Source organism: Paenisporosarcina sp. TG-14 (assembly GCF_000297555.1).
GTDB classification, from domain to species: domain Bacteria; phylum Bacillota; class Bacilli; order Bacillales_A; family Planococcaceae; genus Paenisporosarcina; species Paenisporosarcina antarctica.
On sequence record NZ_AMGD01000028.1, the window covers coordinates 1 to 57,671 of the forward strand.

The following is a 57,671-nucleotide window of genomic DNA, read 5'->3' on the forward strand; positions in this document are numbered from 1 at the left end:
ACAATACCGTTCGGATATTTCTTATAGACATTCTTCATTGAAATCATATGTTTTTAACCACCTATGTCTTTCTTTGAGTTCCTTATTTTTTCGGACGTGATTATCATAACAAGGAATTCGACAAAACATCATTACATTACTATTACAATAATCATATGGAGTCTCTCGGGACCTTATGTAAATGACTAAGTACGTAGTTCTATTCTCTCTGGGATTCTGTTAGAACCATTATCAATATCATGAACGTAATAAATAACTGATATTCGTATATTTTTTTCACTTCAACATTATAATACGTAATGATTACTATTTACAAGTTATTTTTTAGTTTACAATGCTCCGGTAGTCTCATACTATTGCTTTCAACTAACGTATCTTTATCAGGAACATAAAAGACATGCACAACTCGTGCATTTAAATTTCCCAGGTTTCCGCATTTTAGTTGAAGAATTTGTTATATATAATCCACAAAAGAACCGCTCTTTATTGGTCAAGTCCCCTATTTCCGGACACGATAACAATTAAGAAAATTTGTCTGCTAAAACTTTCCTCGGTGATAGATCAAGGCTTTTTGACTTCTTTCCTGATTGAAGTAAAAGATAAATCCTCGATAAACTTTAAGTGAGTTTCTACAGGAAATTGACTTGGGAATTCCGTCTTTAACTGGGGAAAAACCGCTATAAATAATCTAATAGATACTTCCTCCTAAAAAAACTGATTTTTCTCTTTATATACAATACTAATATTTTTGCATAGTTTCTGCATAATATAAGTTTACACTTTAAAGGTCTGAAAATTTATAGAATTGAACGGAGTTATGAATTATGTGTGGATTTACTGGGTTTATAGGTGAGACGAAAAACTCATCAGAAGTTTTAGAAAAAATGATGGATACAATTATACATCGTGGACCAGATTCATCAGGCATGTTTACAGAAAATAATGCAGCTCTTGGCTTTCGACGATTAAGTATTATTGATTTAGAGTCAGGCAGTCAACCACTATATAACGAAGATGAATCCTGTGTATTAATCTTTAACGGCGAAATTTACAATTTTATGCAACTACGTGAGGAACTTATTGCTAAGGGTCACGTTTTTGTGTCACATACGGATAGTGAAGTCCTCATCCATGGATATGAAGAATTTGGAGAAAAGTTGGTAGAGAAACTTCGTGGAATGTTTGCTTTTGTCATCTGGGACCGCAAAAATGAAAAAATGTTTGCTGCCCGTGATATGTTCGGTATTAAACCTTTTTATTATGCACAAATGAATGGAACTCTCTTGTTCGGTTCTGAAATAAAGAGCTTTCTTCCCCACCCTCATTTTGATAAGGAACTAAATGAAAAGGCATTAAAGCCATATTTAACCTTCCAGTATCCAGTATTAAACGAAACATTTTTTAAAGGTGTTTTTAAACTACCAGCAGCGCATTTTATGACATACGAAAATGGACAAATTAATATCCAACGCTACTGGTCTCCTAAGTTCGATCCAACAAAACAACCCCTTGAAGAAATTGTTGAGGAAATTGATCAAGTTGTAAGAGAATCTGTGGAGTTCCATCGAATTAGTGATGTGAAAGTTGGCTCATTTTTATCAAGTGGCGTGGATTCGAGCTATGTAGCTTCTGTGTTGAAACCGAATAAAACCTTTACAGTTGGTTTCAGTGATAAAAACTTTTCTGAGATTGACAATGCGAAGGCTTTATCCGATGAACTTGGTATTGAAAACGTAAGTGAAATCTTAAATCCAGACAATTGTTTTGATAAGTTAGAAGATATTCAATACATGATGGATGAGCCCCATTCAAATCCTTCTATTGTTCCATTATATTTTTTAGCAGAACTGGCAAAACGTGATGTGACAGTAGTGCTTTCTGGAGAAGGCGCCGATGAGTTATTTGGTGGCTATGCTGAGTATGACACGACAAATACTATGAAAAAATATAAGAAACTTCCAACGTTAATTCGTAAACCTTTGGGTGTGATTGCCAAAAGACTTCCTGAAGTTAGAGGGAAAAACTTTTTAATAAAAGGTGGCCTCTCTGCAGAAGAATGGTTTATTGGTCAAGCAAAAATATTCGAAGAAAAAGAAGCACATGGTATCTTAACAGACAGGTATAATGATGCTCCTACAGTAAAAGAAATCGTGAAGCCTTACTATGACCAAGTTAAACGAGAAGATGATGTAACTAAAATGCAGCATTTAGATTTACATCTTTGGTTAGTGGATGATATTTTATTGAAGGCAGATAAGATGAGTATGGCACATTCATTAGAGTTACGAGTTCCCTTTCTAGATCGTGAAGTAATGAAAACGGCTGCCAAAGTACCTGTGAACTATCGGGTAAATGATATTGATACGAAATATGCATTCCGTTTAGCTGCAGGACGAGCACTTCCTAAAGAATCAGCAAACCGAAAAAAAATAGGATTCCCAGTACCTATTCGTCACTGGATTCGCGAAGAAAAGTACTATGTGAAAATTAAATCTCATTTTGAAAGCCCACAAGCTGAACAATTCTTTGATCAGCAAGAAATCATGGCTTTGTTAAATAGTCATTATGAAGGCAAAAAAAATAACGCACGAAAAATTTGGACAATATTCATGTTCTTGATTTGGCACAAGAAATACTTCAATTAAAAGATTCTTTGATGTGACGGAAACAGGTTCTTCAAGAATACAACCTGTTTCTATGCTTCAATAAAAACTTAATATGTATAAAATAAAAGCAAAACTATTCCAATCACCAATAAATGGACTGGATAAAACGCTTTTTTCCTTCACATCTATAAATGGAATAAATTCTCATCTAATAAAAAGCCTGAAACAATTTCAGGCTTTTTTTTGATTCATCTATTGAATTAATATCTTTATCCCTTCTTTACTAATCTATACACCACCAGTCTTCACTGCCTCTATTGAAACCCTTCCTGTAATCTCACATAAAATAAGGTTGATTTGGAATAAAATTAAAACGTAAATATTCTATGATTATTAATTAATATCGTGTTATTACTATCCACACCAAACTATAATTTTAGAGGGTGTGGTTTGGGCTGGAATACTTCTTGTTGTAGGACCATACATAACAATTAGATTTCGATTTGCAGGATTTTTTGTAAAGGCTTGCCCATTTGTCCCTACTATTTGAGTGTACGGTGAAATATTTAATTTTAATTGACCATCACTACTCAACAACTGGCTATTAAAATAGGATACTTTCACATTTTGATATGGACTTTCTTTCACCATAACAAGTGCCCGATACTGTGGTGGAAAAATAAGAGGCACAGGTGCATTTCCATCGTAATAGCCAGTTACACTATCCCCTACTGCCACCATTACATGATCCACAAAATAAGTAGTCGGTGACACCACGAAATTCACTAAACTCCCATAGCCGTTATCAACAGACAGTAATGTATAACAACCTTCGCCTTCACCATTAACGCTTGTCATAAAGTCACTTATCATGGTGACGGTACCACGAAAAGATTGAAAATTCACCATACTCATACCCCACTTCTTAAACATATCCCTATATATATGCAGTGCATCCCTAAGACTCTGTGTTATTTGTCGTGAATTTTTCAGAATGTGAATACTTGAAAGCACCTCACTTGGTTTTTCATCTGAATAGACAACTCTTTCTTTGATTGCAGCACGTTCTTTGTCCTATTGGGGCAACTTTGGTGCTGATTGGTGCAACTTCACCTTCGACTGGGACAACTTTGGCGCTGATTGAGTCAACTTCTGCTTCGACTGGGGCAACTAACCAATTATCTCCTAATTTCCGGCACTCTAAAGAGGATTCATGACCACTAAAATACAACCTCTCCATGTTGGTGACCACTGAAAAAAATTCAAGGCGATATTTCTGATATAGTGGAGAAACATATAAAAAATGAATATGTGTTTTCTCCTTAATTGCAGCAGTTATTTATATATTATTTCGTTGCTTATTTACATATAAAGAAAGCCAATTCTATTATTAAATTAACACCAAAGCAGGATAGTACAGCAAGAAAAAAGAATATGTAGGAGTATAGGTTAAGTGAAAGGTAATCATCATGATTTAAAATTTTTCTAAAGTTATGGTAAAGATGAAATACACTGTAAGATTATTAATTCGTTAGCAACACGCAGCACTTCACATATTTCGTATAGGATAAAAACTCCAGAAAGAAGGAAGTATTAAACAATGAATTTAGAATTGGTTATGCAGGAACTTGAAGCTCTCGGCAAGGAGCGCACCAAGAAAATATACGAATCCAATGGAGCGAACGAACCACTTTTTGATGTGAATACAGGTGCTATGAAGCCCATCGCCAAAAAAATTAAAATAAATCAACCCTTAGCTGAGCAGCTTTACACCACAGGTAACTACGATGCAATGTACTTTGCCGGCATAATTGCAGACCCAAAAGCAATGACTGAAGCGGATTTTGAGCGTTGGATAGACGCGGCTTATTTTTATATGCTGTCCGATTTTGTGGTTGCAGTAACCTTGTCAGAAACAGATATTGCACAAGAAGTTGCAGATAAATGGATCGCAAGTGGCGAAGAACTGAGAATGTCAGCTGGGTGGAATTGTTACTGCTGGCTTTTAGGTAGTCGACCGGACGGTGAATTTTCCGAAAGCAAAATTACCAATATGCTTGAACTTGTGCGAAAAACGATTCACGATTCTCCTGAACGAACTAAATACGCTATGAATAATTTCATTTACACTGTGGGGGTATCTTATTTGCCATCCCATGATATAGCGCTCAATACCGCAAAGGCAGTTGGCCCAGTAGAAGTCAATCGGGACAAGAAAAAAAGCAATTTCATAGTCGCTTCTGAAAATATTCAAAAGCAAGTTGATAAAGGGAGAATTGGTTTCAAACGCAAACACGTAAGGTGTTAAACTATTTCTTTGCCTCTTATAGTTGTATCATTTAAGTTGATAAGTGCACGAACAAGAAATGTCGGATTACAGGTTCTAATATAAAGAAGCAAAACACACTATTTTTTTAACGAAAGGAGTCTTATCATGCGATTACAAGGGGAAAAAATTATTGCTCTAGTGCATCATGAATTTGAGGATTTAGAGCTTTGGTATCCAATTCTTAGGCTCCAAGAAGAAGGCGCAATTGTTCATCTTGTTGGAGAAGAAGCAAATATAAAATATATTGGAAAATACGGTGTACCTGCCACCTCCGATCTAGCATATAAAGATATTAATCCAGAAGAATATGATGCGATTCTAGTACCAGGAGGATGGGCACCAGATAAAATACGACGATTTCCTGAAGTAATTTCATTAATTCAACATATGGATGCAAATAAAAAACCGATTGGCCAAATTTGTCACGCAGGATGGGTATTAATTTCGGCTGGAATTTTGCAAGGAAAAAAAGTGACTAGTACACCCGGAATTAAAGATGATATGGAAAACGCAGGGGCGATATGGTATGACGAGCCCGTTGTGACAGACGGACATGTAGTATCAAGTCGCCGTCCACCAGATCTTCCGGATTATTTAAGAGAGTTTATCCATGTATTGGAACAAAAATGACTCTTCTGAATAGATATTGGACGGTTTTATACTAGAACTATGAATATCATTCTCTTAGTTTGTCGTAACGAATTACTTACTGAGAGTGTTAGAACAAAATAAAAGAGCGCTAAACCCTTTATTTCAAGGTTTTGCGCTCTTTTTGAATGAGATTACATCGTGGTGTTCATCTATAATGAATCATAAATTCTGAATATCTAATAAAATTTGTAAACTAAAATTTTAGTTCACTATACTTTAAAATAATAGGTACCAGACAATAGAGCCCCTGAAATTGCAAAACGCTATTTTGTCCTCCTGATAGATCAACTGGTAAACGTTCAGAAAACTCTACTAATCCCTCAAGGATCAGCATCTCTTCAACCTCTTATGATTTTTCAACGACTTATTTACAAACCGATGATGTTTTAATGGAAAATGGATTTCTTCCTTCACTTTCATATGTGGCCAAAGTACTAAAGCTTGAAAAACTTTCATTTTCACTTGTATAGTTTTGATCCGTCAGGCGAACTTCTAAAGGCGTCACCGTAATAAAGCCTTGTTGAAGCAATATAATATCACTTGTGGAAGTAGTTAACGGTAGTTGCATTTGATGGTCTTTCAATAAATAATAAACTGGACCACTAGGTTCAATCACTTCGTTAAGTTTATATTGATGAATACTATAATCTAACTCCGCAAACCTTATCCCTTTGTACTGTGTTTCATCGATGTGAGGAATGTTAATATTAAGTAAAAGATTAGAAGTATACTGTTTACTCAATATTGTTTCTAATACATTCGAGAAAAGTTTTTTTGATGGGCTAAAATCAGTAAGATCTTCATTAAAAATATCTAACGATACCGCAATGGCTGGTATTTTGAAAAATGACGCTTCCCGAGCTCCAGCTATCGTCCCCGAATAATAGATATCCCGTCCCGTATTCGATCCCATGTTCATACCAGAAACAACTAAATCAATTTCGTTCGGCAATAACACTTCGAGTGCCATCTTCACACAGTCCGCAGGTGTTCCATTTACCGTCCATGCCTTCACGTTTTCACCGAAAACACTTGTTTCATAAACATATAAAGGTTTCAAAAGTGTAATTGAATGACCCGCTGCGCTTTTATCTTGATTAGGACAAACAACATTTACTTCCCCATACTGTTGCAAAACCTCAACGATTGCAGCTAAACCAGGAGAAAAAACCCCGTCATCATTCGTCACAAGAAACCTCATACAATTACCCCTTTCATTCAATTAGTTTTTCTATCTTTAACTATAGTTACGACTTGTTAAGGACATAATAAATTCGTTTAAAGATATTGTGAAGTTCACAAGGATTACGCAAATAGTTACCTATTTAATTATCCTAAATGCAAAAAAGCTAAGAGAATCTTACCTTCTCTCGGCTGTTGTTGTACGAATTCACATAATCATAATGTTTAATAGTGAGCTGTTTAAGAGACGGGAAATACATCATTTTGGTGCTTAGTAAAGTTGTATGACTTAGTATTGACAATACAGTCTTTCAAACAACTGTCTAATTGATATAACTCTACCTTTATCTACCGTCTCAGGGTCAGAAACAAACGCGAATGTTGAAACTTTCATGTTTGTTACTTTCCCAGGGACTGCTTTTATTTATTTGGTGAGGGTGGGTATCGAAAATTCTGTGATGTGTAGTCCTTCTTTACCCCAAAAATGGTATTTAACTATTTACGTAATGAAAATCACCGAAAATAGACACATTGTGGATATCTTCATGAGCAGCAAAATATACCTTTTTATCCACAATTACATCCATTAATACAACTGCCGCACTCACTTCTTGATCGTACATATCCACATGTGGATATGTTTTAAAATCAAAGTGTAGAGGTGTGTAGTGAACCATTTTCTCTCCAAGATTAGCATCTCTTGATCATCCATATTATCCACTACCATGGCTCCAGGTTACGCGAATAAGATTCTATCTAAAGATAGCGCTTGCCGTATTTCAGACAACATCATGTCCCCAATTTCGTTATTGGCTTCTGACGTTAAAACAAGGAAAGGAATTTGATTGGTTGATAAACTCCAGTTTATAAAGAATGAATCAAAAAAATAGAGTAAGCGTATAAATGACTCATACGCTTACTCTATTTTTATCTACACTAATTTCTACTCTGAAATTAAACCTTCTTCAATTAAGAAATCTTTAGCTACTGTTGAGCTTCGTTCTCCATCGATATCCACCTTAGAATTTAACTCAGCCATTTTCTCCATAGTTAAGAGTGGAGCTAATTCATTTAATACATCAGCAATTTCCGGGTGTTTTTCCAATACTTCTGTTGGCATAATAGGTGCCGCAAAATAAGGTGGGAAAAAGCCTTTATCATCTTCTATAATTCTTAGATCAAAACGCGGGATACGACCATCAGTAGCGTATGCTGTAATGGCATCTAAATTTCCATCTTTAACTGCACTATACATAAGTCCTGGATCCATTCCTTTATTTTCCTTCCACTCTAAACCATAAACCTCATTAAAGTTAGTAATTCCGTCTTCACGTTCTAAGAAATCAAAGTCTGAACCTAAAATTAAATCTGAAGAATGTGCTTGCATATCAGAAACCTTCTCTATACCCAGTTCTTCAGCCTGTTCTTCACGCATGGCAATTGCATAAGTATTGTTAAATTGAAATGGATCTAACCAAGTTATATCATATTTCTCTGCGTACCCTTTTTTAACACGGTCATAAATTACATCTGGATCAGTCGTATCTAATTCTTCTTTTAAGACAATCATATACGCTGTTCCTGTATATTCTGCGTAGATATCAATATCTCCATCTTTCATTGCCTGTTGGAGAACATCTGTAGGACCAAGGTCGGCCTTTTCAACCACATCAAGGTCTGTTTTCTCTTCAAGAAGCTGTGACATCAGATTAACTAAAATGATTTGTTCTGTGAATTTTTTACCACCAATAACAATGGTATTTTCTGAATCCTCTTTACCTCCACCACATGCAGATAGTACAAGTGTTAAAGCTAAAAGTAATAATATTAGTTTCTTCATATTTCATCACCTTTCTGTTTGTTAAAAAAATTTTAAGTACTGTATTGTTAGATAGTTACATTATGTAAATTATCTATTTTCTCAATCCTTTTGGAGTAGCAACAATTTCTAATCTTTTTAATAAAAAGTCCACAATAATTGCTAAGATAGCTGCAGGAATTGCACCAACTAACATAAGTTGGGTATTTAACATACTCAGGCCTCTCATAATTAAATCGCCCAGCCCACCAGCACCAACAAAGGTCGCTAACGTGGCTACACCAATAGTAATAACTGCGGACGTTCGTATCCCGCCCATAATAACAGGCAATGCTAAAGGTAGTTCGATTTTTTGAAGAATCTGCCAACGAGTCATCCCCATCCCTCTACCTGCTTCAACTGCTGATTGATCTACTTCCAAAATTCCTATATAGGTGTTTCGTAAAATTGGAAGTAAAGCATATATACTCAGCGCTATTATCGCATTAGGTTTACCTATCCCTACTAAAGGAAGCATAAAACCTAATAATGCCAAACTAGGGATCGTTTGAGCTACTGATGCTATTCCAATAATCGGCTCAGAAAATCTTCTGAAACTTGTTAACAGAACGCCTAAAGGGACAGATATTAAAATGGCAATGGACATAGAAACTCCAACAAGAAACATATGCTCTTGAAAAGCTATAGCCAGTAAATCCCAGCGATCAATAAAAGTATTAAATAAAATTATAAAGAAATTTTCATTATTAATCTGAATCACTCCCTTCCCGTAATTTGCATTTTTACGGCACAACTCAAAACCTAGAAAGAACTAATAACAAGATAAATCTTATTGTTAATTTTTCCTAACTATGAATTATCTCTAAATATAAAATTAATTAAGATTACATGTATTGCTTTCCTAATGGCTATGTAATATCAAATAAATTTCGTGTGTTTTTCATTTAAAAGCGTGTCTTGTTATAAATTACTCCGTTGTTCCCATTCTGCAATTCCTCGAATCATACTCGAACGAGTAATAATACCGATTAGCTTGTTATCTTGCATCACAGGTAAAGTAGTGACCCCGTGGTTAGCAAAAAATTCTGCAACTTCTCCAACAGATTGATTAGATTGGACTTTAATGACATCTCTATCCATAATATCTGCCAGTATTTTATTCTCATCCTTAAATTGGTTTCTTACCTCTTCCAACGATACTAAGCCAAGAACTTCTTTTTCTTTTCCAACAATATATAGTTGATCTACTTTTCCTTTTTTCATAAAGGTAAAAGCCTCAGCTAATCCCCTTGTTGGACTTGTAGTTATAACTTTGTCTAACATCAGATCCTCCGCAACCGGATTACCAATACTAGCATTTAAACGTTTTTCACCAATAAAATCAGTAACAAAATCATCTTTAGGATGACGTAGTATTTTATCCGGGGTGTCTAATTGAATGATTTCTCCGTCCCTCATAATTGCAATCCGATTAGCAATCTTGAGAGCTTCGTCCATATCGTGTGTTACGAAAACAATTGTTTTATGAATTTCTTCTTGTAATTTTATTAACTCATCTTGAAGTTGTTCGCGACTAATAGGATCAAGTGCACTGAATGGTTCATCCATTAGTATAATCGGGGGTTCAGCCGCCAACGCTCGGATAACACCTATGCGTTGCTGTTGTCCACCAGATAATTCACCGGGGTATCTTGATTTGAAGACGCTAGGATCTAGCCCAACCAAATCCAAAAGCTCGTCCACTCTCTTTTCATACTTTTCTTTAGGCCATTTTTTTAGTTTAGGTACAAGGGATATATTATCCTGTATCGTCATATGAGGAAGCAAACCAATTTGCTGAATCACATAACCAATATCTCTTCTTAATTTAACCGGATTCTTTTTTAAAATATCTTCTCCATTAATAAGAATTTGTCCCTCAGTTGGATCAATTAATCGGTTGATCATACGCATAGTCGTTGTCTTACCACAGCCCGAAGGACCGATTAACGCAAGTAATTCTCCACTTTTCACATGAAGGTTAATATTTTTTAATGCGTACGTGTCATTTCCATACATTTTACTTACATTTTTAAAATGAATCACAAATTCACCACCTTACTTAATAGTTAAAATCAAAATTTAGTCAATCGATAACACAGTTCAACTCTTTTTTCGTGATAGTAAGCAAAGGAACGATTTAACCCATGTTCCCATTAAGACGTATCATCCAAAGTGTTTCTAGTATGGTCTAACCTTTAATTATTATCAGTTTTTCAAACTTCATAATCCCCTATTATTACAAGATTGAATTAAACAATGTCTTAAGTATAACATATTTGATACACTAAAGAATTTAAAAGTAGGTCATTTATCCTAAATTATAGTAGATAGTAGAGGAAAAAGCATTTGCATTTTAGAAACCAGATTTGCTAATTTCAACAGTTTAAAGGTCTTTACTTTCACCACTGTCCTAGGGAATGATTTATTGCTGACACCGTAATCACGCGTACTACTATAATTGAAAGACAAACTTACTAAGTCGAACTCATATCATCATCCCTTTCTCTTTCCCAGGTCCATCCTATGTTGCTGGACGTAATAAAAAAAGGTTGTCGATTTTGCATCGACAACACTTCTACTACACCACAATTACCCTACATAAGTAGCCTCCGAAGATTGACAAGGTTAATGATTTTTCGGAAAAACAGATGAAATAACCCCCTTACCAAATGAAGGGGGGCATGAAAGCGATTATACAAATTAATTTAATGTATCTAATTTCTTCCTTATATATTTCGACCGCGCTTCAATAAAAGCCAATATATATTCGGGTTCTTTATCAAATAAATGGATATCGTCTTTTTTATAAGGATCTTTTAGAATATAAGGCCTGATCAAACTATGCATATCTTGTATTTTCAGTTTCAAATACTCTACATTAAATTGGTTGTTTAAAATAACTTCCAACAAGTTTTTGTATTGATGCCGAAATGTTTTTATGTCGAGAATCCTTGCGGTTAGCGTATTAAATCCTTCGATTCGTAAATAGTCTACCTCCATTATTTCCCCGTTTACATCTCTTCCCCATGTTGCATCATAATCCCACGGAATCACTTCGAATAGCATCGTTTCGCTATTCTGGTATAGTGCGTAATTATGAACAAAACCATCGAAATTTTGGGTGAAAATTACGCCTGCCAACCAGCGGAGATACTTATCAACATTTAGGTATTTCACAATTTCATTTTCAAATTCATCTCTTGAAATAGTATTAATTTTAATAATCATTTCTTGTAAATGGATTTCATCTTGTTTTGTCCCATATTTTTGTTCATAACCAAACTTAAGTGATTTCTTTACTTCTTTATCTAGATCACTCAATAACGAAAAGTTAGCATCACCGTCAACCGCATAGAATATTGCTCCTTTTGGTAGTTGTCGATTCGCAAGGAAATACTCATCCACTGATTCTAATTCCAAATAAAGCCCCTCATTTTTCCCATTCAATTTCATATATACAAATCGAGAATTTGGCGATAAGCACCCTATCTCATTGAAAAAATCGAGCGATAGTTTATTTCTTAATAGAGAGGGATCTTTATATTCTGCGTTGATATGAATTTCTTTGGCATCTCTATACGTAGTTGGTTTATAAAACGAAATGTGATACGATTTCTTTCGAAAATCCCGGATATGAGAGCCACGATACGCAATATCGATATCATATTTCTTTTTGTTTATCGTGAGCTTCGCGGAAACCGGATCATCAATCCAAATATCTTTCCGAAGTTCACTTAAATCGATAGGATGAATAAAAAGATGATATTCAGGAATTTTCATACCATTATCCACGCAATTCTTTCCTTTCATTTTTATATTATTCGTATGAAACAATAATGAAAAATGACACGAAAAGAGACGAAATTATATTTTATTTTTGAAAAGTATGCGATTATCTCTACCATTTTTAGTACAATCTCATATCCTACTATATGGGAAAGAAATGTGCATCAGCACAAGTTTTATTTTTTTGATAAAGAAATATTAATCTGCCTTCTTTCTCTAATAAAAGATGAAAGGAGGTTTGAATATGTCACTTTTCACTTTTTACGGTATACAGAATGCAGTCGATCTGGCTTACAAAATGGGGTTAGGTAATTTCCTTGTCCAGGATCCTTTTAGTAATGAACGACGCACGAGCAGGAGACGCCGGACTTCACGGAAACTACGTCGCACTAGCAGAACTCGATGCCCTTTGCTAAACCGACGTCGCACGAGCAGAATTCGGTGTCCTTTGCTGAACCGACGGCGCACGAGCAGAATTCGGGTCACTTCACGGAAACTACGGCGCACCAGCAGAATTCGGGTCACTTCACGGAAACTACGGCGCACCAGCAGAAATCGGGTCACTTCACGGAAACTACGGCGCACCAGCAGAAATCGGTCCCCTTTACGAAAGCGATGCTGCTCTAGAAGGAACTTCGTTAATTGGAATGACTTCTTATTTTAAAAAAACTTTGGGACGCTTGCTCCGATAGTTCAAGAAGGAAAAGAAATCGTCATATTCCTATCCAGATAAAAAGCCTGAAGCAATTTCAGGCTTTTTTTTCCTAAGTCCGTTGGTCATAAACAAACGTGAATGTTTAAAATTTCATGTTTGTTTCTGTCCCTGGGACTGCTTTATGAATAAAGAGTAAATTAAAGTAGACCAGAAGTAACAGTGGATATTCTTAAGCTTGTGTATTGTTCATTTTTATCACTTTTGATGAAAGAAAGATTATCTTAATCTTATAAGGGTTTATAAATATAAGTTAGAAATTATTATAGCGATATTAATAAATACCTGCAAAAAGCCATGACGTATATTTCTACTTTCACTTCTCATACTAAAAAAAAGGGAGTGATATCTATGGCGAAACGGACTAAGAAAAATGACGCAGAACAAAAGAATAAACAAGGGTTTGACTCCAGCAAAACAGATTCAGAATTCTCCAAAGAATTTGGCAGTGCAAATGCTAATCGAGCAAAAAAAGAAAAGGCAAAAAAAGAAAAAGCATCCAAAAACCAAGGTGAATGGAAAGGAATGCATTGATTTTTTTATCAAGATTTGGCGTATGGCGTTTCCAACAGGATATAACTTTATAATCTACAGAAGTGGATTTTTTCCATTGTTACTCATCTAATTTTATTCTCCTGTTTAAGATGAAGTAAACTAACAATAGTATTTTGTTCTAATTAAGTGTTTTTTATGTAATAACCACCGTCCCAGGAACTGCTTTAATTATTATTAAGCCACTTAAAAATAACCAATCAAGTTTCTGTGGAAATCTAAGCACATTATTTTAAATATAAAAGAGGACGATTAGGGAAAGAAATCCTGATCGTCCTTTATTTTAGCTTACTATATTGTTTGTTCAAGACTGATATCTAACCGTGCCAGTGCATCCTTAAATGATTCACTTGATGTCAACTCTTTAATGGCCTTATAAACAGCATCCATATTACTCCAATCGTTAACAATTACTGTATTAGTAAATAAACGTGTGTATCTAGAATTTACCGTCTTAGAAGATTCTTTAATAGAAAACCCATTTTCCTCAAGTGCTTTTAATAATTTGAATCTGTAATCATACTCCATGTTACCAAGTTCAAGGTAAAGCTTAAGTCTATCTTGAGTCTTTCTTTCAAAGAAAATTATTAAACCATACCCCAGCCAATAGTGACCTTTATCGTTAATCTTAGTAAGTAATTCTCTATAATTCGTCCAACTTGTGTTCAAATAACTCGGATTTGTTTTAGAAGTATCAAATTGATTTTCAGGTAAATTATTTTCAACTGCAAAACGTTCAAATGCTTTATTCAGTACGTTTGCGCCTTCATGATATATAAAATCAATTGTATCTTTAGAGGAATAATAGACATTTCTCATCCACTGAAGTTCATCCTTAGCTTTCAGTGTAATTGCATCCCTATATGGTTGATGATGTTTACGCGATCTAACCCCCTCATTGTTCAATATAAACAAAAAGTTAATAGCTTCGCTATGTTTTTCGTATATTTCTTCAGCCAATATTAAACGGTCCTCATCAGGGACTAACCGTTCCTGCAAAACATCTAAATAATTTTGAAGAAAGATTAATACTTCTTCACTTATAGCGTCCGTATAGAATTTTAAAATAAATTCCAATACCTCAACTACATCTGAATAAAATAATGTCCAATAATTTGTGTTAGAGGGTTCATCTTCACGAAGAGTAAGGTATACCGGAATAAATGTATAATCCAAATATGCAGGATTAGTTAAAATAAATTCTTCATAGTCATTTAATTGATTAATTGATTCCCCTGAATCGTATTTATTTTCAATGAGAATTACCATTTTATTTTCTTCTGAAACAAGAAGAAGATCAATTAGCCGCCTTTTATCCGTCGGCACTTCTCGCGATATTTGCCAGTCTCCATATTTAAGAGAAAGAATCTGTAGAAAGTCATTTGATTGAGAAAGCAATTGATCATTCTCAGACTTCATATATATTTTGGCAATTAACTTTTCAAGAAACACAGAGCCTAACCCATGGTTCCCTTTGTAATCTAGAAGCCATGACAAAACATTAGAATGCCTAATCTCAAAACTATCTACTCTTAATACTTTAAGTGGGTTAAACGCATTAAATTTTCTATTCAACTTTTCAAAATTGCTATTGTGAATCAAATCTGCAATGTTCTTTAACTCAATTATCATATAAATTCTCCTTTCTATCCTTTTAATGATTAACTGATAACGTGCAAATAACTTTATAAACGACAATGCACTTTCTAATGTTTTGCTCTTCGGAATGGCCACACTTCTTCAAGTACCTAATTTTGTTTTTAAATTAATATTTTAGAACATTGCTTATACTTTTCATGTCTAGACATCTATTAATAACCGGGATAACGCTCCCACCATTCCTGAGTGTCTCGATGCTCAATGAGCAAATCATCAGCAATTTGTAGAATACTGTCACTCAATTCAACCTTGTCTACCCAATCTGTAGGAATACTGTTCAATCCCAAATATGCTCCTACAATATTACCTGTTATAGCACCAGTACTATCGCTGTCACCGCTATGATTTACTGCTGTGATTAAGGCTTTTTTGAAATCATCCTGGTATTTCAAAGCACAATATATTGAAATTGCTAGTGCTTCTTCACCAACCCAGCCCTCGCCCAGTTTTGAAATTGACTCTGCATCAGAAAAGTCACTCTTAGAAAGGCCTAGAGCCTGCTTCAAGATGTGAGTGCACTCCTCTGAATCTTTATGTTTTTCAAGCTCTATCAGTGTGTTTTTGACCGCGGTTTCTATGTCTTGCTCCTCTATAATAGAAGCAATTAGAAATGCTAAAGCTCCAGCTGATAGGTAACCGGATGGATGTCCATGAGTAAGAGCAGCAAACTCTGCCGCCCTATGGAAAGACTCTGAATTTCTATAAAATAACCCTGCAGGAGCCACGCGCATAACCCCTCCACAGCCCTTGCTGTTATTTATATGTTCATTTATAGAACCTTGTTTCCTGCTTGAAAGAGCGGATACACAAGTATTACCTGGAGCCCGCCTTGCATGAAGTTCTTTTATCCCAAGTAACCACCCATTATAAATCCATTCATAATCTTCGAATCTTGTATGTCCCTGTGTCAGCAACCATCTCTGATAGGCAAATGCTACGACTGACGGTGGATGACAAATCCCTTTTGTTCTACCTCTATTTTCAGCTCTCAAGATTCCTTCGGCTGTAAAAAGAGTCATTTGCGTATCGTCTGTTATCTCCGATTTCCCAGATGATGATAGTTGTAAGTCCTGAATCCCATTAGGACCATATCGCTTGATGATTTCATTTAATTCCAGAAATTCTACAGGCCAACCAAGAGCATCACCTATAGCTCCCCCAATCAAACAGCCTCTAAAGAATTCTTGGTTTCGCTTCATAAAATTAGGCACTCCTTTTTAAAAGCTAATCGATGTCACTCCACCGAGATAGATTAAAGTTACGTGATTCTTACAAACCCACACTGTGCTGCATTGGCAGCCTTTTGTAATTACTTAAAATCTCGGAGCAACTCTTTTCTTCGTAGCCTGCTCATAAGAATATGCTAGTTCAATTAATCTTGGTTCACTATAAGCCTTTGCACTAAATGTAACCCCAACTGGCATGCCTTCAGCTGTGTATCCGGCAGGGATGGTTATCGATGGATAACCTGCTTTTGCAGGTATTGCTGCACCAAGGTTGCCCTCAAATAATAAAGCATCTAAGTTGTGCTCAGCCATGACTACATCAATTCCATCGTTAGCTGAATTTTTTAAGTCTATTTCACGATGTTCTAAGTAAGTTTGATCGTAAGGATCATCACTCATCGTTTGAGCCTTTTCAAGTTCAATTTGTCCGAATTTCATCCTAACGTCTGGGTCCTGTTTATTAAATTCTATAAGATCTACTAGTGATTTAATTGGAACTTCATTTGAAACCTTACGTAAATAAGCATTTATATCATGTTTGAATTCATGCCACAAAACAATAGAAGTGAAACTTGTTTTAGGAATTGTTACTTCTTCAATAATGGCACCCTGTAATTTTATCTCTTCAATGGCTTCATTAATTATCTTTCTTTCATCTGTATCTACAGCGCTTAAGAACGATATATCTACACCGATTCTAGCTCCATTTAATCCTTCTGCTATTAAATTTTTCGTATAATCTTTTAATGCCTTTCCTTTACTCGTTTTCGTAATTGGGTCCATTTCGTCCACTCCAGTTATCACGCCAAGTGTTATCGCCGCATCTGTTACCGTTCGAGTCATCGGTCCTGCAATATCTTGGCTGTGTGCAAGTGGAATAATGCCTGTTCGACTAACTAACCCAACAGTTGGTTTAATCCCAACTAATGAATTAGCACTTGCTGGACTCAGGATTGAACCTGAAGTTTCCGTTCCAATCGCCACAGCAGCGAAGTTAGAAGCAATCCCCGCTCCAGAGCCTGAACTAGAACCACCAACACTACCTGCAATAAATGAACTTACTCCATAAGGATTTAAGACCTGTCCACCTAATCCACTGTATCCACTAGGTACATCTTCTGTCATAAAGTAAGCCCATTCACTCATATTAGCTTTTCCAAGAATAATAGCCCCAGCTTGTCGCAGTTGCTTAGCAACAAATGAGTCATCTTTGGCAAAGTTATTTTCAAGAGCAAAGGCTCCTGCAGTTGTTGGCATGTTGTCGACTGTTTCAATATTGTCTTTTAAAATAACAGGAATGCCATGTAAAGGACCTCGAATGCCTTTATCACGAACTTTATCCAACTCAGTAGCTATTTTTAAAGCATCTGGATTAATGCTTACTATTGCGTTGATTTTTGGACCATTGCGATTATAAGCTTTTATTCTATCTAAATACATTTGAACTAATTGTACCGATGTCATTTGATTTGCTTCGTATGCTTGTTGAATTTCTGTAATGGTCTGTTCTTTCATGTTGATTCTCCTTTTTGTGGTGCTATTTTCACTACCAGATTTTCAAGAGAAATTACTTCTCTTAGGAACATAATCGATGAACCGGAGATGTTTAGTTGTTTATTTTCAGAGAACTCCCTACTTCTATACTGTTAAGGTATTCATAATTTTATATTACCATCTCCGAAGTAATATTCCGGTTTTTAATTTTGAATATTACAATAATACATGATCACTGTTATCACAAAAGAGCGCATGACCGTCTGATTTCAATCCCTCTTTCGAAATATGATACACTGAAAGAAATGGATTTTGGAGGGTGAATCATGAGACTGACCGTTTATCTTGCAGGAGAAATTCACAGTACTTGGCGCGAAGAAATTAAACAGAAAGTCCTGGCACTCAATCTGCCAGTCGATTTTATCGGTCCGATGGAAAATCATGACCGTTCAGATAATATCGGAGAAGAAATCTTAGGGGAACAGCCCGGTGCCGTATATAAAGATGCTGCCGCTTCAAGCTTCAATAATCTGCGGACCAGTGTATTGATGCACAAAGCTGATCTGGTTATCGCCTTGTTCGGCGAGCAATACAAACAATGGAATACGGCAATGGATGCAAGTGCCGCAATTGCTAGCGGCAAGCCTGTCATCATCATCCGTCCTGAGAAATTGCATCATCCACTGAAGGAGCTTTCCGCTAAAGCCAGTGCCACAGTCGATACTTGCGACAAGGCCATCAAAGCGCTGTCCTATATTTTTGAATAGAATTTTGAGTGGATGTAAAATGGGGAAAAGATGCTGTGGTAAGAGCATCTTTTCCCCATTTTTTTGTTAAGATGAGCAGCTTTTAATGAGCGGACTGCATCCCTTGAAAGCGACTTTTCTCATTTCGTCCACTTTAATAATTTCATAATTCTCCCCATATATGTTTAACCACCGTCCCTGAAGCTGCTAAAGTTTTTGAGTTTCGACATTTCCCGGGAAATATGTCGAAACTTACGAATTTATACGACTTTGTTATTGCGAGCTCTCAAGGTCTAAATTCATACATTGAAAATGGAGGTGAAAACAAAGCAAATCAAAACTCAATGACGCGTGAGAAAAAAATGGAAATCTTCCAAAGCGATTAATGGTGAATATCATCACACTTCAATTCCATTTTGTTTTTGATTAAGCGATTACTTCTTTGACGGTTTTTGAAACCAACGCATTGTCTGCTTTACCAGCTACAAGTGATTTGATGGCCTTCATGGCTTCACCCCCTCACTCTTTTGATTCATTTTCATTTGTCACTTTATTTATTCTTTCTAGCATTGTCGGATGTGAATATCGAAACCATTTTACGAGTAGTGGAGGATTCACTTCATTTAATCCTGCTTTCGTAAGTTCTTGAAAAGTTTTGACAGCTGCTTCCGGGTCGTTCATTAGGTCGATTGCATACTGATCAGCTCTTATTTCCTGATATCTAGAACTATAATTTGAAATTGGACTTGATACGAATAATAGAAAAGATGTAATAAGTAAAAATAATGGCAATGAATGAATAGCGTTTACTCGTTTAATTTTTAATACACGCCCAAAGCGATGGATGACCCAAGGCATTATTTTAGCAGTTAACCAGAGCCCAACAAGCATCGTTAGGATATAACCAACGATTTTGAAGTATATATGTTTCTCCACATAATGCCCCATCTCATGAGCCATAATGAAGAGAATTTCATTTTCTGATAAGCGGTTTAAAGTCGTATCCCATAATACAATTCTTGAATTATTCCCTATCCCCGTAACATAGGCATTTAGAGCATTTGTCTTTTCCGCCATGTTAACTTCATACACATGATCTGCTGGAATTTTTGCTTGTTCAGCCAACGCGAGAATTTTCGTCTCTAATTCTTTATTTGTTAGCGGATAAAAATCATTATATAGGGGGTCGATCACTACTGGTTGAATAAACATGAGGAAAATGGAGAAAGGAATCATTAGTAACCAGGCATTTAACCACCATCTCTTTGTGCTTTTATTTATAAGCCAATATAGAACCGTTACAATCACTACAGTCGTTCCTAAGTTAACCCAAAAATCTATGACATTATCACGCATCCAAGAATTGAAAACTTGGGTACTAATCCCATATTTTTTACTTAAAGAATATACGTAATAGTCTAAAGGAAATAAAACAATAAATGTAAGAACAGACAGTAAAAATACATATGCTGCATTTTGAAAAATTACCCATTTACCTCGTAAAGGAATCCATCTTTCAAACGCTAGAGAAAGTCCAGTAATCAGTATAAATAAATAGACAAGCCATTCAAATGGTATTGATACAAAAAAGAGGAAATTTTTTATTTTTGAATATTCCTCACTAAGATACAATTCTCTCTCCGTCAGAAAAACATTCGGATCTGCAACAGTTCCTTTCAAAGTTGATGGAATACCCCCACTGCCACTATGAAAGATATAAACATACATCAACAGAGCATATACCCCAAATAATAAAATGGCTACAATTCCCCATTTTTTCGCCAAAACCACTTCATCTCCACTCTCTCTCTACATACATTTAGTGTACTCAAAAGTGGAAAAGATAGTACTATTCAAAAAAATATGCTTTGTTCCAACTATTCTATTAAGAAGCTTATGCTGTATTAGGAAGTTGTTTACGTATGACCATTGAATAATATACAGCTATGAATAAAACAAATATAGCCATAAACAAATATAAGTTTGAATAGCCTAAAGCTCCTGCTACAATACCTAAAATGAACGAACCTAATGCAACTCCAGTATCGAAAAACGTGAAAAAGGTAGCTGTTGCGTAAGTACTTCGTTTATTTGGTGATGATTGAATAGCGAGTGCTTGGAAACAAGGTAACAATGTACCGTATCCTAAACCGATTAATCCACCAGCGATTAGTAGCATCGTTGGAGTACTCGTTATACTGAGAAGATATAAACCGACTGCATAAATAATGAGTGAAGGAATGATAACAATATTAGGTCCCATTGAATCAAACAGTCTTCCTGTTATAGGTCTAAACAAAATCATGACGGCAGCAAACGTGACGAAAAAGAAACTAGCGGCTTGGACCATACCTATTGACTGTGCATAAATTGAAATAAATGAAAGTATACTTGCATAGGAAAAAGAGACAAACATGCCAACCATTGAAATGGCTAGTGCTCTTTTTTCAAATAGATCCGACCATGTAATTCTTCGTCTCTCACTACTACTAACTGGTACGACTTCATCTTTAACTTTAACTGCTAAACTACAAATCAAACCAATAACCCCGATAATTCCAAACAGTATAAAAATCATTGTGTAAGAGATCAGCGGTTGTAATGTCAAGGCAATAAATGGACCTGCAACCAACGCTACATTCATTGACAACCCAAAATAGCCAATTCCTTCTCCTCTACGTTCGGGAGGAACCAGGTCAACCACAACTGAAATAGTCACTGTCGTAGCAATACTAAACGAAATACCATGGATGAGTCGCAAAACAAGGAAAAGACTAATGTCATCAGTTAATGTATATGAAAATGTAGATAAGGCAAACGCGCTCATACTCAGGATCAACATTCGCTTTTTACCAAACTTTTCTATAATCATTCCTGAAAAAGGTCTAACAATTATGACTGACAAAAAGAATATCGTTGTAACTAGCCCGGCCTGTGCAACAGTGCCACTAGGTAGATCCAGAATATATAGAGGTAAAAGTGTGATGAACGCATAAAGTGCAACAAAAATAAAAAAGTTACTAACAGCAATATTAATAAAATCTCTTGTCCAAATTGGTTTTTTATTAGTTGTCATGATCAATACTCCCCCCGACTTTTTTTAGTAATTCGGAGAGTTGCTGAAGTTCAACTTCGGATAATGATGCGAACATTTTCTTCTCAACGATATCGACTCGAGATTTAATTTGCGGAATCAATTCTTTGGCTTCATGAGTAAGATGAACTGTTCGCTCGCGCTTATCCTTTCCTGCTTGTCTCGTGATAAGTTTACGATCTTCTAATTTCACGAGCGTTCTTGTTATAGTAGGGGCTTCTACATGTAAATATCTCCAGAGTTCGGTTTGTGTCATGGAACCGAATTCATTGAGACAAAAAAGAATCGACCACTGTGCACTATATAAGCCAAATTCTATTAAAGTTTCGTTGACTTCTTTAATAGCAAGCCTCGATTTTTGATTTATTTCATGAAATATCAAATTAGTCATCTCTTTCCCACATTACTTACCTAGGTAAGCAATTATCCCTTCCGAAGTATACGGTCTATTCTTATTCTTGTAAAGAAATTAAGAAAACAGGTTTATTGCTATCGTAGATGCAACTAACCTATCCATTGTTTGAGTATCCTTTCTATAGTGCTTAGCCCAGTTAACTAGTCTCATATTCGCTTAAAATAAACTGTTAGAACGCTTTATAAGAAAGAAAACAAAGGGCTGCCGAAATTGTATCTTCGGCAGCCTTGTTTAGTTATAGGAAGATATTCTTCTTTGGTTAATATATATAACCACCTTCCCTAGGTCAGAAATAAAACGCGATTGTTTAAACTTTCATGTTTGTTTCTGTCCCAGGGACTGCTTATTTTTTTCGAGCCACTTATATATTCACTTCGGCTGACATCGGACATTTTACAAAGTTGAGATTTCTTCAGCTGATACTTTCGAATGACATGATTTATGACTTCGTATTTCTCAGGTGATTCTAGAACTGTTTCCTCACCTGCCCTTCTAGTTCTTCTAGCTTTTTTAGTAGCTCCAGTTCGACCTCAAGGTATTTTATCCGTGCTTCTGCCTTCTCTAACTGCTTTTCTGTAGATACGTCTTTAGTAGAAGCTCGACCGGCACTAGCTTTTCCGCGGTGCTCCTCCTGAAAATCCAATTCCCCATGAGAATAAAATGACTGACAATTCCCTATATTAATCAAAATAAAATGTTCATATTGCACATGTTTTGTTAGTTATAAACAAATAGTGTTGACATTCTTGAAAGAAACTAACATACTATGATGAAAGTGAACGCGCTTACATCTAACGAAAGGGTGAATCACATGACGCCACATGAACGAAAAAAGAAAATTTTGGAAGCTCTCATACTTTCAGGAAAAGTAGATATTTTCGAGCTAGTTGAATTGCTTAACGTATCGGCAATGACGGTGCGCCGTGACTTAGATGAATTAGAGAAACAAAAGAAGTTGATTCGCACCCATGGTGGTGCAGCTTTACCACAAGTCTTGATTGGGGAAAAAACCTTTGAGCAAAAAATGTCTCATGCCCATGCACAAAAAGCTGAAATCGCTGAAAAAGCAGTCAAACTGATTAAAGATGGCATGACAATTTTGCTTGATTCAGGTACAACGACGTTTGAAATTGCAAAGCGTCTAAAGCAACGTACGAATTTAACCGTTGTGACAAATGATATTAAGATTGCATCTGAAATAATGGATAGCAAGCTTGAAATCATTTTAATTGGTGGGCGTGTTCAAAATGATGTAGGGGCTGTATTTGGTCCATATGCTGAAGGCATGCTTAAAAATATTCATGTCGACATCTTTTTCTTAGGTGCCCATGCGGTTCATGCATCATTTGGCATCACAGCGCCCACGTTTGAAAAAGCTTCGATTAAGCAAGAAATGATCAAAGCAGCTGAATCTGTCTATTTAGTGGCAGATGCGACGAAGTTTGATCAAAAATCATTTGCGAAAATTTGTGACGTAGATTCAGTAACAGGCATCATAACTGATCAATCACTACCTGCTGAAACGGAAGAAGTGTTTATTGAATTAACCGATTTCATAAAGGGTGTGAACAAATGAAGATTGGTATAATTGCCGACGATTTGACTGGCGCCAATGCGACGGGTGTGCGCTTAGCAAAAAGTGGTTTTATCAGTGCAACCGTTGTGTTTGATGGGGTGGTACCGACAAAAGGCGGCTTCACATCCTTAAGTATTGATACAGACAGTCGGTATTGTCCTCCTCAAGAAGCAAGAATACGCGTATTAAAAGCGTATGAGCAACTGTCCACTTGGGGTGCAAGTGTTATTGGCAAACGTATTGATAGTACGATTCGTGGAAACTTAGGCGCAGAAACAGATGCTTTACTTGATGCACTTGGTTCGAAAAGTATTGCAGTGGTGGTGGCATCATATCCAGATTCAGGACGTGTAGTATCAGGTGGATATTTACTCGTTGAAGGTGTTCCTGTTCAAGCAACGGATGTTGCAAAAGATCCTATGAACCCAATTACGAATTCACACGTACCAACTTTAATGACAGAGCAGAGTCAACATTCTGTAGTACATATCGGCCTAGGGACTGTACTTAAAGGCAAAGCAGCAATTGAAGCCGAAATGATTCGATACATCCAAGCGAGTCACCGAATTATTGTTGTTGACGCAGTAACAAATGAAGATATCGATCATATCGCGGAATCAATGGCTTCAATTGAGGATACTATCCTTATTCCAGTTGACCCAGGTCCATTAGCTGCATCATATGGTCGAATGAAAGCTCATCAACATATTCAAAAAAGTAAATGGCTTGTAACAGTTGGCAGCGTAACACCTTTAACAGGTCGACAACTTCGCTACTTAATCGACAAAACGAATTCGAAGCCTGTGTATGTAAAAGCTGCCTCACTCGCTTCTATATCGGCTACCTGGGATGCTGAAATTGAACGAGCGGTAGACGAGGCATTGAATCAATTGACCAAACAAGATTTACTCATTATCACAACGTACACACCTACTTCAGAAGTTCTAAACTTGAGTGAGCTCGCATTAAACGAAGGTGTGACAGAAGAAAAATTAGCCAAACGCATTACCGAAGGGCTTGCACGCATTACACATCGTGTCATTACACAATCGAAAGTACCAATCGATGGGACATTTTCAAGTGGTGGAGATGTTACAGCTGCACTTTGTGCAGTTAGCGAGGCGGAAGCGATTGGTTTACAAGATGAAGTGTTGCCTCTTGCCGCATACGGCCGATTTATTGGTGGCTCATTTGATGGTATTCCAGTTGTCACTAAAGGCGGCATGGTCGGTGATAAACAATCAATTTATGCATGTGTGAATTTCTTGAAAACTAAAAAACATGAAGGAAGTGTATTGATATGACAGTAGAACGTGCAATTATCGCAATCCCTATGGGAGACGCAGCAGGTATTGGTCCAGAAATAACGGTTAGATCTTTAGCGAAACAGGAATTTTATAACATCTGTAAACCATTAGTAATTGGAGATGCAGCTGTACTTCGAAAAGCAATTGAAGTTACTGGGGTTGATTTGAAAGTTTCAACTGTAGATTCACCAGCTGCAGGTGCCTATGTATTTGGCACAATTGACGTGATAGATTTAGCAAACATCGATTTAACAACATGGGAACCAGGAAAAGTTCAAGCCCAATGTGGTCAAGCTTCATTCGAATACGTTGCACATGCTGTTGAACTTGCAATGGCTGGCGAAGTAGCAGCTTTGGCAACAACACCGATTAACAAAGAATCTCTAAAAGCAGCAAAAGTACCCTATATCGGACACACTGAAATGCTTGAAGATTTAGGGAACACCCCTGACCCACTTACCATGTTCCAAGTGCACAGTTTACGCATTTTCTTCTTAACTCGTCACGTATCTGTGAAAGAAGCAATTTCTCAAATGACTAAAGAACGCGTTCATGATTACTTAATCCGTTGTGACAAAGCACTACAACGTCTAGGAATTGAAAACCGCAAGTTAGCAGTAGCAGGCTTGAACCCACATAGCGGTGAAGGTGGGTTGTTCGGCAGAGAAGAAATGGACGAAATTGCACCTGGTATCGAAGCTGCAAAGCTTGATGGTATTGATGCGTATGGTCCTGTGCCTGCAGATTCAGTATTCTTCCAAGCGTTAAACGGGAAGTATGATGCCGTTCTTTCTCTTTACCATGATCAAGGACATATTGCAGCTAAAATGACTGACTTCCATCGTACTGTTTCTATCACAAATGGTCTTCCATTCTTACGTACATCAGTTGACCACGGAACAGCGTTTGACATTGCTTGGAAAAATATCGCATCAAGCGTAAGCATGGAAGAATGTATTAAACTTGCGGCTCAATACGCGCCTAAATTCACAAGAGAGTCACTTTAATTTAGTAGTTGATGAGGGAGGGCTTACGCCTTCCTTCATTTAAATATACATTTGAAAGGGGTTACATGGGATATGACAGCAGAAACACAAATGATTTTTGGGTTAGCTTTAGGGGTATTCGTATTAATTCTACTTGTCTTAAAAACTAAGGTTCACGCATTTTTAGCATTAATTATCGCAGCATCAATTACAGGACTTGTAGGTGGAATGTCCCCTCTTTTAGTTGCAGATTCCATTTCGCTAGGATTCGGTAACACACTCGCCTCTATTGGTATAGTTATTGGCTTTGGAGTAATGATTGGTCGTGTACTTGAAGTAACAGGTGCAGCGGAAAAATTAGCTTATACCTTAATTAAAGTGGTAGGGAAAAAACGTGAAGAGTGGGCAATGGCCATTGCCGGTTACATCGTATCAATTCCTATTTTTGTAGACTCTGCATTCGTTATTTTAAACCCACTCGTGAAAGCGTTATCACGTAAAACCGGTAAATCAGTTGTGACACTTGGTGTTGCTTTAGCAATCGGTTTAGTAGCAACCCATCATGCCGTACCGCCAACGCCAGGTCCACTTGGTGTAGCAGGAATTTTCGGTGTTGATATTGGGAAAATGATTGCATGGGGACTCATTTTTTCCATTCCAATTATTATTGTTGGTGTCTATTACGCAAAATGGTTAGGAACAAAAATTTATCAAATACCAGACGAAGACGGTATTGGTTTCATTCGCCCGACAACAGCAAATGTCTATCAAGAATTTTTGCAATCTTCAGATGAACGTGAACGAGAACTACCATCATTATTCAAATCATTGTTGCCGATTTTATTACCAATCGTCTTGATTTTTATGAACACGACGATGACAGCACTTGAAATTTCTGGTGGAGCAATCGATTATTTACTATTTTTAGGAAAGCCAATTATCGCAGTAGCACTTGGTTTAGTAGCAGCAATTTATTCATTAGCAGGATATTTGAAACGCGAAGAAGCCATCGAACGCATGGAAGAAGGAATGACAACAGCAGGGATTATCCTTCTTGTAACAGGTGCTGGTGGAGCACTTGGTCAAGTACTTCGTGAAAGTGGAGCTGGAGACTACATCGCTGAAGTAATTGCAGCTATGCCACTTCCAGCAATCTTGATTCCATTCTTTGTGGCTTCAATTGTCCGCCTAATTCAAGGTAGTGGAACAGTGGCAATGATAACAGCAGCTTCTATTTCTGCCCCAATATTAGTGAACTTAGATGTAAACTTAGCACTAGCCGCACAAGCTGCAGCACTTGGTGCAATGGTATTCTCATATTTCAATGACAGCATGTTCTGGGTTGTAAACCGTATGTTAGGAATCAAAACAGTTAAAGAACAAATCATGGTTTGGTCAGTCCCAACGACTTTAGCATGGGGAGTATCATTAGTAAGCTTATTAATCGCCAATATGTTCTTTGGATGAGTAATAGAGTGAGAGAATCGAAACGCGAATATGCGTTTCGATTCATTTATTGTATAAAAGAAGAGATATTTATTTACATTGTTATTCCCATTATATCTACCGAACACAAAGCAATTTCAGCAGCTTTTGGAGTTCATATATAAGTTGTAAGAGAAATCTCAAATATTCTCTCCCCCACCAACTCAACCATTCTTTAAGATTGAGTATTCACATGCATGGTCGAGTCTAATTATAGCCATAATATAGCATCTTTTTGACATGTTTAGCTGCATGAAGTAAACCGTCATAGCTTATTCTCCCATTTCCAAAGAAAGGGGTTACAAGCAATAAAATTGTTCGATTATTAGTAAGATTAAATTCATGTAGATAATATTGTTCCTCATTATATTTCCAGTTCTCGGCTGTTTCAATTTCTAAAGAAAATTGGTTATATATTAGTTCAGTTAGATTCCTATCGTAGGAGACGATAATCTTAACATTGTCATTTTTAGTTAGTGTTTCTTTAATTATTTCAAATCTCTTTTCTTCTACATCCTGTTCATAGGATTTCACTGACTTCCAAATGGAATGATACGGTTCAATACTCGCTCTTGAAGGTTTCGGAAGAGGCATCAACTCTGCAAGGAAATGATTTGAATTAGATCTTCCTAATGTTTTTGAGGAAAACAGAAAATTTTCTATAGTAGTAGCGTTGACTTGAGCACCATCCAATTCTAATAAAAATGCTGCCATAAAACGCCAAACAGTTGGTCCTTTAAACGATTCTAATGGAACATTGTACAGGTCTTCCCAAACATATTGAAAATCCATTTGAAGGATAAAAGTAGAGCGGATTTCTAAACTTTGTCTTAAAGTTTTAGTCTTATTTCTCCAAATTTCTGCCCCTCCCTCTTCCATTCCCATAAACCAAATTGGTGAATTCACTTGGCCATAGCCAAGCCAATTAAATAAGCAGGAATCAACTAAATTATTAAATGAAATATCTTCTGTTTCTTCTATTGAAATAGGACTCACATCATTTAAAGAAATTGAGGTTAGTTCGTTGCCTTCTATAGCAGTATCGTTTAATGATTTTAAAGCAATGAGGATAATTTCCCGTAACTGAGACTGAGTAAAATCTTTAATTTTAATCCAGCCACGAGGATCAACTTGATATCCTTTTTCATTAATCACTTCTTCATTTATATATTTACCGTTTACATAACCATTGCCGTTTGGGTGAAGTTGAGTAGCAAGCATTTTAGATCTTTTCAAACTATGTGGATATACATAATTAACCCGATTATCACTTTTTAATTTTTCATTTAGCTCAGGGAAGGAATTGAAAATGGATCTTTTCATTTCGAAATTAATCAAATATATTACTCCTTTGATAATATGACCTCACTATAGCCTTCTTTATGTTGGGAACAATTTTAAAAGGAAAAAATACATCAAGTTGATGTGTTTTTCTCTTTTCTTGTTATAAATTCAGCTTTTATTTGCAAATCAACAAGTCTAATAGCTTCTGATATATATTTTCCCAACTTGCATCCAAATCCAGAGTAATTACTTCCATTGTCATACGCTCGTCCCAAAGGTAAGTTTCATCTACAATTACTCCGTTGAATGGATAAATCAATATTCCCCTTATATTCATTTCTTTAGGCTGATGTTGTAAGTAAGTGAATAGTTGATACATATTATGGCTGTGGAATGAAGATTTCCCGTGATATTCTTGGAAGATATTCTTATAAAACTTCGCATCGATGACAATTTTTTCGAGACTATTTTTATGTGTCAGGGAAACATCTGTCCTCATAGAAGGTAGTAATGATTGACTGCCTTCGAGTTTCCAATGCATGATTTCTGAAGAAACCAGATAATCTTGCTGTTCACGTCGGTAAAAGTGGAACAAGAATTTTTCAAAAATTTGATTTAATGCTCTTTCGTCTAATGTAGCCGAGAATAAACTCCAGTTGCCTTGTTTATGAGATAACAACGTTAACTCATGTAGCAATCTAGCGATATGTGTCATCCGTTTATAATGAACATTGTGTCTTCCAAAATATAATTTTGAAAAGATTTCCTTCGATAGTGGAGGAGAATCGACTTCTGGCATCAATTCCATATACATAAAGCTGCGTTTTCTTGTCTCTTTTTTCACGTATCGATTCATAGAAATTGCTCTCAAGGTAGATTTCATCACTTGGTTTAATAAAATATCCGCAGAATATTCATCTTTCTCACAGACAACAATAGGTATTCTTGCCACAATATAAGGCATGGAATCGTTCATTAACAAACGTCCACCCAGTCGGTTGGTGGATTCCGTTATACCCACATAATTCTTAATAATTCCACGACGATTTATAGCATGAACTTCACTTAAAAATCGATTGGCAATAAAGTCATATGTAATTAAGTCTTCATCTATATCGTTTATACTCTCTATTAAATCAGGCATCTCATTCACATAACTCAGTAAACAGAATAAGTTTCGAATGGGTACTTTAAATGTAATCTCCATATTAGATTCCCTCGATCAATGACTTAACTATTTCAGGACGATCAAAGAAGTACTCCTCTAATAGTGGAATGATCTCAAAAGTAAGGATTCCTTCATACCAAACGTTCTCATCCATATTCTCTGGTTTTGAAGTAAAGAATGAATGTCCAATTGCATAGCCATTTCCTAATTGGAAATCAGCAATAATTTCTTTGTTAATCTTCTCCACAGTAAATAATATTCGAGAAACCATTTCAGCAGTAACGCCGGTCTCTTGAATTGTGAAAATCCATTTCTCATTAAATAACGGAATAAGCGTCACAAAAGCAAAACGACGACGTAGGGCAACTTCCAACTGAGCCAAAGATCGATCTGCGGTATTCATAGTCCCGATTAAAAATACATTACTTGGCACCGTAAACTTGTACTTTGAATACCCCATCGTAACAAACTCATCTCGCTTATCACGTTCAATTAACATGAAAAGCTCTCCGAAAATCTTAGATAAATTCCCACGATTAATTTCATCGATTATAAAGTAATAATCCTTTTCCGGATTTTCTAATGCACGCTTGCAAAAGTCATAAAATATACCGAATTGAAGCGAAAATCCATGTTCATCTGGTCTGAATCCCATAACGAAGTCTTCATATGCATAATTTTGATGGAATTGAACCATTTCTACACGACTCTCATCTTTTATACCCATCAGTGAATAGGCAAGTCGTTTCGACACATAAGTTTTACCGACGCCAGGGGGGCCTTGCAAGATTATGTTTTTCTTGTAATTTAATAAGTTGGAAATGGTATCATATTGTTTTTCATCAATAAATACTTCCTTTAAGAAGTTGTTTTTCGAATAATGTTCATATTCCTCAACAATAGTAGCAATATGAGCAGTTGCAATAGCTTCTTTTAAGTTGCTTTTTAATCTCCAAATGAAATGATGATTTTCGGCATATTCGCCTTCAAACAAAACACACCAATAGCAGACTGTACCGTCTTCACGTTTAATCACGTCTAATCCCGTTGATGCTAAGACACGTTTTCCTAAATTCGCAACAGGAGAATTGAACGATGAGACATGTTTTTCCAGAGCAGTCGCCAACTGAGTTGTTGTGGCTTCGCCTCCAAGTTCATACATCTTTTGAAGATACACTAAATCAGTTTCTTTAAAAACTGTCTCGTCATGTAGCATCTCTTTCCAAGTTTCCGTACTGATTTCTTGACTGTAAGCAACAGGTTCTTCATAAATCACTTCATTTTGAAAACCTTTAGAAACTTCTATCATTTTCTGTTTAAATCTATTAAACGTAAAATCATTCATGGTAGGAATGTCTTCTAAATCCATTAGACCATTTTGTGGGTGTTGAGCTCCATATAACAACCCATATTCCACCCTTCTTTCATTAATTGAAACGAAGAATTGTGGAGCAGTTTGGTGATTCGTGTGTCCATTTTCATAAACAGCAGTCCAACATTCTGAGTTCCCAAAGTTTTGATTCCAATTAAAGCCATTGAGCACTTTTCCTTCAACAAAATTCAACTCTTTAAGTTCCTCGATTTGCTGAATTGCTTCATGAATTTTACGAAGTTCTTCCTGGACTTTTTGCTTTTTATCCGCATAATAGACTTGGAATAGAATTGTGAAGTTATTCCATGCTTGCAGGATGTTTGTCTCGTACTTAACTTTTACCTGATTTTTGATTTCTTCCATTTCAACAAGATTAATTGAACCAGATTCAATAATTTTATCTATCACCATAAACTTAATAAGATTTACTTTTTCACTATTTCGATACCGTTTGTGGAGTGAATCTAATGTATTCGTATCTAGTTTTACAATAGCCTCTAATATTAGTGCTGGTTGCTTCATAAATTGATTCAGCTCTACTGCTAATCCATGTAGATACTCGACAGCACTTTCGACTTTCACTTGAGTGTACTGTGTGCTGCAGAAAAAGAAAGCTTGAATGTCCAGAATGGTTAAATCTGAATAGGGTTTCTTTAAGTGTTCAAGTGCAATCTCACATATCTGTAGATAAGTTTCATAGTTGTTGCCCTCGGTACCAAGTTTGATTTCAATACCATAATCCTTTTTCAAATCTGTAAAAACTTCGTATTTATAGATGGGATACTTTTTATAATCAAATGCTGCAAACAAATAACCAAACATTGGTGCACCTAATGCAATACTCGGATTAAACGCTTTCCCTTGTTCCCCAAACAATTCCACTCGATCTTTAATAGATAAATCTGAATAAAATAATTGATTCAGCAACTCTGCAACTTCTGCAGGTCTCGCCTCTGTGTACTTAACCAAGTCGCCAGGGCTACTCCCATGTACAAAGCTCCCTTCAGAAGGATTCTCTTTTTGCATTTTCTTTACAATATCTAATACCGTGTATTCATTAATGTCCTGCCCTTTTAGGAATTCATTTAAACGGGATAAGACTTTTTGTTTGTATGACTCGTCATATAACTCGGATTCTTTAAATGTTAAATATCTTTGAAATGAGATATCAATATAGTTATCCTTTAACAAATGTTTCTTAAGTTCTTCATAAGTCATTTTTAAAACGCTCCTTCTATGTAGTTAGAATTAATAATTCTCAGTTATTGCTGCTCTTTCATAATTATTAGGTGAAAGAGATTTTATATTTACATCGTTCTTCCCTTCTGGCAATGGTAACATATTACATATACCATTTCTTTTACTTTTCAGAATTTAAAAGGAGGTACTTTGTTGGATTATCAGACATTGGCAAGTGAAATAAATCTAAATAAAAAAGAGATCATTGAAAATCTTAAAGAAGAGTCGATCGCTGTTTACGATCACAAATTTTTTCATCACTTCCCTCTGAATCCCGGTACAATAAACCATGTGTCCCCTACCTGCTCATTTAACTCGTTATACTCGGCCACAGAATCATTATGCAAAACTATCAAATTCTCATAATTCTTGCGGTACGCCTCTAAATCCGCTATGAGCACTTGATAGTTCCTGGAATCCAGTTGGTATGACTGATAGCTTTGCTGATAATTCGCATATACCGTTGTTGGCATTCCATTCGGATACTGTTGTACCAAACCATTCATTTCATGCTTACGAAATTCCAAATCTTTAAAATATGTATGTATATTCGCTTCCCTCTCTTTTAAGCCAGCCTCCCCCGTTCGAAGTTGCGCACCATAGGAATCCATCATCCCTTTTAACAAACGCATGCGATCATGCTCTGCCTTTTCACTAAAATACTGAAATCCTACAAATACCAAATTAAATGCAACAAATAATCCAACAATAGAACCAACCAACTTCATAATAGATCTCATCCCACACCTCGTGTCGATTAATATATCTTTTCTTCTATTATAAATGGCATTTCTTGAGACATTTGTCGCTTCCTGTCGAAAACAGTAAAAAAACATACTTTTATGAATTTGATCAAAACAAACCACAAAATATGCTAGCACCGTAATCACTCGCACTAAAATTGAAAGAAAAAAGAAAAAGCAAAGTGATCAGCTCACTTTGCTTAATCCTCTTTCTTTTAGGCAATCTTCACCGGGTGAAAGTGCATCAAATCTACCCCTTAATAATTATCTTTTCTACATGATGCCAACCCAGTTCGCGTTGTACATATTCTAATAGACTAGGTAAGTTATTTTCAAGCCACTGTGGATTATTGCCATTGTAAAGATTGATGGCCCATGTATGATAGTTCTTGCCGTTTCTTCTTTGACTGTGCTCTAGATTATAAAAGGCTTTGCAATGATAAACGTGATTTACAATTCTTGCGATGATATTTTCAATGTAATCACTTGATGAACACTCAAAAAGAATCATTTCTTTTGGTGAGCTTAAAGGCGATATAATTGAACTGTAATCGATTTCATTTACTCCCTTAATTCCATTACATTGTTTGCAAAGTGTTTGAAGGTTCGAAGGTGCATTTTTACCACCCATAGCTACAGGTAAAATATGATCGATTTCCAACGAGACTCCTTTTCTTCTTTCCTTGCTGCAACAAAGACATTGATAGTTATCACGTTTATAGACTTGTTGCCTAATTTCTTCTGTTAAAAGCATAGGTTGTTGTTGTTCCGGTCTACCTTTACCGGTTATTGGCTCAACAATCTCAGTTCCAATTAAAATTCGATTCACTGCATAGTCAAAGGCTTTCTTAAAGTTTATAGAATTTCCGTAAAGTAGTTTCCAAAGCTTGCCTTCATTATTAAACAGGTTCATTAAATAGGCATGACATTCACGTGTCGATGTATCAATAAGTTGTAAAGCTATTCTATCTAGATCGTATACGTTTCTTTCATTAAAATTAACAAACTCGGGTTTACTTCCATTTTGAGCAATATGTCTAATGATTTTAATAATATTAGAATAAAGATTCTCGTCTAAATTATCCTCTTCATTATTAAAAAACTGTGCAGCCAAAGAAGTGGCAACAGCTAATAAATCATCATCTTCTAACGCTTCATTTGACCAGGTAACAAGATTTTTCTTCATTAATGAGTCAATTAACTCTTCATATTTATGACTATTAAAATCGTATACAACTATGCTTTCCAAACAACTGACAAACTCTTCAGTTCCACTATCTTCTATAGAAACCGTATACTCTGCCGCGTACCAACCCAATGGTATCAAGCTTAAATAAGGAAGGTTTGGATAGCTAGTATACATTATATCCCTACTTACGATTTCCACAAGATGAGTAGAAATCATATCAAACGGATTTCTTCCTTGCATTACGGGTTTATCAGTGCCCAGCTCCCCGCCTTTGGTGATATCTACAAAGGGTAGAAGTCTTTTCCAGTCATCCATAAACAAAACGATGTTGGCGTTGTCTTTATCTTTCCCGCCTCCAGCCTTTCTTCCTCTAAGTGCACGTCCAACCATTTGTGTAAATAAGATTGGACTCGTCGTTTGTCTTGTGATCATGACTGTTTTAACATCCGGCACATCAACACCTTCAGTTAACATCTTCACATTAACTAAGACGTCATATGCTCCATTTCTAAAGTCTTTCATAATAGCTTCGTTCTCTTTATTACTTCTACGTCCTCGTCCATCAGCAAATAATTCATGACTGTTTTCAATTTTAGAATAAATGGCATTCGCTCTTATTCCTTGAGATTTTAGTTTTTCTACTATATATTCACATTGAAACCAGCGATCTGCAAAAATCAACGTTTTACCGTAGTTATCTTTATTGCTTACGTAATCACTCACAATATAGTTATTTCTCGATGCATCATTTGCAAGCTTTTCAATAATTACCTCTGGTAAATCCTTGTGTTTGCTTGTTAGTCGTTTATATAATTTATCGTCAACTTCAAATACAATGCCTGTTTGTTTTTCAATATATACGGGAACGGATAAGATACTATTTGTTTGAAGAACATTAATATCAGCTTTATAACAAATCCCTTTATTGTATATTTCCCATAACCAGCCACTTATCCGTTGATCATTATGAACAGGAGTAGCTGTAAGACCTAAAATATAGAGATTCTTCATACTCTCTCTCATTGAAATTAATAAGTTTCTGCATCCATAGGCAGGAGTATGATGTGCTTCATCAACCACAACAAAAAACTCGTCGTCAGAAAAACTATCTATATACTCTCTAAATGGTGTGTGCATTGTATTGCCCTGACTATTCACCGCTTCAGTAGAATACGCACGAATTGCTGTTTGGGTAGTACAAATGACAATATCATCAGAAGGAACAATACTCCCTGCATTTGAATGATGATCACTACTAGAAACAACTCTCAAGTTAATCGTATCTCTGCCGTTAATATTATGTATCTCGCTTTTAAACGTTTGTGCAGCCTGATCAAGTAATGTAGAAGACTGCGCTAACCAAAGTACTTTAGTCCCTTTAGAAATTATATTTCTACATATCCAATTTACTGCAGTAAATGTTTTCCCACCACCCGTTGGTAAAACTAACATCGTTCCTTTGTATCCCGTTATTGGAGTGGTTAGCGTACTGGAAAGAGCACCAAAAGCTTCTAATTGATGCGAGAATGGTTGTTTCTCACCACCCGTTCTTCTTTCTTTGACTTCCTCGACTTTGTAACTTGTGTATCCAGACATGAATATCCCCCTATCATTGATTTACTTTTTAGTACTCTCTATTTTTTTCGATATTTCATAAAATCAATGATTAAGTTAAATCATAGCGATAGGTAACCGTGCTGCTCTTTCCACTTGGCGGAGCATAAATAACTTCGTATGAAAATAATCTCAAGCTAGACATAGCCCCGCAAACGGAAGGATAACTGTTTTTCAGATTCATTGCCAAATGGATGTCACGAGCACATATATCTCCTGTCTTTTCGCCTGTAGCTTTTTCCGCAAGAAGAATCTCGGTAATTACAGCTCGGATGTCCTCTGTTCTATTAGAGCTGCTTGAGGAATTTTTAATGTTAAGTGGCCTAACTGAATCTTTAACTCGGAATTCGCTTGAAAAATTGATTAAACGTTCGATCATTAGAATATCCTTTTTGACGGATAAAATTTCAGCTACTTTCCAAAAATACATATCGATTGTTTTCATTGGAGTGTATGTTAAATCATCAGTTGATGTTTCGTCGATAAAACTAGAAAATTCTTCTTGATGCTGATCATAAAACGTTTGCAACTGATTAAATGAACGTTGGTTAAACTGACCAGACACCCCGTGAAGTCTTGCTGCTTCTCTGAAAAATCTGTCATACGCTGGAACTACCCCATATACCCCTAATAGAATTTTTGAAGTCAGTGTATCTGTAATTTCAAGATGAGTTGATTCTTCTTCCTTTGCTTCATGCATTAGTGGTTGATAAACAGCCCTTGTATCAGATATTAGTTGATTCAATAATTCTTGATCTTGCTGATTATTGAAATTCAGCACCGTACCATCAAAGAAAAATCGATACTTTTCTTTCTTCACGACATTTTCAATGAATTCCTTATGTATTAAATAATCCCTTTGCAGTAAAAAAGAGTTTCGCAACATCCCCCAGCTCGCTAAATAGAATGCGAGATGTAAACATGCATGCTCCACAACTTTTGGGTTATCTAAATCATGGTGATTCTCTTTAAAAAACTTATAACAATGTTCCCAGGACTTGAACCGATGATTGTCAAACTTTATCGTTTCATTGTGGTATGCGAACAACACTTCTTTAATCATCATTTCACCCCTAAATTATGTATTTATATCTAGGTATTCGACAATGTTATATAATTTACCTTTATTTCCCTTAGGGGTGAAAAATAGATAAAGAAATTTGCTCCCTTCCTATAATTCTATCAATTCTAGTTATTGAGATGTTATAATATTCTAATAACTAATATTTTTATCGGTACTTAAAACTTTTGGCTATAAGGTTTTTAGTACTTAATATTACATAAGGTTAGGTTAGATTAATTATTTTAATAAAAAGGGAATGATGTTTTTGAATGATTTTGGTCAAAAGTTAAAGGGTTTAAGAACAGCAAAAAATATATCTCCTGAACGTTTAGCCGAGGAAGTTAAAGTTACAAAAAGCATGATATGGAGTTACGAATTAAATAAAAAAGTACCAACTAATATCCATTTAGGTAGAATCAGAGACTATTTTGAAGTTACAATGGATTTCTTTTTAGATCGAGAAAAGAAAGTACCTCTCAATAAAAACCTACACACCTATGAAGAAATATTCAATAAATACAAAATATCCATTGATGATATTCAAATCAGTAGGGAAGAATTATTAGAATCTATTTCCTATATCAGAGCAAAGAGAATTATGAAAAGTCAGAACTTAATATAACATTATATTTTCTTGAAGTTTATGGAAAACACCAAAAATTAAAATTGTATATGAACTGCGATGACAATTGATTAATAACTCACTAGGATTCTTTATTTACAATCATTCAAAATGTTACCTATCTATTTCGCCTTACTTCTACATGTAAAATATACCTACTAATTAGGGTTATCATTAATAATGGTTACCTTTTTTTATTATTTAGTTGGAGGGCAATCTTATTCATTTATTAACAGATCTCGTCCTTTTCTGAACACGAAATAAATGGTTAAAAAAACATCATTTTGGTTTCATAACGTTCAACAAAACTCTGTTCATTAACTATGAACATATTATCTTATGTCTAATTAATATGGAATTAAAATGGAAATCAGGAATGACTTTGTTATTTGGATATACTCGAGTGTCAACAGGTTTACAAAAATTGGATTTGCAAGCAGACGCACTTACACAATATGGATGTGTGAAAATTTTTCACGATAAAATGAGTGGGTCAAAAAAACAACGACCTGGATTAAAACAAGCCCTTCAATATGCTCGTCAAGGAGATACCATCGTTATATGGCGATTAGATCGTTTGGGCCGGAACATGCAAGAATTGATTTACCTAGTCAATAATTTGAATGTGCAAAGTATTGGATTTCACAGTCTTCAAGAAAACCTGACTATGGATCGTAGCAATGCAACCGGTCAATTGATGTTTCATCTCTTTGCAGCATTTGCTGAGTTTGAAAGAAACCTTATTCAAGAACGTTCAGCTGCAGGACGAGTGGCGGCTAAAGGACGGGGGCGTCTTGGCAGCCGTCCAGAGAAATACGGAGAGAAAGATGTGGAAATGATGAAAGCTCTTATTGATGGAGGCACACCAATCAAAGATGTAGCCGAAAGATGGGGTGTTTCTCGGACCACCATTTATCGTTACTTGGAACGTAAATGATTTGGCTACAAAAGAGCGTGACTTAATTGTGTTGGATATACCTTTGTTAGACACGACTAATATAAGACGGCTTAGGAAAGTTCTTTCGTGGATGGCAGAAGAGTAAGGAAATAGTATTCGAAAACGACAGTGTGAAGGAACGGCTGGCTTTGCAAAATGGAGGATCTAAGGTTCAGGTTACCGATAAGTGGCATTTGCGCGAGAAAAACAAGTGAGATAACAACAGTTAATGCGATGCATCAAATCGGGGTGAATAACGACGACTTTTAATAAACTACTCAGAGAATATGGAAACAGATGAGTATATAGTAGAGCTACATAGTGAAAATCAAGATTGGTTCTTAAAGAAGACTTTTTTTGCTAGCCTGGGTGGTTAAAAAAGCAAATTTGGTATTTAAAATAAACGAAAAAGCCTAGGTATAATTATACCTAGACTTTTTCCGGTTTTTTTTAAGTGTAAAACCGTCTAAAACACATATGATAACGTTGAAATCAAACAGTTCCGAGTTTAAATAAATAAAATCTCGAGGTATTTTGTACCATGATTTAATTTTATCATTTATTAATCTTTCTGTCAACGCCATACAATAAAAAGTCTTCCCTATATACTCTAGAATTATAAGAAAATTCGTTTCTAAATTTCTCTAGAATAAAGGAATCTGCCCAATTTAAATCCGCCTCAATTTGCTCATCATATATCTTGGGTTGCTTCTTTTTATGAAATTCGCAAACTTTCATTCTAAATTTTAGATATTTAGTAGAATTTTTTTTGCGATAACTTTGATTTTTTTTTCTCATTGTTACACTTTTTTTATTTGTGGTAAATAGCTCATAAATTACATGGGCATCTTGATCGGATAAGAATTTCGCTTTGTTATGAAAATGTTGACTTCTTACTACCGTACGAGTACCTTTTAATCCTTTAAATTTAAAATCATCTATATCTCCAAAAAAATTAGAAGCAAGTAATTCTCTTCCCATACCCCGTCCTTTTTCTGTATAAAAAGCATTGTAATAAAGCAAAATTGCTACGGAGTTAGGAATTTGTGCTCTCAAAAGTCCAATTTGCATTTTGTATTCTTCTTCATCATCAAAAAAATACTGATTTATTAATTTAAGTGTACGATGAGTCGTTCTAAAAAAATGTCCTAATTTTTCATATTTTCCCTCGAAAAAATCATTACAAACCCTAAAGATATCATCGTAGTGTATTACATCTAAAGAATAGTTATGCTGAGAATTATGTATAATTAATTCTGTAATAATATTACGATTGTCTTTTAATATTGTATTTGAATAGAAAGAGTGTCTTTTCATATTTCGTCCTATCCAGTCATTATTAAGTTTGTATACTTTTTTCTCTTCTAAAATTTTATACCTAAGCGAAGGCTTACCCGACAATTGGTTCACAGTAACCCAAAGAGTTCTCATGTCTTTAATATAATGGCTTTTAATTAGTTTTTCTAACTCTCTTTGCTCAGTCTCTAAAACAGATCCTTTTTGGGGGTAATATAATTTATTTAGTGCTACAAGCATTGCTTTTTTATTTTTTTCTTCGTCTTTATTTAAATAATTGTGAACAAATCTAGCGCCATTATTAACTAGTATATCTACTTTAGTATTTGTTGAAGACAATTTAGATTCTAACTCTTCTAGTAACTTCTCACTCTCTGAAATTAATTTGTGATCGCTAATTATATCGTTAGTAAATTTCATTAGATCTAAAATACTTTGACGTTTAGCACTTTTTTCACCGTTAGATATATTATAGGTAGCCATTATGACCGAAACCGCTGTTATAAAGCTTGCAATTAATGGCATCGTGATTCTTATAATATCGTCAGTTCTACTACTATCCTCTCCAAGTGTAGGCGTGAAATTAAACCATGCCATCATTGCATAAGCTAAACCTCCACCTATCAATGCTCCTGATCCTATTAAAATAATCAAAATATTTTTAGATACTACTTTCTGCCTTGACTTTATAATTGCTATTAAAAAAATTGTTAACAATATCATAGGAATTAATAATAATTCATTACTCACGTATATAGTCATCCTCCTTAGATTCACTTAATTATATTTGAGGATCACATTTTATTCATCAACCTTTATTATTTTGAAATATCATTAGAATTCGAAAAAATTTGTTGCTATTAAATTTTCATGAAGAATTTTAACGTTAAAATAATCTCCAGTAGTTTTCGTTTGGCTGTTTAAGATGATATAACCATTTGATACATGAAAGCTTGTTTTTGCAGTGCTAATTCTGAAACTTTACGCGTAACTGGCCTCTAATGTCTTTCATAATTTTACCACAGAGACTTCCCCCCATGGTCATAATTTTTTTTATGTTTTCCCATTAAAGGAGTTTAAAGAAGCATATGCTCGGTGGAAAACTAGAGAGCTTATGGCAGTCAAAGCAATGAAGGAAATCGGAGTAAAAAACGACTTTTTATAAGTTAGTAAGAGAATATGAAGAGACATTTTTTTAACTATATATATAAGAAACTCATTTCATCTAGGGGATATCCAAAGAGTACCACCTTTTAATCGCGGGAATACTCTCAGAAAATTTTCATCAACTATTTTTATGATTCACCCTCAATGTTTTATCTAAAACATGGTTCACAAAAACCTAAGTCGACTATATATTCTACAAACTTGCCGCACTTTGCACATTGTACATTCTCCATAACTTTCTCCTCCTTTTATGAAATTAAAAAACATTCGATCAATCAAAATTATTCAACCAAATTAAATCCCCAATTTTGTACGTGTTGGCTCTATCATGCAAATTAATTTGAAAGCCATGTTTTTCATAGAAGTGAACAAGCCTTTCAATATGATTTTTATCTACTCCAGAAATCCACCCAGTAATCTCTCTTACATTTCTTTTCACAGCTAACTCTATCAATCTGCCAAGCAAGATGCTTCCATAGCCGTCATTTACAAATTGTTCTTTAATGTCTATATCAGCTAACTCTATTTTTGTAAACTCGTATATAAAGAATGCTTTCAAATTAGGTTCTGGATGAAGTACTCCCTTTTTTGTAATGATTCGTAGTTTCAAAATTATATCTTCTTCTTCTTCTTCACTTAATGTATCCTCATAAAAGTGTCTATATAAAAGGATTGCAAGCTCTTCTCTATGAAAAATATCCAACACTTTAAAGCCTGCATCATTTATTGACATTGTTTGAAATTTAACCTCGTGTTCAATGTCTCTCTTTTTCTGCAATGGAATAACATTTGGCAACTTGGGCTGTTTAAATAATATATCTAAAAAATCCATGAAACATCCTCTCCATTCTCACAAATAGGTTACTATATTACATATGTGAGACAATTACTTTATTCATTCAAAGTGCTCGCAAGTCACATACTAGTTTTATCAATCACCAATTAATCTTAGACACTGAAAGCCCCCACAACACCTATTCTATCTATAACGAATCGGGAGGACATTCACAGAAGTCGGGATACCACGTACTTACCTCACTAGCTGCTTTTTAATATGTATTGTTCCATACTTTTTATAATCATAGACACATAGTATTTTTTTATAATCGGTATGTTTCTTATCGGTATGACTTTTCAAATAAGACTCCAAATCATTCAATTCGATTCTGTTTCTTAATGCTCCCTGAACTATTGCATAAACTTTTTTCGATTGGGATATTGTGTAATCATCTAGTATTTCTTGAATACTATTACAATTTCCAGCAAGATCGATAGATTCTTCTAAAACTTTAATCTTTCTTAGTTGGATATTTTTCAATTTTTCGAAATTTGATAATCCCGACTGTATTTCAGAGAATCCAAATATAGGGAAAAATTGCCCTGATTGTATCCTATGTTTTTCGATTAGTTTTAAAAGTTGATGGTTTGCTTCAGTTATAATACTGAAATAATTAATCATCATTTCTTGAGCATTTTGATATTCATATTTAATCGTCTTTTGAGATCCAATTGCTAAAATTTTATCTTCATTTTTTAGCCCTTCAATATCTTCAGTTATGGATACTTTTATATTTCCACCGGCATATATATCTTTAACAATATTTTGTACTTTTCGAATGTCCATCGCAGATACAGGTAGACTAAGGTTTCCCAGATGTTCATAAATTTCCTTATAATTATCAGTTTTGATCTTATTAATTCGAATTGTCGCCATTCCATCAATATCTATATCATGTTCAACTACTTCTTCGTTAAGTGATCCCTTGTCATATTCAACTAATAAAAAATTCTTTCTAATCTTTTCAGCAACATCCGTAGATATATCTACGTATGTGAAAATTGTTTTTAATATACTCTTAATATTCTTATCACCTAAATTATATCCTATAAATATTATTGGATTATGAATAAACAAAGAAAGTAATTGAGCTCTTATTAATTCATATTTTTCTTCAAATACCTGATAGTCTTTTTCTGTAATTATTATTTTCGAGGAATCTTCTACACATCCATGAATTTTATAAACTGACCCATAAGGATTGCTTAATAAAATCTCATTGCCTATTAGTGGCTTAAATTCAAATATATCTTCAATAAATGTATCGTAATTTGTTGTTACTATCGAGCCAATATTCTTTCGTACTTTTTTTAAACCATTTATTTCTTCTTTCATCTCTTCTTTTAGACGATTTCTTTGCAAAAGCTTAACTATATATAGCCTAAAACGACTAATAGTTATACCTTTACTCATATTTTCATAGAATTGATCATTGATTTCTATAAATTTACCATTCCGATCTTGCTGAACAATAAAATTGAAGTGTTTTTCTAATTCAGTAGCTATTTTTGGAAAATCAAAATCTTTATTATTACCATCAATTTTATGTGCATACTTTAAGTCTAAATAATATTCATCATTTCCCGATATTTCGCGTGATATATAAGCTAATAATCCATCCCAAGTAAAAGAATTATTTAAATATCTTAAACTAACCCCAGTGCCCACAAAAAGTACTGGATGGTTTTTAAAATTACTAATAAAGTCTGCTATATTCATATATTATTAATCTCCTAAAGTTTATTTATAAATAATCTCTTTTTATATAAAAGACCCAGAATCTTGTGTATCACCACAAAACAATAACTCCACCCTTTCCCTTATAATTTATATAAAGAAAAACAAAAATGGAACACATTGGTATTATATACTATTCATAAAATTAAGACAATTAAAGAAAAAAAGATATCTTAGATACATTTCTAAATGTAAGAAAAGCTGCCTGTCTCCTTTGTTTGTATAAGTTCAACAAAAAAACGTTAATCCTTCATGGATCAACTTTCCCCTTACTTTTTAGTTAAAGGTTTACTAAAAACTTATTTACCCGTCTTTCTCGAGCATTCGTAACAGGTCCCTATCCTCACTAACCAATTTTAACGGACTCAGTTGACTAGAAGCCCATATCGACACAGTAAGAATGGTTAAGAAATTCCCCTATTGTCGTAATATATTTAACCAAAACGAGAGGTTATTTTACGTGCTAAGAATTAGTCGTAATGCAATAATTTTTGTATGCCAATATGTTCTTCGAATGCCTTCAATTCCAGCATTCGAATTAGAAAGAACTTAACCAATTCAATTGAGCAACATTTTCTTATTTAATGTACGAAGCTGTACTATTCACCGCTAAATCACTACAAAAGAACATAAGTTGCAATTTTCCCTTTAATATATTTCCTCAATTCATCATCCACACAATACACATAACAACCCTTCATCCCACGGGTCATCAAGGTCTTATATGTATTTCTCACCAGCTGATCAAGAGGATCAATTTCATATTTCTTCTTAGGTTTGGCGGGTCTTGCACCTTTATCTTTAAAATTCTCTCGCTTTACTTCGATTGCATTTGTTTCGGGATTAAAAGATAAATCGTTTCCGATTATGACCCCAACGTATTCCATTTCAAGACCTTGTACGGTATGAATGCAGCCAATTTGAAGCGAGCATTCTGGATGGATTGCCCAGTCAATTCGATTAGGATCATTCCAAGGCATAGCAAAGCCATATTTTTCAATGACTACGTCTTTTGATAATTGTCCCTTTTCGGTTTTTGTGATCCAGTCCCAAGCATATCCTGCTAGCAGTCTTCCATTCTTTTCATGTACAACTTTTTCGACGAGTTCATGAGGAGAATCTACTAGTTGAAAATCGAAATCCCCTTCAAGAAGAATACCTTGTTGTTGTTCATATAGAAGATCATCTAACCAATCAAGATAATTACCTGAGCCTGCACATCGAAATTGTGAATCTAGTTCGACTTCATGAACGTTGGAATTTTGCTTTTGTGCTTCTTCTTTAAGTAATTCGAAACGACCAATGTCCTTATTTGAAATAACTTGTTCATCGTCAATAAAAAAAACACTTACTCTACTTGCACGGATAATTTGAGTAGCCTGGTTTTCACCTTCTATTTTCCTCTTCATATGGCCCTGGTTTTTTAGACGATGTGCTTCATCGCATACTAAAACATTAAAATAATTGTTTGGTGTTTCGACATACGAAGCTGACCCCTTAAATAAGCTTCTTATTTCGACAAACTCGCTAGTCCCGATTAGTTTTTTTCGAAGGATTTCACGGAAGGCTTGATTTGGCGTTATGTATTCAATCGTTGCGTTTTCTCCTAATAGAAAATTCATTAAATTTAATCCAATTACCGATTTGCCTGTTCCAGGTCCTCCTTTTATAAGAATGGTATGTTTTTCATCCGATGCTAAATCTAAGCCCCTATATATCGATAACACCTTTTCATAAGCTACCTTTTGCTCGTCCAGTAATATGAATTCTTCGTTACCTTCAAATAAAGAATTCACTGCTTCTACTAATTTCTTGGAAGGTTTAATTTTACCTTCTTCTATTTTCTTCGCAATTTCCGTACCTTTCCCTTCAGATACAGCTTCTTTAATCATCTTCATTAATAATTGATCATCAAATTGAAAATAGATTGGTGATTGTTCTACGTATGATGCGTATCGTTGATTCAGTAGAGGTTCTTCTGCTCGATTTCTACTAGGAATATAATTATGCAAATAAGCACATGACGTTAAGTTAATAGAAGAATCTTGATAAAGAGCCTCATTAAAATTTTCTAAATAACGCTTATAAGAAAGGGATTGATAAGAAGGGTGGACTGTTTCACGAACTCTTTTCCCCAAAAACGTCTTAACGATCCCGTCCCCTTCTGCAATTTTTGATTGTTGCCACTGTTTTAATTCCACAATAACTGCATTTTGCTTCCCATTATTGTCTTCACCTGTAATGAGAAAATCAATGCGCTTCTCAGTAGATGGCAATTTATATTCTAATAGCACATGTGTATCTTCTTTTAACTCCGCATCTCTTAATATCTTTGCCATCTGCGGTAGCGAGTTAGTCCATGATAAAAGCTCACTAGGAGAAACTGATCGATTCATTTTTTCTTGGATATTAGTGAGCAATACATTCCCTATACTTCTCTCAAGTACATGATCGATAAATTTGGAAGACGTTTCATTGTAAATTATCATTGAATTCCCCTCAATCTTGCTATAGTTAATTTTCCGAATAATGGATAAGTTTATTTTAGCACCTCTCAATGAAAATTTTGGGTTTTTTGTATTATTACTTAGAAGACGTGAAAATATATTAATGTAGGATTTGCAAACAGCAGTTCAGCCTGAGAAGCAACAGAAGTAACAACTAAAGGAGGATATTTTTACTTTACGCATTATTTTCAAAAAAAGAAGACCCCTTCTTTTAGAAGAGGTGAAAACTATGAAGCTAAGCTTCACAGGCAAAATTATCTTTATCTCTATCCATCTTAGGTTGGTATGCAGGATGATCTGACGCTACACCGTTTGGATATACTTTTCGCAATTCAGTACAGTTTTGGAAAAACTCTTGCTCCTGTTTAGCTGGAGGAGTTGATACTTTTGGTGTTTCCTGTACTTCTTTGGGTTTTTCTGCAACAGCTTCGTCACTTACAAAGCCATCTTCAGTTGCATAATCTTCAATTGACCAAATTCCGCGACCAGCATCTTTCGCTTCCTTTTCAGCTGCTTTATAGACATCTAAGTGCCTAGTGCTTGGAGGGAAGATATAGGCGACTCTCGCAAAGCCTTCACGCACTAAAGTTTCTTGTACTGATACACCGTCTACATACACATAAGCAAGTAATCTATCATAACGGTCAGTTCGTTCGCCAATATCAAATTCGATTGCAAGTTTACCTGAGTTAATGAGCTCTTTATTTCGATTAGAAGCTTCAGGTCCGAAAGGTTGAATACCCATTTGAGGATGCTTTGTTTCTGGAGTGTCAATTAATAGATAACGAACTGATAGATTTTTTCCCTCGTAATTAACAACTGCAGTATCACCATCAACAGTCCTAACAAGTGTTACTGGAATTAGATCCGTGGTGGAGCTAGTTTTTAAAGCTTCTTGTTCTTTAGCTTTAGCTAGTTCCTCCTCTTTGGCTTTAACTAATTCCTCTTTTTTAGCATTAGCTAGCTCCTCCTCTTTAGCTTTAGCTAATTCCTCTTCTTTAGCTTTGGCTAGCTCCTCCTCTTTGGCTATGGATTCTACCTTTTCTTTTTCCTTTTCCTCTTCTGCTAAACGCTCAGTTTCTTCTTTTTCCGTTTGTTTTGCAACTTTCTCTTTATCGGTATCTTTCTCTTCAGTAGCAACTTCTGCTACGTCTGACTCTGTAGTAGTGTCTTCAATAATTGGTTCGTTTACAATCATAATACAACCAGTTAATGCCATAACCATACCTATTGATAAAATGGCTGCAGGTTTACGAGACTGGGCATGAAGCTTTTTATTTATCTTCCATTCATATACAGCCCACATCGCGATTCCTATACCTATAGTAAAGAGTGGGAACCGGAATAAGAGAATTAATAGAATTATTGCTCCAATTATTGCAAATAATTTCATAGCAATTGCACCTCCTCAATTAGTTTGAAGCCTTTTGTTTTTAAAAACTTCATATTGTGGTCAAATTGTTCAATCATTTCCGAACAGTCGATTGACTCCCAATTTATATCTTCCAAATCAGCACGATTAACTTTTATTGAAAGAATACACCCATATTCAGGAGGTGCTACGGCTTGACTATATCCATATGTGTGAACAATAACTGTTTGCATCGGAAGGAGAGAAAAGAATTCTCTAGCAATTCGTAACATTCCACTTGATACAAAATCTTGATAAAGCAGAAGGTATTTTCCTTTGGCCATTTTCTTTTCAGATAACTTACCAGTAGCGGTAAGGCTAAGTGTTTTTTCAGGAACTGTATCGTTTGACTCGATTTCTAGTCGTGCAATAACTGTACCTGGATGCGGGAATGTATAGGAGACTTTTCCTTGAAGATCTTCAATGTCATCGAAGGGACGGTAATTCTTTAAAATCTGTTCAAATTCAGCTAAATCATTAGCTAAAATCTTTTGCGTTTGCTCAATACTTAGATTCCAGTCACTCAATATTTTTTTGTCTTCTACTTCAGCGTCAACCAACAACTGTTGTAAAGAGAATTTTCTTTGCTCCACACGATTAAAAAAACGATCTCGTAAACTAGGTTTGAATTGATTTAATATTTTATTTGCTAACATGTAGGACGGACCATCTTCACGTGATTCAAACGGTGGAGGACATGCTGCTCTTTCCTCCCAATCAATTATAGATGAAGGTTCAAGATGCATTGTAGTAAGCATTTCAACATGAGCATTGTATTGTTCTACTGATAATCTTGCTTTATTAGTGGCGGTTGCTTTCCCTTGTTTATCTTGGATTCGATCATATTGGGTACGTTGTGGTCTCTTTGATTTCGAGCTTGAAATGCGATGCGAACTGGATACCCCTGATCCTGGAATACCTACAGATACATTTGTTCCTCTTGAACTAGTACTTACTCGAGCACCTCTAACACCTGCTGAAAACCCAACACCTTTTTTTCCTACATTCATACGAACTCCTGGTGCGATCTTAATACTTTTTCTGAATTTAATGGCCACTATAGAAACTCCCCTCAGTTTAATTTATTGCACCCTATCTCCATCAATTTCAGCGGACGAATGCTTGTAACCTTTTTATATAGATTTACTTGATCTTTATTACATTTTACCTATAGATACTAATATGGTGGTGTTTGGTGGGGGTGGAGCTACTGAATAGCTTTTATGCTTTAAAAAACTATCACTATTGGTTGAAAAATATCTATTATAGCTATAAATGTAAGTAAGATCCTAAGGTGTAATTTATAATAATTCCAATTATTCCGATATAGCCTTTAAGGCTTACATTCTACATCACTATGTGAATTCCCTTTTATTTCTTTTTATTCTATGAAATACCTCTTTTCTTAAAGTTATGATTGGCATGATCTTCTTTAATTTCTAGCGCCTAACTTGTATCCATTTCTCTCGAATTCTCTATACCTCCCCCGTGTACAATTTTGCGCGGAGGTAACTCTTTCAACTACTGTATATCCTTTGTAGATAACATCCACACAGCAGGACAATATACTCTATATCCAATCCATTGATATACTACTGTTCCAGTTATCAGACCGACCTTCGCTTTGACTTTACAGTTATTTAGTTCAGACAATCTCCCCTATTGTCGTAATATATTTAACCAACACGAAGATATATTAATGTAGGTTCATTTTATGAATCACACCCAAAAATTAATGACAACTCAATAATCTATACAAAAAAAATCCAAAACCATAATGGTTATTGAATTCTTGAAGTATTATATGCAATTGCATTTTATAATCAAAAAGTTTCGTACACAGAAACGCAACCGTCCGTGAATTGGGAAACTATTTTCACTTTATTTAAAAATAAACGGGAGTGAATTGGAGGAGCGAAGTAAAATAATGGGAGCTTCATTCAGAATTAGAGATAGTTATTAATTCACAGTTTGAAGAAACAGGAGACTCATCAAGTGCAGTAAAAAAAGAGGGCTAGTAATTATCAAGACGGAATCAATTTTTTTCCCAGGCACTTATGCACCCCAAACGACGGCGTTACCAAAATGAAACAATCAAGCATGATAACTAACATATGGAAGCAGAACCTGGAAAAAACAACTGACTTTTTATTTAAAAGTGGATATTGTGACTGTTTACAATATACCTATTAGTTTAAGCAATAAAACTATTACAAGAATTGAAATAACAATACTTAGAATGGATTTCAAGGATATCCCTCCTTTTGAAAGATTGTACCACAGATAGATACTATCACTAAAAGTGTTTTGTAAGAAACTTATTTCAAATTTATAAGCTAGGGTAATGAGTGGTAATGCACAGTCCGTCCATACTGCTATGTGTCTTGTATTTAATAGTAGAACTTCTGACCCTTCCCAAGATCTATCTGTAATACAACCAATTAATTTTAGTTTAGACAATCCCAATTTAGAAAATATCGAGGAATTTACAACCAGTTAACTTCATATGTTTACTTTACATATGAAGGAGGCAGTAATTTGTTCATATTTAAGAATAAACAGTCTAAACGCATCAAACAATCCTCAGTCAAAATGCATAAATCATCCACTAATCTAGAAATTAAAAACAACTTCGATAGTATTATGAGATTTTCTAGATCAGTTTTGGACCAGGCAAAGGATTTTAAGAAGAGTAAAGAAAGATTAATAGAAGAGAATGAACATCCTTTAATTGATGTTGTTAGATTAATCGGCAGGCAACTGCAATCTAAATATTTAACTACTCTTTTATACCAAAGAGATGAAGCACTAATACCTAATTTGTCTTCCAAAGAAGTGCTTTTCGATCCATCAGCCTCGATTTCAAAGGATGGTACTAATTTTGTGGATGTAATGAGTGAACTAAAAACGGAAAAAGTAATTTCATTAAATCGAGACCTAGTATTGCCTTGTTCATGGAAAAAATCAAGATTGGTTACTTGTATTGCTCAAATTGGGGAAGGAAGAAAAAGTGGGGAATGGCGTCAAGATCACAATAATCACTACGTAAATTTATGGTTGCCTATGGGGGTTGCATGGGTTGGTGGTGGAAATCATTCAATATCGACTGGAATAATTCAAGGTAAAGGCCATATTATTCCAGAAAATGTGTATGATATTAGTAATGTGTATGAGTATGAGTATTGTGATGGTGTTAATTATTATCGGAAAGAAGATGGCAGTAAAATCTCTCCTGTCATGAATGCTGAGTTTGCGGCTATTTTTGAAATAGGTCGTATGATGACTGAGAATTCGATAAGTTATTAGAAAATTGACTCTAAATTTGAATTCTATAAGATAAATATTAATAGTTAGCTGCATTTAAACTGCGGCCCCCTAAAAATATCCTTAGGCAAACCACTAAAAGGTGATATAATTTGGAAGTCCTAATATGTAATTAATTTCAACTAATCCAGTTAGATAGAGGTGTTTTTATGTTTTTAACATTTTATAAAAACCATTACAAAAAGTTCATTAACATATTATTAATGATCGCAACCTTTTATTTCATATTATTAGGTTCAGAGTTTTTACTCAAAATTGCAGCACCGATATTTATTGGTTTAATCATTTATTCAATCACTGAACCTCTGGCTTTGTTCCTTAATAGAAAGGGCTTAAATAAAGGAATAGCAACTACACTATCCTTCTCTCTATTTATAATCGTCATACTTGGTATCTTTACAACAATTGGAGCTATTTTCTTTACACAAATGCAACAATTATCACAGTCCATCCCTCAATATGCTGCATCATTTGAGAATTTTATTGTCAACCAAACAGATTTTATTCAAGGGAATATTAATAATATCCCTCCAGAAGCTTTAGAAAAAACAAAAGAATACACAACCACTGCAATAGCAAAAATCTCGACACTACTTTCAGGGTTCTTACTAGGTCTATTAGCAACACTTTCTTCTAGTATTACAATCATAGCTAACTTAACCCTGGGGTTCTTTTTTGCTTTCTTTTTGAGTTTAGATATTAAAATTTGGAAGAAATTCTATAATACCTATGCTCCTCAAGGTGTAAAAACTTCTTTTTCATTTTTAAAAGAGAATGTGTTAAAAGGCATTTCAGGATACATGAAAGCTCAGTTAAAACTAATCGGAGTTACCTTTATCGTTGTCTTAATCGTACTTCTTATCCTTCGTGTAGAGAATGCATTAACGATTGCCATATTAGCCGGTATTTTTGATGTTTTACCACTATTGGGTGTCTCCACTTTATTCATCCCTTGGATTATTTATTTATTCATTACTGAAAATATCTTTCTAGCTGTATGGTTAATTGCATTACTTGTCGTTGTATTAGGAACAAGACAAGTACTAGAGCCAAAAATAATAGGAGACTCTTTAGGTGTCTCAGCTTCTGTTATGCTAGCTGCACTCATTATAAGTATCAACATCTTAGGGTTTATAGGTCTATTAATATCCCCAATTATTATCATTTTAATTAAAGCTTTAGCGGAACAGGGTTATCTAAAAGTATGGTTGGACTTAAAGCCAGCTGAGAAAGAAGTTCATACTTTGAAATAGATTCTGGAATAGTACTAAGTTTTTGCAACTCCCCCCTTCATCAATCCAACTGATGAAGGAGGTTTTCAATTGAATTTTTCATTATATCAATTTTTTTCATATTATTTCCTGCGATTTTTCAATATTTTTTAGAAACAAAAAAACTCAGCAAAATACTGAGTTCTGAAAATCGCATATCTTCTCCATATTTTTTGTTCCATGTAATACAGAAAATTTAAGTACTGACAATGTTCATATTAATGGATTTCTTTCGCTTTTGCCACTCTTCGTTTGTCAGGAATTGATTGTCTAAATAGAATTCCTCAAACATGTATTGAAAATTACCTGTGTTAAATTCATAGTATTAACTCCTTTTTAATACTCATAAAATGCTTCATATTCCTTAATTTTTTCTGTCCAGGGACTGCTTAATTATATTTAACTCTCACTACAAAAACCTACGTCTAATGAATCATCTACTTACTTAGCTAGTTCTGTTACTGATGCACGTTTAGCTACCGCTTGAAAGCAAACAAATTCATACGCTATATTTGCTGCTAATAAGGATGTGATTTGGCTAACGTCATGTGATGGCGAAACTTCAACAACATCGAAGCCAACATAATTAATACCCGTTAACTTTCTCATATAGGTTAGCCCCTCTGCACTTGTGAATCCCCCAACTTCAGGAGTGCCTGTTCCGGGAGCCACAGAAGGATCAAAGAAATCGATATCAAACGTAAAGAAAACTGGTCTATCTCCAACTCTTGCTTTTATACGTTGAGCTAGTTCGCTAGCAGTCATTTCTCTCACTTGCTCTGCAGAAATTAAATCAAAGCCAAATCCTCTAGCTTCATCAAAATCATCTGGCTCATAAAGTGTGCCACGCATCCCAATTTGGATGGAGGTATGTGGATCAATAATATTTTCTTCCATTGCACGTCTAAATGGGGTTCCGTGTGTATACTTTTTCCCCCAATAATTATCCCACGTGTCACCGTGTGCATCAAACTGAATAAGACTAAGTGGACCGTGAACTTTTGCTAATCCTCGTAGTTCAGCTAGCGTATTAGAATGATCTCCACCTAAACCAATTGGTACAACATTTGCCTGGGCTATCTTCGTATATGCCTTCTCGATAATTTCATACGTATCTTCATGGTATCCTGGAAGTAGTGGAAGGTCACCATAATCCGTCACAGATAAATACCGAAACGGATGGATTTTATGATATCCGTTTGCAGGTCTTAAAAAACCGGAAATTTCCCGAATTGCGGATGGCCCAAAACGCGAACCACTTCGATAGCTTGATAAGGTATCAAACGGTAAACCAACAACAGTTACATCCACGCCCTCTAGATCATTTGTATGAGGGAATTTCATAAACGTACTAATCCCGGTAAAACGTGGAGCCTTCCCTGACGTATCTGGTCCATATTTAATCTCATCTTGTCCCATATAAAGCCTCCTACTAAAATTTTTTAAATCCCTCTTTGACGAAGCCTTAATAACTTTTGACTAATAAAAAGGACAATCGTTGCTGTAATTAATAATGTCGAAGCCGCTGCAATGGTTGGGTCAATTTGACTCCGCATTTGCTCCCACATCACTTTCGGTAAGGTAGGATTCTGAGATCCTCCTATAAAAATAGTGACAACAATTTCGTCTAGTGACGTAATAAATGCAAATAATGCACTTGAATAGACCGCGGGTTTAATAATGGGTAGCGTTATTTTGAAAAATGCACCAATTGGCGTCGATCCTAAGTTCATCGCGGCAAGCTCCAGATCACGATCAAAGCCTTTTAAACTAGCTAAAACAGTTACAAACACAATTGGAAGTGCTAGTAAAGAATGGGCCATAACAAGCCCTAGTGTTGAACCAACAAGCTGAATATCGGAATAGAGTCGATACAAAGCAATACCTACTACAATGAGTGGAACGACAATTGGTAACACCATTACGCCCATGAAAATTTGTTTTCCTTTAAAATCCAATCTTGAGACAGCAAGTGCAGCCATTGTTCCTAATACACACGCAAGAATCGATGTCATAAATGCTACTTCTAGACTTTTAAATAAAGAGCTTGTCCATTGACCATTGGTAAAGAAATTCTCAAACCATCGTAAGGAAAATTCCTTTGGCGGAAATACAAAAAATGGTGATGAGCCAAATGCCAATGGGATAATGATTAAAATAGGCGCAATCATCAGAATTAAAATAATAGTAACGACCACATATAACCACATATCAATTCTCCCCTCCCAAAACAGAACTATTTCGGGTCAGGAACGCTAATATTGCTAAAAAGACAACTGTAAAAACGAGTAATATAATAGCAATTGCAGCAGCAAAGTTCCAGTTTAAAACAATGTTTACCTGATCATGAATTAATTGTGAAATCATTAAATTCTGAGTTCCACCTAACAGTGCTGGGGTAATAAAATACCCGATTCCTAGTACGAACACAATTAACGATCCCGATAAAACACCTGGTAAAGAAAGAGGTACAAAGATTTGAATGAAGGCCTTCCATGGTTTGGCTCCCAAACCTTTTGCAGCCTGCATGAAGCTTCTATCAATACTAACCATTACGGAGTATAAGCTTAAAATCATGTATGGAAGCAAAATATGAGTCATTCCGACAACCACACCTGTTGTGTTATAAAGAAGTTTAATTGGTTCATCAATAATTCCAAGCGTCATTAAAAATTGATTAATTACTCCATTTGATCGCAATAGGATCATCCACGTGAATGTCCGGACCAGTAAACTGATCCAGAACGAAACGAGGATAATACCAAATATCGCATCTCGCCAATTCTCGTTTTCCATTTTAGCTAAAGCATACGCAACTGGATAACCGAGCAACAAGCAGAAAAACGTTACAAGTAAAGCCGTTTTAAACGTAATCCACAAGACTTGCATATACACAGCTTTACTGAAGAAAGCAGCGAGATATTCCAGCGTAAAGCCGTTGTCCCCCATTATGCTTAACTTCAATAACCCTACTAGTGATATTCCTAGAAGAATTAAAACATATGCTGCAGGAATTATGAGAAGTGTCCACTTTAATCCGGGTATTCTAGGTAACTTTCTACTTATCTGTTTTACTGGAGGAATAGCCACCCTTTCCTGAGGAAGACTCATATCATCACATCCCTTTTTTATCCTTAAACTATTCTAATAACCATTCTTGGAAACGAGTATTTACATCATCAAAGTTTTCAACCCACCACTCTAAGTCAACAATAACTTGAGATTCACGATTTTTCCCGGTCTGACCAAGTTCTCCAACCGTTTCATCATCCAGTAACTCTAACGCATTTAAATTAGCTGGGGAGTAAGGAATTAGTTTTGAAAATTCAGCTTGCTGTTCTTTCGCTACAGCAAAATTAATAAACTCCATTGCTAATTCTTTATTACTTGTACCCTTTGGCACTACCCATGAATCTGCCATTAGAATAGCACTATTATATTCCACATTTATAGGTGCACCTTCTTGTTTAGCGGCCAAAACTCGACCATTCCAAGCTCCTGCAAGACCTACTTCACCACTTGCAAGTAATTGTGGCGGCTGTGCACCAGTATTCCACCAAACAGTTATATCTTCCTTAATTTTATCTAGACTTGCAAGTGCCCGCTCAACATCTAGCGGATACAATTCTTCCGGATTTACACCATCTGCAAGCAATGCCGCTTCAAACGTTCCTGTCGGATACTTCCATAACGAGCGAGCTCCTGGGAATGTTTCTGTATCCCAAAACTCCTGCCAGTTTTTAGGTTGGCTTCCATCTGGAAATGCATCTGTATTATAAGAGATTGCTACCGAGAAAAGTTCTGCTCCAACCCCATGTTCATGAATAAGTTCTTCCATAACACCTGTTTCGTCAATAACATCGTAATCAAGAGGTTCTAAAAGCCCTTCATTTGCACCACGAATTACAAAATCACTATCAACATTTACAACATCCCATTCAACGTTACCACTTTCAACCATTGCCTTAAATTTCCCATAGTCAGTTGGGGATTCAATAATAATTTCGACATTGTTTGCTTTTTCAAAAGGTTCAAAAACTGCCTTTGCATGGGCCTCTGTTATCGCGCCTCCCCAGTCAACAATAACTAGTTGATCGCTTCCTTCTGTTTTTGTCGGTGTATTACTACCTGAGTCTCCAGATCCTCCACTAGAAGAATTAGAGCTACACCCTGATATTACTAGAGTAAAAATTGAAAGGATGATAAATAACATCTTTTTCATTGCGTTTCCCCCTATCTTCTTCTATATAGACTTCAATTTCTGAAGTAACTATCATACTCAGACTTTATGGAATACTAGTTGTCATTACCACTTTTCTAATGGGTTCTTCTTTTACAGTTGCTTGTTCTTCTGTAATGTCTTGGTCATCACGTAAAACAATCGTTGCGTTGGTGGAATCCCAACCTATGTAAATCTCATTCTCGTTTTTAATTTCCCTAGCTAGGTAGGATGGGATTTTTATAAAGATATCCTTGTTAAATGGCGATGTGGTAGTAATATTCAACGCCTCACCTACATAAATGGATTCCTTTACTTTTACATTAAATTCAGTGTCAAATGTTCCTTTTTCTTTAGAAATCCTTATTTCCTCAGGTCTAATTGCAAGTAAAACATTCTGTTGGCTAACAAAATCTTTAGGATTTTCAAGGGCTACAGCGGAAACCATACCGTTTACAAGCCTAATATATGCCTTTCTATCAGTTATACTCTCGATCGTTCCATCAAAAAGATTAATCTCCCCAATAAACTCAGCTACAAATTGATTAGCCGGTCTACGATACAAACCTTCTGGAGTATCAACCTGCATTACCTTTCCTTCTTTCATTACACAAATTCTGTCTGACATCGTAAGTGCCTCTTCTTGATCATGTGTGACACTAATCGTAGTAATTCCAACGGCTCGTTGAATTCTCTTAATCTCAATTTGCATTGTTTGACGAAGCTTTTTATCAAGTGCACCCAAGGGCTCGTCCAAAAGGAGCAAAGGTGGATTAAATACAATTGCTCTAGCTAGAGCTACTCGTTGTTGCTGTCCCCCAGATAATTGTTTAGGATACCGATTTAAAAAGGAGGTTAGTTCCACGAGTTCTAAAATTTCATTTACTTTTTGTTTTATTTCAGTTTTTGATAATTTTCGAAGTTTAAGAGGGTAAGCAACATTTTCAAAAACTGTCATATGGGGAAACAATGCATAGTTTTGAAATAACATTCCTATATTGCG

At 35.3% G+C, this 57,671-nt stretch carries 44 protein-coding genes and 1 pseudogene (1 of these 45 running past the window's edge); 14 read left to right on the forward strand and 31 right to left on the reverse strand.

Annotated features, from left to right (window positions below; genetic code table 11):
• The first annotated feature begins 824 nt into the window (after nucleotides 1–824).
• A complete protein-coding gene (gene asnB / locus C406_RS0109785) occupies nucleotides 825–2,645 on the forward strand; it encodes an asparagine synthase (glutamine-hydrolyzing) (protein WP_017380438.1) in 1,821 nt (606 codons plus the stop codon).
• A gap of 375 nt (nucleotides 2,646–3,020) precedes the next feature.
• On the opposite strand, the gene C406_RS0109790 is transcribed toward asnB, so the two are convergent.
• A complete protein-coding gene (locus tag C406_RS0109790; RefSeq protein WP_017380439.1) occupies nucleotides 3,021–3,515 on the reverse strand; it encodes a hypothetical protein in 495 nt (164 codons plus the stop codon).
• A gap of 146 nt (nucleotides 3,516–3,661) precedes the next feature.
• Here C406_RS0109790 and C406_RS20720 point away from each other — a divergent pair, with 146 nt between their 5' ends.
• The 3 genes from C406_RS20720 to C406_RS0109800 all read left to right on the forward strand — a co-directional run bounded on the left by C406_RS20720 (nucleotide 3,662) and on the right by C406_RS0109800 (nucleotide 5,565).
• Nucleotides 3,662–3,823: a hypothetical protein gene (locus C406_RS20720; protein ID WP_192812595.1), complete on the forward strand. Its 162-nt coding sequence runs from the start codon at nucleotides 3,662–3,664 to the stop codon at nucleotides 3,821–3,823.
• A gap of 383 nt (nucleotides 3,824–4,206) precedes the next feature.
• Entirely contained in the window at nucleotides 4,207–4,914 is a 708-nt protein-coding gene (locus C406_RS0109795; protein WP_017380441.1) for a DNA alkylation repair protein, read from the forward strand.
• 126 nt (nucleotides 4,915–5,040) lie between these two features.
• Entirely contained in the window at nucleotides 5,041–5,565 is a 525-nt protein-coding gene (locus C406_RS0109800) for a type 1 glutamine amidotransferase domain-containing protein (RefSeq protein WP_017380442.1), read from the forward strand.
• Nucleotides 5,566–5,950: 385 nt separating this feature from the next.
• On the opposite strand, the gene surE is transcribed toward C406_RS0109800, so the two are convergent.
• The 6 genes and pseudogenes from surE to C406_RS0109835 all read right to left on the reverse strand — a co-directional run bounded on the left by surE (nucleotide 5,951) and on the right by C406_RS0109835 (nucleotide 12,421).
• Complete coding sequence (gene surE / locus C406_RS19460; protein ID WP_017380444.1) at nucleotides 5,951–6,787, reverse strand: 5'/3'-nucleotidase SurE; 837 nt, start codon at nucleotides 6,785–6,787, stop codon at nucleotides 5,951–5,953.
• Nucleotides 6,788–7,259: 472 nt separating this feature from the next.
• Nucleotides 7,260–7,451, reverse strand: a pseudogene (locus C406_RS0109815) (M81 family metallopeptidase); the annotation flags it as partial.
• A gap of 260 nt (nucleotides 7,452–7,711) precedes the next feature.
• Entirely contained in the window at nucleotides 7,712–8,608 is an 897-nt protein-coding gene (locus C406_RS0109820; RefSeq protein WP_017380446.1) for a glycine betaine ABC transporter substrate-binding protein, read from the reverse strand.
• Nucleotides 8,609–8,681: 73 nt separating this feature from the next.
• Nucleotides 8,682–9,317, reverse strand: a complete 636-nt coding sequence (locus tag C406_RS0109825) for an ABC transporter permease (RefSeq protein ID WP_026045661.1) — start codon at nucleotides 9,315–9,317, stop codon at nucleotides 8,682–8,684.
• A 230-nt stretch (nucleotides 9,318–9,547) separates the two neighbouring features.
• Nucleotides 9,548–10,672, reverse strand: a complete 1,125-nt coding sequence (locus C406_RS0109830) for a betaine/proline/choline family ABC transporter ATP-binding protein (RefSeq protein WP_017380448.1) — start codon at nucleotides 10,670–10,672, stop codon at nucleotides 9,548–9,550.
• 657 nt (nucleotides 10,673–11,329) lie between these two features.
• The gene (locus tag C406_RS0109835; protein WP_017380449.1) at nucleotides 11,330–12,421 is read right to left on the reverse strand and encodes a CotH kinase family protein; all 1,092 of its coding nucleotides are present in this window, start codon (nucleotides 12,419–12,421) and stop codon (nucleotides 11,330–11,332) included.
• Nucleotides 12,422–13,478: 1,057 nt separating this feature from the next.
• Here C406_RS0109835 and C406_RS0109840 point away from each other — a divergent pair.
• Nucleotides 13,479–13,661 carry a hypothetical protein gene (locus tag C406_RS0109840; RefSeq protein ID WP_016427518.1) on the forward strand — a complete coding sequence of 61 codons (183 nt, stop codon included), beginning with the start codon at nucleotides 13,479–13,481 and terminating at the stop codon, nucleotides 13,659–13,661.
• Between the two features lie 309 nt (nucleotides 13,662–13,970).
• Here C406_RS0109840 and C406_RS0109845 read toward each other — a convergent pair whose 3' ends face one another.
• The 3 genes from C406_RS0109845 to C406_RS0109855 all read right to left on the reverse strand — a co-directional run bounded on the left by C406_RS0109845 (nucleotide 13,971) and on the right by C406_RS0109855 (nucleotide 18,079).
• Nucleotides 13,971–15,311: a PDDEXK-like family protein gene (locus C406_RS0109845; RefSeq protein WP_017380450.1), complete on the reverse strand. Its 1,341-nt coding sequence runs from the start codon at nucleotides 15,309–15,311 to the stop codon at nucleotides 13,971–13,973.
• A 179-nt stretch (nucleotides 15,312–15,490) separates the two neighbouring features.
• On the reverse strand, nucleotides 15,491–16,537 hold the full coding sequence (locus C406_RS0109850) for an ADP-ribosylglycohydrolase family protein (RefSeq protein ID WP_017380451.1): 1,047 nt from the start codon (nucleotides 16,535–16,537) through the stop codon (nucleotides 15,491–15,493).
• Between the two features lie 114 nt (nucleotides 16,538–16,651).
• Entirely contained in the window at nucleotides 16,652–18,079 is a 1,428-nt protein-coding gene (locus tag C406_RS0109855) for an amidase family protein (RefSeq protein WP_017380452.1), read from the reverse strand.
• A gap of 305 nt (nucleotides 18,080–18,384) precedes the next feature.
• On the opposite strand from C406_RS0109855, the gene C406_RS0109860 reads away from it, so the two are divergent.
• Nucleotides 18,385–18,825, forward strand: coding sequence for a YtoQ family protein (locus C406_RS0109860; RefSeq protein ID WP_017380453.1), 441 nt, complete (start codon nucleotides 18,385–18,387; stop codon nucleotides 18,823–18,825).
• Nucleotides 18,826–19,323: 498 nt separating this feature from the next.
• Here C406_RS0109860 and C406_RS0109875 read toward each other — a convergent pair whose 3' ends face one another.
• From C406_RS0109875 to C406_RS20730, 4 genes are all read right to left on the reverse strand, one after another.
• Entirely contained in the window at nucleotides 19,324–20,589 is a 1,266-nt protein-coding gene (locus C406_RS0109875; RefSeq protein ID WP_017380455.1) for a M48 family metallopeptidase, read from the reverse strand.
• 109 nt (nucleotides 20,590–20,698) lie between these two features.
• Nucleotides 20,699–21,880 carry an MFS transporter gene (locus C406_RS0109880; RefSeq protein ID WP_017380456.1) on the reverse strand — a complete coding sequence of 394 codons (1,182 nt, stop codon included), beginning with the start codon at nucleotides 21,878–21,880 and terminating at the stop codon, nucleotides 20,699–20,701.
• A complete protein-coding gene (locus tag C406_RS0109885) occupies nucleotides 21,870–22,289 on the reverse strand; it encodes a MarR family winged helix-turn-helix transcriptional regulator (protein ID WP_017380457.1) in 420 nt (139 codons plus the stop codon). Before C406_RS0109885 ends, C406_RS0109880 begins: the two co-directional genes overlap by 11 nt.
• 490 nt (nucleotides 22,290–22,779) lie before the next feature.
• Nucleotides 22,780–23,022 (reverse strand): hypothetical protein, encoded by a 243-nt coding sequence (locus C406_RS20730; protein ID WP_192812596.1) that lies wholly within the window; start codon nucleotides 23,020–23,022, stop codon nucleotides 22,780–22,782.
• A 102-nt stretch (nucleotides 23,023–23,124) separates the two neighbouring features.
• Between C406_RS20730 and C406_RS0109895 the strand changes: the two genes are divergently transcribed.
• The 4 genes from C406_RS0109895 to C406_RS0109910 all read left to right on the forward strand — a co-directional run bounded on the left by C406_RS0109895 (nucleotide 23,125) and on the right by C406_RS0109910 (nucleotide 27,649).
• Entirely contained in the window at nucleotides 23,125–23,889 is a 765-nt protein-coding gene (locus C406_RS0109895) for a DeoR/GlpR family DNA-binding transcription regulator (RefSeq protein ID WP_017380459.1), read from the forward strand.
• On the forward strand, nucleotides 23,886–25,193 hold the full coding sequence (locus tag C406_RS0109900; protein ID WP_017380460.1) for a four-carbon acid sugar kinase family protein: 1,308 nt from the start codon (nucleotides 23,886–23,888) through the stop codon (nucleotides 25,191–25,193). The genes C406_RS0109895 and C406_RS0109900 overlap by 4 nt, the downstream gene beginning before the upstream one ends.
• Nucleotides 25,190–26,203 (forward strand): 4-hydroxythreonine-4-phosphate dehydrogenase PdxA, encoded by a 1,014-nt coding sequence (gene pdxA, locus C406_RS0109905; RefSeq protein ID WP_017380461.1) that lies wholly within the window; start codon nucleotides 25,190–25,192, stop codon nucleotides 26,201–26,203. The genes C406_RS0109900 and pdxA overlap by 4 nt, the downstream gene beginning before the upstream one ends.
• A 72-nt stretch (nucleotides 26,204–26,275) precedes the next feature.
• A complete protein-coding gene (locus tag C406_RS0109910) occupies nucleotides 26,276–27,649 on the forward strand; it encodes a GntP family permease (RefSeq protein ID WP_017380462.1) in 1,374 nt (457 codons plus the stop codon).
• Between the two features lie 225 nt (nucleotides 27,650–27,874).
• Here the strand turns inward: C406_RS0109910 and C406_RS0109915 are convergent, their stop codons facing one another.
• The 6 genes from C406_RS0109915 to C406_RS0109940 all read right to left on the reverse strand — a co-directional run bounded on the left by C406_RS0109915 (nucleotide 27,875) and on the right by C406_RS0109940 (nucleotide 37,339).
• Nucleotides 27,875–29,005, reverse strand: coding sequence for a hypothetical protein (locus C406_RS0109915; RefSeq protein ID WP_017380463.1), 1,131 nt, complete (start codon nucleotides 29,003–29,005; stop codon nucleotides 27,875–27,877).
• Between the two features lie 121 nt (nucleotides 29,006–29,126).
• Nucleotides 29,127–30,158: an McrC family protein gene (locus tag C406_RS0109920; RefSeq protein ID WP_017380464.1), complete on the reverse strand. Its 1,032-nt coding sequence runs from the start codon at nucleotides 30,156–30,158 to the stop codon at nucleotides 29,127–29,129.
• 1 nt (nucleotide 30,159) lies between these two features.
• Nucleotides 30,160–32,709: an AAA family ATPase gene (locus C406_RS19880; protein WP_017380465.1), complete on the reverse strand. Its 2,550-nt coding sequence runs from the start codon at nucleotides 32,707–32,709 to the stop codon at nucleotides 30,160–30,162.
• A gap of 278 nt (nucleotides 32,710–32,987) precedes the next feature.
• The gene (locus tag C406_RS0109930) at nucleotides 32,988–33,470 is read right to left on the reverse strand and encodes a hypothetical protein (RefSeq protein ID WP_017380466.1); all 483 of its coding nucleotides are present in this window, start codon (nucleotides 33,468–33,470) and stop codon (nucleotides 32,988–32,990) included.
• Between the two features lie 253 nt (nucleotides 33,471–33,723).
• Nucleotides 33,724–36,258 (reverse strand): DEAD/DEAH box helicase, encoded by a 2,535-nt coding sequence (locus tag C406_RS19885; protein ID WP_017380467.1) that lies wholly within the window; start codon nucleotides 36,256–36,258, stop codon nucleotides 33,724–33,726.
• Nucleotides 36,259–36,328: 70 nt separating this feature from the next.
• On the reverse strand, nucleotides 36,329–37,339 hold the full coding sequence (locus C406_RS0109940) for a hypothetical protein (protein WP_017380468.1): 1,011 nt from the start codon (nucleotides 37,337–37,339) through the stop codon (nucleotides 36,329–36,331).
• A gap of 265 nt (nucleotides 37,340–37,604) precedes the next feature.
• Between C406_RS0109940 and C406_RS19890 the strand changes: the two genes are divergently transcribed.
• A complete protein-coding gene (locus C406_RS19890; RefSeq protein ID WP_017380469.1) occupies nucleotides 37,605–37,961 on the forward strand; it encodes a helix-turn-helix domain-containing protein in 357 nt (118 codons plus the stop codon).
• A 382-nt stretch (nucleotides 37,962–38,343) separates the two neighbouring features.
• Entirely contained in the window at nucleotides 38,344–38,898 is a 555-nt protein-coding gene (locus tag C406_RS0109950) for a recombinase family protein (RefSeq protein ID WP_155966725.1), read from the forward strand.
• Nucleotides 38,899–39,453: 555 nt separating this feature from the next.
• On the opposite strand, the gene C406_RS0109955 is transcribed toward C406_RS0109950, so the two are convergent.
• The 6 genes from C406_RS0109955 to C406_RS0109985 all read right to left on the reverse strand — a co-directional run bounded on the left by C406_RS0109955 (nucleotide 39,454) and on the right by C406_RS0109985 (nucleotide 48,912).
• Nucleotides 39,454–40,944, reverse strand: coding sequence for a putative phage abortive infection protein (locus tag C406_RS0109955; RefSeq protein WP_017380471.1), 1,491 nt, complete (start codon nucleotides 40,942–40,944; stop codon nucleotides 39,454–39,456).
• Nucleotides 40,945–41,632: 688 nt separating this feature from the next.
• Nucleotides 41,633–42,193 (reverse strand): GNAT family N-acetyltransferase, encoded by a 561-nt coding sequence (locus C406_RS19895; RefSeq protein ID WP_017380472.1) that lies wholly within the window; start codon nucleotides 42,191–42,193, stop codon nucleotides 41,633–41,635.
• A 198-nt stretch (nucleotides 42,194–42,391) separates the two neighbouring features.
• Nucleotides 42,392–43,918, reverse strand: coding sequence for an SIR2 family protein (locus C406_RS0109970; RefSeq protein WP_017380473.1), 1,527 nt, complete (start codon nucleotides 43,916–43,918; stop codon nucleotides 42,392–42,394).
• 635 nt (nucleotides 43,919–44,553) lie between these two features.
• Nucleotides 44,554–46,425, reverse strand: coding sequence for a DUF2075 domain-containing protein (locus tag C406_RS0109975; RefSeq protein ID WP_017380474.1), 1,872 nt, complete (start codon nucleotides 46,423–46,425; stop codon nucleotides 44,554–44,556).
• 253 nt (nucleotides 46,426–46,678) lie between these two features.
• Nucleotides 46,679–47,836 carry a thermonuclease family protein gene (locus C406_RS21250; protein WP_017380475.1) on the reverse strand — a complete coding sequence of 386 codons (1,158 nt, stop codon included), beginning with the start codon at nucleotides 47,834–47,836 and terminating at the stop codon, nucleotides 46,679–46,681.
• On the reverse strand, nucleotides 47,833–48,912 hold the full coding sequence (locus C406_RS0109985) for a DUF4236 domain-containing protein (RefSeq protein ID WP_017380476.1): 1,080 nt from the start codon (nucleotides 48,910–48,912) through the stop codon (nucleotides 47,833–47,835). Before C406_RS0109985 ends, C406_RS21250 begins: the two co-directional genes overlap by 4 nt.
• A gap of 1,480 nt (nucleotides 48,913–50,392) precedes the next feature.
• Here C406_RS0109985 and C406_RS19900 point away from each other — a divergent pair.
• Together C406_RS19900 and C406_RS0109995 are read left to right on the forward strand one after the other, a co-directional pair.
• Complete coding sequence (locus tag C406_RS19900) at nucleotides 50,393–51,160, forward strand: DUF6710 family protein (RefSeq protein ID WP_017380477.1); 768 nt, start codon at nucleotides 50,393–50,395, stop codon at nucleotides 51,158–51,160.
• Nucleotides 51,161–51,327: 167 nt separating this feature from the next.
• Nucleotides 51,328–52,431 carry an AI-2E family transporter gene (locus C406_RS0109995; protein ID WP_017380478.1) on the forward strand — a complete coding sequence of 368 codons (1,104 nt, stop codon included), beginning with the start codon at nucleotides 51,328–51,330 and terminating at the stop codon, nucleotides 52,429–52,431.
• Nucleotides 52,432–52,890: 459 nt separating this feature from the next.
• Here C406_RS0109995 and speB read toward each other — a convergent pair whose 3' ends face one another.
• From speB to C406_RS0110020, 5 genes are all read right to left on the reverse strand, one after another.
• A complete protein-coding gene (gene speB, locus C406_RS0110000; protein ID WP_017380479.1) occupies nucleotides 52,891–53,868 on the reverse strand; it encodes an agmatinase in 978 nt (325 codons plus the stop codon).
• Nucleotides 53,869–53,891: 23 nt separating this feature from the next.
• Nucleotides 53,892–54,659: an ABC transporter permease gene (locus C406_RS0110005; RefSeq protein WP_017380480.1), complete on the reverse strand. Its 768-nt coding sequence runs from the start codon at nucleotides 54,657–54,659 to the stop codon at nucleotides 53,892–53,894.
• 1 nt (nucleotide 54,660) lies between these two features.
• A complete protein-coding gene (locus C406_RS0110010; RefSeq protein ID WP_017380481.1) occupies nucleotides 54,661–55,560 on the reverse strand; it encodes an ABC transporter permease in 900 nt (299 codons plus the stop codon).
• Between the two features lie 28 nt (nucleotides 55,561–55,588).
• On the reverse strand, nucleotides 55,589–56,671 hold the full coding sequence (locus tag C406_RS0110015) for an ABC transporter substrate-binding protein (RefSeq protein WP_017380482.1): 1,083 nt from the start codon (nucleotides 56,669–56,671) through the stop codon (nucleotides 55,589–55,591).
• A gap of 64 nt (nucleotides 56,672–56,735) precedes the next feature.
• Nucleotides 56,736–57,671, reverse strand: the 3' portion of a protein-coding gene (locus C406_RS0110020; protein ID WP_237740538.1) for an ABC transporter ATP-binding protein. Its footprint extends 282 nt past the window's final position; only the last 936 of its 1,218 coding nucleotides appear in the window; its start codon lies beyond the right edge, outside the window; the stop codon is at nucleotides 56,736–56,738.

What these genes read in the sequence shown, in the direction of transcription:
- C406_RS19895 (WP_017380472.1), bottom strand. Translation starts at nt 42,193, where the DNA reads ATGGATTTTTTAGATATATTATTTAAACAGCCCAAGTTGCCAAATGTT.
- C406_RS0110015 (WP_017380482.1), bottom strand. Translation starts at nt 56,671, where the DNA reads ATGAAAAAGATGTTATTTATCATCCTTTCAATTTTTACTCTAGTAATA.
- C406_RS0109800 (WP_017380442.1), top strand. Translation starts at nt 5,041, where the DNA reads ATGCGATTACAAGGGGAAAAAATTATTGCTCTAGTGCATCATGAATTT.
- C406_RS0109895 (WP_017380459.1), top strand. Translation starts at nt 23,125, where the DNA reads ATGACGCCACATGAACGAAAAAAGAAAATTTTGGAAGCTCTCATACTT.
- surE (WP_017380444.1), bottom strand. Translation starts at nt 6,787, where the DNA reads ATGAGGTTTCTTGTGACGAATGATGACGGGGTTTTTTCTCCTGGTTTA.
- C406_RS0109840 (WP_016427518.1), top strand. Translation starts at nt 13,479, where the DNA reads ATGGCGAAACGGACTAAGAAAAATGACGCAGAACAAAAGAATAAACAA.
- pdxA (WP_017380461.1), top strand. Translation starts at nt 25,190, where the DNA reads ATGACAGTAGAACGTGCAATTATCGCAATCCCTATGGGAGACGCAGCA.
- C406_RS19880 (WP_017380465.1), bottom strand. Translation starts at nt 32,709, where the DNA reads ATGACTTATGAAGAACTTAAGAAACATTTGTTAAAGGATAACTATATT.
- C406_RS19885 (WP_017380467.1), bottom strand. Translation starts at nt 36,258, where the DNA reads ATGTCTGGATACACAAGTTACAAAGTCGAGGAAGTCAAAGAAAGAAGA.
- C406_RS0109850 (WP_017380451.1), bottom strand. Translation starts at nt 16,537, where the DNA reads ATGAAGCGAAACCAAGAATTCTTTAGAGGCTGTTTGATTGGGGGAGCT.
- C406_RS21250 (WP_017380475.1), bottom strand. Translation starts at nt 47,836, where the DNA reads ATGAAATTATTTGCAATAATTGGAGCAATAATTCTATTAATTCTCTTA.
- asnB (WP_017380438.1), top strand. Translation starts at nt 825, where the DNA reads ATGTGTGGATTTACTGGGTTTATAGGTGAGACGAAAAACTCATCAGAA.
- C406_RS0110010 (WP_017380481.1), bottom strand. Translation starts at nt 55,560, where the DNA reads ATGAGTCTTCCTCAGGAAAGGGTGGCTATTCCTCCAGTAAAACAGATA.
- C406_RS0109860 (WP_017380453.1), top strand. Translation starts at nt 18,385, where the DNA reads ATGAGACTGACCGTTTATCTTGCAGGAGAAATTCACAGTACTTGGCGC.
- C406_RS0109820 (WP_017380446.1), bottom strand. Translation starts at nt 8,608, where the DNA reads ATGAAGAAACTAATATTATTACTTTTAGCTTTAACACTTGTACTATCT.
- C406_RS0109845 (WP_017380450.1), bottom strand. Translation starts at nt 15,311, where the DNA reads ATGATAATTGAGTTAAAGAACATTGCAGATTTGATTCACAATAGCAAT.
- C406_RS0109885 (WP_017380457.1), bottom strand. Translation starts at nt 22,289, where the DNA reads ATGACTAATTTGATATTTCATGAAATAAATCAAAAATCGAGGCTTGCT.
- C406_RS0109930 (WP_017380466.1), bottom strand. Translation starts at nt 33,470, where the DNA reads ATGAGATCTATTATGAAGTTGGTTGGTTCTATTGTTGGATTATTTGTT.
- speB (WP_017380479.1), bottom strand. Translation starts at nt 53,868, where the DNA reads ATGGGACAAGATGAGATTAAATATGGACCAGATACGTCAGGGAAGGCT.
- C406_RS0109995 (WP_017380478.1), top strand. Translation starts at nt 51,328, where the DNA reads ATGTTTTTAACATTTTATAAAAACCATTACAAAAAGTTCATTAACATA.
- C406_RS0109910 (WP_017380462.1), top strand. Translation starts at nt 26,276, where the DNA reads ATGACAGCAGAAACACAAATGATTTTTGGGTTAGCTTTAGGGGTATTC.
- C406_RS0109790 (WP_017380439.1), bottom strand. Translation starts at nt 3,515, where the DNA reads ATGGTGAATTTTCAATCTTTTCGTGGTACCGTCACCATGATAAGTGAC.
- C406_RS0109920 (WP_017380464.1), bottom strand. Translation starts at nt 30,158, where the DNA reads ATGGAGATTACATTTAAAGTACCCATTCGAAACTTATTCTGTTTACTG.
- C406_RS0109795 (WP_017380441.1), top strand. Translation starts at nt 4,207, where the DNA reads ATGAATTTAGAATTGGTTATGCAGGAACTTGAAGCTCTCGGCAAGGAG.
- C406_RS0109975 (WP_017380474.1), bottom strand. Translation starts at nt 46,425, where the DNA reads ATGATAATTTACAATGAAACGTCTTCCAAATTTATCGATCATGTACTT.
- C406_RS0109940 (WP_017380468.1), bottom strand. Translation starts at nt 37,339, where the DNA reads ATGATTAAAGAAGTGTTGTTCGCATACCACAATGAAACGATAAAGTTT.
- C406_RS0109880 (WP_017380456.1), bottom strand. Translation starts at nt 21,880, where the DNA reads ATGACAACTAATAAAAAACCAATTTGGACAAGAGATTTTATTAATATT.
- C406_RS0109900 (WP_017380460.1), top strand. Translation starts at nt 23,886, where the DNA reads ATGAAGATTGGTATAATTGCCGACGATTTGACTGGCGCCAATGCGACG.
- C406_RS0110005 (WP_017380480.1), bottom strand. Translation starts at nt 54,659, where the DNA reads ATGTGGTTATATGTGGTCGTTACTATTATTTTAATTCTGATGATTGCG.
- C406_RS0109855 (WP_017380452.1), bottom strand. Translation starts at nt 18,079, where the DNA reads ATGAAAGAACAGACCATTACAGAAATTCAACAAGCATACGAAGCAAAT.
- C406_RS0109970 (WP_017380473.1), bottom strand. Translation starts at nt 43,918, where the DNA reads ATGAATATAGCAGACTTTATTAGTAATTTTAAAAACCATCCAGTACTT.